Below are 57,313 nucleotides of genomic sequence, written 5' to 3'. Positions count from 1 at the left end.
AAGGATACCATATTCGGGCGGAAAATTTTGCGGCCGGTTCGTATAGCGGTCATGACTTTTCATATGCTGTTTCTCGTTTTTCTTTTTTCGCAATTGAAATAGCGACGGAAGTTTGAATCTGCTTTTTCTGGGGAAACCAAATTCAACGGTCAACCGTTCAATGACTTCGTTGACGGACATCTGAGGAGGTACGATGATGCTCGGTTGGCTAAAATTTCCCATGAAAAAGTTTGCGGATCTTTGGAGTGCGAATGAAAAGGAAACGTATATCGTCACACGGGCATGGGAAGAGGGAGACAACCCCATCGAGCGGTATGTGGCAAAGTTTCAATATGAAGACGGTTCCTTCCGGTTTGAGATGAATCTGACGCCGGAAGAAGCGGATATTTATCAAAATGCCCATACACAATATGAAAAACGGTTGAAGGCAAATCAAGATTCGATGACGGTCCAACATTGGAAGGCCCAGAAGTTCTTAAGTCTCCACGATCATTTTGGGGAACAAATCCGCAAATATTACAGTATCCGATTGAAGACCCCGGTGGCGTGGAACCGGGCAAAAGAGTATTGCCGCCTTCAGATCCATTATGCACCAGTGGCCATACGGGCGTATCGAGACGACCCTTTTGCCGAGGGACTGCCGGAACATCAGGGATATACGTATTTGGCCCGTATGATGGAGGAAGATGGGCAGTACAAGCAAGCCCTCGACCTGGTACATGCTGGATGGAACGAGGGGTGGAAAGGGGATTGGGCTTTATGGGCAGCCCGGCTACGGAAAAAAATAGACTCTGCGGGCAAAGCTTCCGAATGAGAATTCGGAAGCTTTTTGTGTTTGCCCTGGTGCTTTTATACGGAACTTTGGTAAAGTAATAAGATATATAATAACCTTGTAGGGATCGGGAAGGAGCAACGAGCATGTTTCAGACGGTGTTGTTTGATGTGGACGGTGTGCTTTTGTCGGAAGAGCGATGCTTTGACACGACGGCGCTGACCGTATGGGAACTGCTGTATCATCCGGACTTTGTGGGACTAAAGGAAAAGTCAGTCGACCTTGATCCCGGGGATGATGGGATTCGAAGCATCCGTCAGGCGGTTTTTCATCGGGACGAGGTGTTGACCTGGCTGAAATCCTGTGGCATGAATTCCAACTGGGATATGGTGTCGATCCTGTTCGGGTATCAATTGCAGCGCTTACTGCGTCAATTGCATACGCACCGCCCGGAATGGGTAAAAGAAATGCTGCAAAGGGAGATGAATCAAACCGCTCTTCAACAAATCGGTGAGGCGGTTCGATCCGAAGGGATTCGCTTTCAGCCGGATTTTGGCGCCGTGATCCATGATTTTCGGGACGCCAGTATGGAAAAGCAAGCTTTTCTGACCCATGTCAACCGGTTGGCAGAAGCTTGGTCCGGCTTATCGGTGACTTGCTTTTCCCATCAAACTCCGATGTGGGAGTTGGGCCGGGAAGTGTACCAAGAATGGTATTTGGGAAGTAATCTGTTTGAAAAAGAAGAGGGACGGCCTGCCCGCTCTCGGAAAGAAGGGTTTCTTCACCAAGAGATTCCTCTGGCTTCTCCCGAAGCCATTCGGGAAACCCTGGATCAGCTGTTAGACAAGGGGATCCGATTGGGAATCGGCACGGGTCGTCCGGCTTTGGAAACAGAAGTGCCGTTGGATGCTTTGGGCTTGTATTCTGCTTTTGATGCGAAACATGTGGCTACCGTTTCCGATGTGTTGAAAGCGGAAGAGCGCTTTCCCGAACGAGCCCCCCTAGGAAAGCCGGCCCCCTATACGTATGTGAAGGCGTATTTGGGACGTCAGACGGATGACCGGGTGTGTGTGGAGACGCCGTTGCCTTTGCCGGATAAGGATCAGATCCTCATCGTGGGAGATTCCGTAGCCGATTTGCTTGCTGCTCGTAAGATCGGCTGTCGTTTTGCCGCCACGCTGACCGGTCCCACCGGTGAGAAAGCCCGGGCCAAATTTGAGGAACTGAAAGCTGACTACATCTTGAAGGATGTTACCAGGCTAACGGAAATCATTCGTTAAACATAGTTGTTACAGCAGCATCTACACAGATGGTTATCCGTTTTTCCATCGAGCTTCTCGGTATAGGAAAGAGATAAACGGAAACATCGAAGAGAGAATCGCAGGAGACGGCTCAACGCATCCGGCTTATTGATATTCCCCGGTGTTTTCTGCATAATAAAAGTGGGAAAGGTATTTATGGAACCCTGGAAGGGTCATAAATACAACCTTACATATAGGAGGGTTTTTTGTATGGCAAAACACGAACTGCCCGCACTGCCGTACGCCACTGATGCGTTGGAACCCCACATTGATGCGCAAACCATGGAGATTCACCATGGCCGCCATCATAAAACGTATGTAGACAAGCTGAACGCAGCCCTGGAAGGTCATGGGGAGCTTGCAGCGAAATCCATCGAAGACCTGATTGCCAACTTGGATCAAGTACCGGAAAATATCCGCACTGCGGTTCGCAATAACGGCGGCGGTCACGCCAACCATACGCTGTTCTGGCAAATTATGAGCCCGAACGGCGGTGGGGAACCGACGGGAGAACTGGCTCAAGCCATCGACAAAACCTTCGGTAGCTTTGATAAGTTCAAAGAAGAATTTTCCAATGCGGCTGCCGGCCGTTTTGGCAGCGGCTGGGCTTGGCTCGTGCTGAAAAAAGACGGCTCCCTTGCCGTAACCAGCACCCCTAACCAAGACAATCCGGTGATGGAAGGCGACACTCCGCTTCTCGGATTGGATGTGTGGGAGCACGCCTACTATCTGAAGTACCAAAACAAACGCCCGGATTACATCTCCGCATGGTGGAACGTAGTAAACTGGGATGAAGTCAACAAGCGGTATCAGCAAGCAAAATAACTGGGATATTTCTTCAGCGCAACAGCTAATGCTGTTGCGCTTTTTATATTTTTATATAGAAAAATATGTCTTTAATTGTAAAACATTATATGTTGAATAGGCCATAAGCACTATATATAATTCCTTATGTGTGAAAAACAGCCGAATCCTGCTTTCTTATAAAGCAGGTACGGGGGACAAGCATTGGGGTGAAGCCGTCTTAGACGGCCGGGATTACCTCGTCCCGAACCCGCCAACTAACCTCGGAGGCTTATAGGAGGGATATTATGAAAAAATGGATAGTTGCAACTTTTGCAACTGTCGCCGTGGCTGCCCTGGGCGCTATTCTGCCCATCGGTCATGCGGACGCTCATGCAGCGTCTCCGACAATGATTGAATACGGCAGTTCCAACGGTGATGTGTGGGACTTGCAACATCGTCTTAATAAATTGGGGTACTCCGTAAAAGTGGATGGCATTTACGGTTTGGATACCGAGAAAAGCGTCATCCATTTCCAAAAACACAACAACCTGCGTATTGACGGGATTGCTGGTCCTGAAACCTGGAACGCGCTGAAGAAAGCGACGGACAAGTCTCAAACAGCTCAAACTCAAGGCCAACAATTCTCTCTCTCTGCTGAAGATAAACAATGGCTGGCTCGGGCCGTGCACGGTGAGGCACGCGGCGAGTCCTTCAAAGGTAAAGTTGCGGTTGCAGCAGTGATCCTGAACCGTGTGGAATCTGATAAGTTCCCGAATACGGTAAAAGGGGTCATCATGGAAAGCGGCGCATTCACTGCGGTGGATGACGGCCAAATCTGGCTGGAACCCAACGACACGGCATATAAAGCAGTGGAAGCCGCTGCCAAGGGCTGGGATCCGTCCCATGGTTCCCTGTACTACTTTAACCCGAAAACCGCAACTTCCGATTGGATTTGGTCCCGACCGCAAGTAACCCAAATCGGGAACCATATCTTTACGAAGTAACAACAAAATGCCGCCCGTTATGGGCGGCATTTTTTGGTTTCGTATTTTTCCTCCAAAGGCAAAGAATATGCCAGAGGGGGTGATCGAAGCCATGGCACGCAGACGGCGAAACAAATTGTTGGTTCCCGAAGCCCGGGAAGGGATGGAACGCTTGAAAAAGCAAGTGATGAGCCAGCAGGCGAATACATCCGGGCCTCCCGAGGAAATGAAAGTAGAGATGGCCCGACAGCTAGGAGTGCCTTTGAAGCCGGGTTATAACGGAGATATCCGGGCGGAAGAAGCAGGGAAACTGGGCGGTCCCATCGGAGGCCAGATGGTAAAAGAGCTGATCAAAATGGCAGAAGAGGAATTGGTACGACGTCAGCATTGAGACTCCACACGGCTGAAGCACCACAGACACTTCCATCGGTCGTCGTGGGCTTTCACGCCGACTCTTTCTGTAAATGTCCTACTCCTTCAAGATAAAAGGTTTGCGAGAGGGGTCCCCCCTTCTTACTAAATGGATTTTCTCCGAGTGGATATGCTATCCGTTCGGTTCTTTTTTCTTGCTAAAAAACCGATAGGTGTAATATCTTGAAAGAAGAGAGGTGGAAACGGGGGGATAAGATGAAACTGGTAACTTATCGGGTGAAGGAAAGGAGTCTGACCATTCAGGGAACCTTTGCCGCTGATGCCCGCATGGGGTGGTTAAACGGCGAGTATGTAGTGGATGCGGGCTTTGCGCAGGAATGGGCAGCGCTGGAGAAAGGGCTCCCTTTCAGGAAAGTGATACCAACCGACCTACTGAAGCTCCTTGATATGGGAAATGAAGGGATGGACCTTTTGCGTCAGATAGAACGGGCAACAAGAGGGACAAACCCGGCGGCTTTGACGGTGGAAGGGGAACCGGTCGCATTGCGTCGGGAAGAAGTGAAACTATTGGCACCTTTGCCGGTCCCCCGAAGCTTTCGGGATTTTTATGCTTTTGAGCAACACGTGAAAACCAGTCGCGCCCGTCGAGGATTGGATATGGTGCCGGAGTGGTACGAAATCCCTGTTTTTTATTTTTCGAATCATCACGCTTTTGTGGGTCCGGATACAGATGTGATTCGACCCGCTTACACAACAGCGTTGGATTATGAATTGGAAATCGCTTGTGTTATCGGGAAACCGGGAATTCATATCCCAGCGGAAAAAGCGTTGGATCATATCGCCGGTTTTTGCGTCTTGAATGACTGGAGTGCCCGGGATGTCCAGCGGAAAGAGATGAAAGTGGGGCTTGGTCCGGCGAAAGGAAAAGATTTTGCCACTTCGATGGGGCCTTGTCTGGTGACCTTGGATGAGTTGGAACCTTACCGTAAAGGGGACCGGTGGCATCTCCCGATGAAGGCGAGCATCAACGGGAAGCTCCTCTCCACCGGCAATGCGGGAGACCTCTATTACTCCTTCGGCGAGATGATTGCCCGCGCGTCCGAAAGTTGCCGATTGCTGCCGGGGGATGTCATCGGTTCAGGTACGGTGGGAACAGGGTGTCTGTTGGAACTGGGAACGGAAGTGCATCCCTGGCTTCAGCCGGGGGATGTGGTGGAGTTGGAAGTGGAGGGCCTGGGTGTCTTGCGGAATCGCATTGCCTAAGGTTTCCTGTGGAACAAGACACCGGCCGACAAAAGGGGATGAAACAGCCTGTGCTTCGCTAAAAAAAGATTTGACAGAATCATAGCCCCTGCTACATAATATACACTAATTCAATTGCATACGGAACACGACTCGTTATCCAGAGCGGCGGAGGGACTGGCCCGATGAAGCCCGGCAACCCGCCCGTTTTTTCACTGTTGTGAAAAAGCGGGTATGGTGCCAATTCCTGCAACGCGTGCAGCGCGTTGAGAGATAAGGAGTGGGTGGTTTCTGTACCGGTCTATGCGGTAAGAACATCCCCTTCTTATTAGAAGGGGATTTATTTTTTGAAGGAGGGGTCCAAGTGGAGCGAATCGGTGTGGGATTGCTGGGGCTGGGAACTGTCGGAACGGGAGTTTACAAGGCATTGCGAAACAATCAGGATGTATTGTTACGGCGAACGGGTCAGCTGTTTGAAGTTCGCAAAATTTTGGTTCGTGACCCGTATAAAACACGGCAAGTGGAAGGAGTCCAGTTTCTGATCACCACCGATTTTCATGAGGTGCTTCAATCCGGGGTTCAAGTGGTCATCGAAGTGATCGGAGGTTTGGAGTCCGCTTATGCGTATGTGCGGGATGCATTGACTGCAGGATGTCACGTGGTAACAGCCAACAAAGAATTGATCGCCAAACGCGGAAAAGAGCTGGAGGCCCTGGCTCGTCAAAAGGGAGTGCAACTGTTGTATGAAGCAGCGGTGGGGGGCGGCATCCCTGTGCTGGGCAGCATCGGGTACCTGTTGAAGGCGAATCGGGTGCACCGGATCACGGGAATCTTAAACGGCACGACCAACTATATCCTGACAGAAATGGAGCAAAAAGGACTTGCTTTTGATGAGGTATTGCGGGAATCGCAGGAAAAAGGGTATGCCGAAGCAGATCCTTCTTCCGATGTGGACGGCCATGATGCGAAGTACAAGTTGGCTATCTTGGCCCGGCTGGCATTTGAAGCGGAGATTTCACTGGAAGATATCCCTTGTCGGGGAATCCGCGGAGTGACATCTCAGGATATCACTCTGGCCCGGCGCCTCGGGTATGCGATCAAGCTGCTCGCACAAGCGGAACAGTACGGAGAAAAAGGACCGATCTCCTTGCGCGTCGGACCTGCATTGCTTCCGGAGAATCATCCGTTGGCAGGAGTGAACGGTGTTCACAATGCGGTGACGTTGGAAGGGGATTGGGTGCAGGATGTTACGCTGGTGGGGCAGGGAGCAGGCGAGCAGCCTACTGCCAGCGCCGTAGTCGAAGATGTGGGCAATGTGCTCCGGCTTCCCAGGATTTCAGGTTCCACTGTCGAGCATCCGCCTGTGCTTTCGGGGGCGGAGGAAGGCGGATCCCGGTTTGTGGTCGTGGAAACGGAAGCCTTGCCCGGGTTGGCAGGTGCCGCTTCCCTCCGGGACAAATTGGAGCAAATCAACCTGGAAGTAGAACAGATCGGTACGGCTTCCTTCGGCTCATCCACTGTCCTGGGGTTGGTGCTGTGTCACTGGAATGCATCATATACGAATATCTTGCTGGCAGAGCTGGGGATCGAAGTGAAACGCCTGGAACATTATCCGGTGATCGGAGTCCGGAAAAAGGATCGGGTGAAAGAAGCGGTTGTCACGGGGTGATTTCTGCAGCCAATCAGGTTAAACTGGTAACGGAAACCTATTGGACTGTGTGGGATGCCTGTTGAGTCGAAACCAATTGCGAAAAGGACAAGTGATTGAACTGCCCATCCGGCGCATCGGGATTAACGGCGAAGGGGTGGGCGTTTATCAAAAAAAAGTGGTGTTTGTAGACGGGGCGATTCCGGGAGAATATGTGGCTGCCAAGTTGACCGAGGTGCAGAAGAACTATGCCAGAGGAAAAATATTCCGCATTAAAAAGCGGTCTTCTCACCGCTTGCAGCCTCCCTGTCCCGTATATCGCTCCTGCGGCGGCTGTCAGATGCAACATATCGACTATCCGATGCAGCTGCGGCTGAAACGGGAACTGGTGGAGGAGGCGTTTGCCCGTTATACCGGACTTACCCAGCTGCCCATTGAGGAGACGGTGGGAATGGACCGTCCCTGGTCGTATCGCAATAAAGCACAGCTTCCGTTGAAACAGGGCAAGCAGGGTGTATGGATGGGGATGTATAAACCCGGAAGCCACCAGTTGGTCGATGTCGGTGAATGCGACATCCAGCATCCAGAAACCAACCGCTTGCTGGAAGAAGCTCGGCAAGTAATGGAAGAGCTAGGTATTCCTGTCTATGATGAACGAAAAGGAACGGGAATCCTGCGTCATCTGGCGGCACGGATCGGTTTTGCCACAGGAGAAGCCCAGTTGGTGCTCGTCTCCCGCTCCAACCGCCTTCCCCGGGAAGAAGAACTGATCCATCGGTTACGGGAACGGCTGCCGCAGCTGAAAAGCGTGGTCTTGAATATCAACCCCCGCAAAACCTCTCGGGTGCTCGGTGAAAAAAGCCGGGTATTGTGGGGGCAGCGGAAGATTCGTGAGCGGCTGGGCCATCTGACTTTTTTGCTGTCGGGTCCGGCCTTTTTTCAGCTGAATCCGGTGCAAACCGTCAAACTTTACGACGAAGTGAAACGATCGGCCGGTCTCAGTGGGAAAGAGACGGTGGTAGATGCCTATTGCGGCGTGGGGACCATCGGGCTTTGGCTGGCAGACCAGGCTGACCGGGTCATCGGGATGGATACGATTCCTGAGGCGGTGGAAGATGCCAAGGAAAACGCCGAAATCAATGGAATCGATCATGCGGAATATCACCTCGGAGAGGCGGAGCGTCTGCTTCCACGGTGGGTACGGGAGGGTCTGCAGCCGGATGTGGTGGTGGTGGACCCGCCGCGAACCGGTCTGGGGCAAGAACTCATCCAAGCGCTAATCGAAGTCCAAGTTCCCCGGATTGTTTACGTTTCCTGCAATCCATCGACACTGGCCAAGGATTGTCGGTTGCTACTGAAACAGGGGTATCAGGTCAAACGGGTGGTTCCCTTTGATATGTTTCCACAGACAGCCCATGTGGAGTCCGTCACGTTGTTGGAGCGATAACGGTCATCGCACTCAAGGAGCACAAGTCGTGCTTTTTGTCTCCGCCCCACAGTCGCGCTAGAGTCTGGCTAATCAGGGGGTCCGGTTTGGTGTGGCCGTCTCTGATCTCTTGCAAAAGCGCATAGCGAGACCAGGGAGCGGAGCGGCCTTGGCGAGACTTGTACTCTGTGAGTGCAAAGGATCTTCGCCGATCATACCGCCCATCTATCGAAGATGCTCTTGAATGACAAGACACGCTTTACGTTTACGAACAGAATCGCATCCGTGACGTTGGAGAGGGAGCGGCGGGTAGCTGACAAGTAAGTTTTTCATTCAATTGGCCACGTTTTCTCTATGACAATGTTTGGCGATAGGGTAAAAATTGATCGGCCGACGGACGGGGGGGAGATGGTGAGTAAGCGCTTGTTTGTGAACGGTCGGTTTACCACACTGGATCCGTCCTGCCCTTTTGCGGAAGCGGTCTATGTGGAAGATGGCAGGATTCGCATGGTGGGAGGCTATGAAGAAGTGATTCTGCAGGCGGGGCGTGCCGATGTGGAGCGAGTGGATGTAGGCGGCGGATATGGTTATCCCGGCCTTGTGGACAGTCACCTACACCTGGTGGCCTATGGAATGACGTTATCCATGCTGGATTTTTCCCGTGTGACTACCAAGGCGGAGCTGTTAAAGATGGTGCGCGATCAGGCAAGGATGACTCCGCACGGGGAGTGGGTACGGGGGCTCCATTGGGACGAGAACCGACTTCAGGAACAAGAGCCCCCCACACGGGAAGAGTTGGACCGGGCCGCTCCCCATCATCCCGTTATGCTGACCCGTCATTGCTTTCATGTACAAGCAGCGAACACGGAAGCATTTCGACGGGCGGGCATTTCCCGGGAAACACCGGATCCTTCCGATGGTGCCTTTGGCAGGGATGAGCGAGGAGAGCTTGATGGATTGGTATACGAGAATGCTTCCCGCCGGCTTTATGAAGCAATGCCTCCCAGCAGCCGGGCACAGAAGAAAGAGTGGCTGCGGAAGGCGGCCCGTGAAGCCTTGTCCAAAGGGCTGACGGGAGTGCATACGGAAGATTTGCGGGAGTTGGGGAGCGTATCCGATGCATGGCATATGTATGGGGAGTTGACGGAGGAAGGAATCTATCTGCGAAGCCACCATTTAATCTATCATCCCTTTTTGGAGGAGGCCGCGGACTTCGGTTTGCAAACTGGGACAGGAGACCCGTGGCGAAAGACAGGGGCGATGAAGATGTTTGCGGACGGGTCCATCGGAGGAAGGACGGCTTTGCTTTCTTCTCCCTATACGGATGCCCCGTCTGCCAGAGGGATGCCGATCCACTCCCAGCAAGAACTGAACGAGTGGGTTCGACGAGCCCGGGAAAAAGGATTCTCAGTGGGTGTCCATGCGATCGGCGATGGAGCTGCGGAGATGGTGGTCCGCGCTTTTCAGTCGCATCCCATTCCCCCGGGCGGTCGGCAGCGAAAATGCGATCGTCTGATTCACGGACAGGTGCTGCGCTCCGATTTGGTGCAAGCTTTGAAGCATTTGCCCGTGGTGGTGGATATCCAGCCTCGGTTTGTGGTGAGTGATTTCCCTTGGGTAGCGGAAAGGCTGGGGTCGGAAAGACTGGCTTATGCCTATGCCTGGAAAACCCTCCTTATGAGTGGAGTGGATTGTGCGGGAGGGAGCGATGCACCCATCGAGCCGCTGGATCCTATCTTGGGGTTGCATGCTGCGATCACCCGTCGTCCCCCTGAGGACCCTGCCGGTGGATATCTGCCTGAACAAAATCTGACGCCGCTGGAGGCGCTGCGCCTGTTTACCATCGGCAGTGCCGTTGCTGCCGGAGAGGAGAATGAGCGGGGAACCTGCTCGCCAGGAAAAGCAGCGGATTTTACGGTATTTGACCGGGATTTGCTAGCTGCGAATGCGGACGCTTTGTTGGAAGCCAGGGTAAGCATGACTGTGGTGAACGGCTGTATCGCCTACCGAGGGTGAACCGTCTTTTAAAGGCGGTTCTTTTTTTTGATGCCGAGGAATATTTTGTTCATGTGAGGTGGTCTCATGGCAGGAAAAGTTCGTGCCAACACTAAAGAGATCCGACTGCTGGCGAGGCTGATGCGGGCCGAGGCGGAAGAGGATGGCGAAATGGGCATGCTGATGGTGGGCAATGTCGGAGTGAACCGGGTCATCGCCGAATGTCTTGATTTTGAGGACATCCGCACGATCAAGGAGATGATCTTTCAATCACCGGGCGGGTTTGAAGCGGTTCAGCAGCCGTATTTTTATCAGCGGGCGCGTGACCGGGAAATCCGATTGGCGAGACGGGCCGTACGGGGAGAGCGGCACGATCCCGCCTCCTACGCACTGTGGTTTTACCGTCCACCCGCGGAATGTCCGCCCCAGTGGTTCAATCAGAGACTCAGCGGTCGCTACAAGAGCCATTGCTTTTATGTTCCGAGGCCTCAGGAGTGTCCTGCGGTTTATTAAGGGGGGTTGGTTATGTATTGGAATGTTCCTTATGCATCGGCATCTTCCTTTGGATGGGATGCGAATCAGATTGCCCAACAACGGCGTCGGGTGTATACGGAAGATTTGCTCAGCAGAAATATCGGGAAGCTGATTACTGTGTATTTGACCTTTGAGAACAATCCGCAATGGAATGCCAAAATAGTAACGGGAGTATTGCGTGTGGTGGGAAGGGACTTCATCCTTATTCGCGATCAACAGACCGGGAAAGATACTATCCTGATGAACATCGACATTGACTATTACGTGTTTGAAAACCAACCAGCCACTTTGGCCCAGGAGGATGGGGGAGTCAGGTAAATCCAAGTGGGTGCTCCACGTCAGAAATAGGTATGTGGATGGGGAGCCAGAGGCGAACGCATCGCCTCTGGTTTTTTGGTTACGGTTCGATTATTCAAAGATGTAGGCCAAAGCATCCAATGCTTGATCCGGCGTCTCCACCACTACTTGGGCCCGCTGAGCCAGCTCTTTCAAGGGGTGAACCAAACTTTCCGGACGTACCAAAATCAACGGCTTGCCGGACTGAATGGCCACGGCGGCATCCATCGCCGTATTCCATTGCTTGTATTTTTCACCGAAGAGAGCGATCACTACATCTGCTTTTTGCATCCAAACCCGGGTGCGCAGATTGTTGAACTCCGATGCGGTTTGATCACGGTAAACGGCGTTGGGCTGTTTGCCTTTGATATGTTCCCCAATGTCATCACTGCGGTCGTGATTCTCTTGCGGCCCTTTAAAAATAATAGGTAAGCCGCGTTCTTCCGCTTTTTTTCGAAGTTTGTCACGCCAATCATCATGGATCTGCCCTGCCAAATAAACCACAAGTTCCATGGCTCCAGCTCCTTTCGGAAATTCCGAATTTTCCTCTCCATTATAGCAAAGGTAACCGAAGCAATGCTTGGGGAAGATATGGAACGACCATAAAACGGCTTGGGATAATCACCGTAGGATGACTGGAGAGATTCTCGATATTTTGTTTCCCACCTTCTCTAGACTGGACGCGGAACCATTTTTGCCGCTTACGAATATGGATTGAGGGTAGGCGGTTTCCCGCCCAGGGGATGTGAGTGGAAAGGAGAGGATGGGATGATATCTCCTCACGGTGGCACGCTGGTCAACCGTAGGGTATCAGCGGAAGAAAGAGAGGAATGCTTGGCAAAAGCAACAAACTGCCGCCAGATTCCGGTCAATGGAATCGCAGTGTCAGACTTATGGTGTATAGCGACAGGGATTTTTTCCCCTTTACAAGGGTTTATGACGCAGGAGGATTATGTGCGGGTCCGGGATGAAATGCGTTTGGTGACAGGGGAAGTTTGGACGATCCCCGTGACATTGCCGGTATCGAAAAATATGGCCCAATCCCTGAAGGAAGGGGACGAGGTGCTCTTAGTGTCGGATGACGGTTCGGCAGTCCCCTTTGCCGTCATGGAAATCCAGAGCTTGTATCGGGTGGACCCCCGCAAGGAAGCCCGAGAAGTATTCCGTACGGAAGAAGAGAAGCACCCGGGTGTGGCTCGGTTGTACGAAGCTCCTCCCTTTCGGATCGGCGGACCGATCCGATTGCTGCAGTCGCCTGATTTTGGGTTGTTTACACCGTATATCCTCAATCCGGAGGAGACAAGGCGCCGTTTTCGGGAGCAAGGGTGGGAGCGGATCGTCGGCTTTCAAACGCGGAATCCGGTACACCGGGCCCACGAATATATTCAAAAGGCGGCCTTGGAGACCGTGGACGGGTTGTTTTTGAACCCTTTGGTAGGTCACACCAAATCGGATGATATCCCTGCGGATGTGCGGATGAGAAGCTATGAAGCGATATTATCCGCTTATTATCCCGCCAACCGGGTGATCTTCGGGGCATATCCGGCAGCGATGCGGTATGCAGGGCCCAGGGAAGCGGTGTTTCACGCCATTGCCCGGAAAAATTACGGGTGTACGCATTTTATAATTGGCAGGGATCATGCGGGGGTTGGAGATTATTACGGCACTTATGACGCCCAACATATTTTTCGTTCTTTCCGTCCGGAGGAGTTGGGGATTATTCCGCTGTTTTTTGAACATAGTTTTTACTGCCGCCGTTGTAAAGGGATGGCTTCCTATAAAACATGTCCCCATTCCCGGGAGGATCACGTAATCCTGTCCGGTACCAAAGTACGGCACATGTTGCGTGCCGGAGAGACACCTCCGCCGGAGTTTTCCCGTCCGGAAGTGGTGCAGGTATTGATAGAAGGGCTGCGGATAAAAGAGGAAGAGCAGTCGGACTGATGTATCTACCGGCCGCTTTGGAGCGACCAAGGTGCTTGAAATCAGTGGGATGTGGCAGGCCGATCGAGCAGGACCCGGTGCAGCGCCGATTTGCAAGAGGAGGATCCTCTCGCAAGAACGGCGCTTTTTTGCTAGAATGTGTTCACGAAGAGAGAATGTAACAGATAAGCGGTATATCGCTAAATCCCGAAGAAGGGAGAGCTGCATACATGAAGGAGACGGAACTGGTTACGCTCCGGATCACCAGGGATACAGCAGACAAACTGCAACAGATCGCCGGTCATCATGATTTAGATTGGGAGTTGCTGGCTGAGGATATTTTGCAAGACCGCCTGAACAATGGCGAATTTCACCGGGTACGCGATATCCTGAGTCAATTTTCCCGGACGCTGAATAGTGTGGTAAAGGATGCGGAAACATTGTCCCATCTGTCCGATGAAGATAAACAGCTGTTTTTGGCCGCAGTAACGGGTGCCTTGCGCGCATCCCACATGTTGGTTCCCAAGATGGTGATGGAGCTGCAGCACCGTCGCCCGGAAAAACGGGAGTCGCATGAGTTGGCCTCCACCGGACAATAAAACAGAAAAAACCCCGGACGCTGATGTCCGGGGTTTTTAAAGATAGAGGCAGGATCATTATTAATACTCACCGGGGTTCCCCAAGCTGTACTCTCCCGGATTTCCATAGGCAAGCTGGCCCGGACTGTATTCACCGGGATTGCCGTAGGAAACCTCGCTGGGATTTCTGTATTCCCCGGGGTTGCCCGCATAGGTTGCGAGGATGACGGCACCGGTCACCAGGATACCCACTGCTGCTCCCTTAAACCATTTCATCAAGTTCCAGCACCTCCTCATCAGATCGAAGCTCCCGCTGTACTTTATACATATTTTCCATACAGCTTTGAAATTCCTTCTGATCCGTGTTTTCCCAACACTGCGCAAGATGGAAGAGGATGGTGTATTCTTTCTTTTTATAGTTATGTTCTCGTGAAAGATCTAGTGCTCGCTGATAAAATTGTATCGCTTCCGATATATTTCCTTGTTTGCGATAGTAATTGCCCATCACCAACAACGCATCTACCAAAAGGAAAGCGCTGTTTAATTTTTCTCCCAAACGGATCGCTTCCGTCAACATTTCATAAGCTTTGTTCCATTTTTCCTGATGCATATATAAAATACCCAGCCGGGTGTATGTCGTGATAAACACGTTTTGATTTTTAAACATGCCTTCCAGCTTCAATGCCACATCGAAACAGATTTCCGCTTCATCCCATTCTTTGATGGTCAGGTACACACCGCCCAGGGCTGTCCACAAATCAAAGGTACGGTCATGCTGGTTATTCATGCGGGCGATTTCCAAACCTTCTTTGGCATATTGAATCGCTTCCTCATACATGCCGGAACGGCGCAAAAGATCCGTGCGCAGCTCATATAGATGGAGAATGGTTTCAATCTTGCGGATTTCCGGAATGCGCTCCCACAGTTTCTGAACGACCCGCATCGCTTCGCCGACACGACCCAGTTTTTCCAGATACGTCGCTTTGTTTCTCTCCAAAATGAACTGAAGTTCTTTTCGGTCGCCTTCCGGATCAAAGGCTTCCAGTCCGCTGTTGGTGTACAGCAGTGCCTGCTCCAGGTTGTTTTGGTAGTAGCTGCCGAGGCCCAAATGATTATAGCTGGCAGCTTCGATATTGGACTTTTTGCCGTAAGGGGACTGATTCGCCAGGCGGATCGCGTTAAACAAAGCCCGTTCCGCCCGCTTCCAGTTTCCTTGGGAGCCGAAGTACTTGCCCCGGATATAGTATCCGATCGGTGCGTAAGGGTGGGTATCCTCCAGGTTTAAGGCATCCAGGCGGTCGATGGCTTCCTCCTGTTTGCCGATGCTTTGCATGGTTTCAATGGCCATCAGCCGGAATTGGATGCTTTTCAACTGCTCCTGTTCGTCCATCATCAATTCCGGGAGCTTTTCCAAATCCAAGTCCAGCTTGCCCATCAGATAGCGGATTTTTTCGGGGTTAACATGGGGGACACCCCGCTCGATGTTACTGATTGTTGCAGGTGAAATATTCTCATCAGCCAGGTCTTCCAGGCGCAGGTTTCTCTCTTTGCGCTTTTTTCTAATCAATTCGCCAATTTCATTGATTTCCAACGGATTCAACGGATTTCCTCCTTTGCTGGATGCCTGTTACACTAATACTACAACAGATGAAAGGAATTGGAAAGTATGGGGGCCTTCCAAGGGAAAAAGTTTGTGATTTGTCAGAATGAAACGATTCGTGGCGAAAATCGCCCGCTGTTTGATTGTTTATGATGAAACGGGTTTCTGGGTCGCTCGTTTTTCCCGCTCGTTCCCAACCCATATTGTAGTCTGTTTCTTTCGACGTTGAAAAGCCCTGTAACCCAGCCAATTAAATACAATCCCGATACATGCCAAACACGCCATCACACGATACATCCAGGGACCACCGATCCAATCCAGCAGCCATCCCCCCAACGCGGGTCCAGCAAAAAAGCCGAGGGCTTGAAAACCGCTGGCACCGAAGTAAGTCCCCCGAAGAGATTCGGGTGCCAACCGGTCGATGAAAAGATTGCTGGTGGGGAAGGAGACGATTTCCCCCAGGGTGAGGATAACCATGCCCGCTGCAAACCAGGCGCTATGCGTCCCTAGGGCGAAACAGCCGATCCCCAAGGAAAAAAGAAGGGTGCCCGTGACGAGGTTGACTAAGAGCGTTCGCTTTTCACACCAACGGGTCAGAGGAATTTGCAACAGGATGACACAGGTGGCATTGACAGCCAGCAAAGCTGGATACAATCGGTTGTGTACCCCGTACAGTTGGTTGAGATAGAGCGGCAGACTGGATTCGATTTGAGCATATCCGATGCTGGCCAGGATCCCGGACAGAACGAAGTATCCGAGGGCTGTATCTTTCCGGACGACCCGTACCGCGTCGGAGAATCGGACGATTTCCGAAGCCGAGCGGTGTCCGATATCTTGGTGGTAACGGTGCATCATAATCCATAGCAGCAATGCGTAACATCCGTATACTGTTCCGGTGATCCAAAACGTGACGACCCCTGAAAAAGCAGCAAGATAAGCGCCCAATAAGGGGCCGACGGCAGCTCCCACATTGATGGCCAGATAACGAAAACCGAAGACCCGCATTCTTTTTTCCGGCGGGGTCAGATCGGCCATCAATGCCTGGGAAGTGGGCTCAAAAAAGGAACGACACAGTCCGTTGAGGACATTGAGGATCATAAAGCCCCATACCTCTTTCGTCAGGGCAAACCCGATAAAGACTGCAGACCAGACGAACAGAGTGGAAACCATAACGATGCCGCGTCCGAACCGGTCGGATAAGTGACCGCCCACAAATCCCCCGACGGTCCCCGCCAGCGGTCCTAAACCCAAAACGATGCCGATCCATAGCGGATTCAGGTCGGTTGTGCGGGAAAGATAAATCGCTAAAAACGGGAGGCTCATAAACGCCGCCCCCCGTGCAAAAACCGTTCCCCCGACCAAAAGCCAGATCAAGGGGTGATATTGACGGAAGCTGGCCAGCCATCGGTTCATTGGATCATCCTTTCGATAGAGCATAGAGGGTATGGAAATATTTTCTGAACCCAGTATACTCCTCTCACCCGACTCCAACACTCCGCCAAACAAAAAAACAGGGATTCGCTTTATGGAGATGGTTTAATTTGATGACATTGTAAACCTTTATTAAAAAAGAAGGGGTGCGACAAAAGTCCGCCCCTTCTTTTTATTCACAACTAAATCCAATATACCGGCTATTGAACACTCCCGCCACCTGTAGAGGTGGGGGATTCTTGGGTAATCCTCGGTATCCCAAGGAAGTTGACCAAGCTCAGACCGTGAGCCCCACGGCGATTACTCTTAAACCTTCTTGCAAGATATTCTTAGCAGTGTTAACATCCCGATCATGATTCTCTCTGCAACTGGGGCAATCCCATTCTCTTAAGCTGAGCTTTTTCACCTCTTTGTGGCGATAGCCACAGTTGGAACACAATTGGCTGGATGGGAAGGTTCTGCCCCCGGGATACATAGTGAATGCAATAATATCACTGTATTCCCCAAAGTACCTTGCAAACTCATATTCTCTCCAATAATAAATAACGACTCCTCCGAATGCTGCTGCGATAAAACCGAAAATTCGTATGATAAACTCCATTATCTCCACCTCAAAATGCGAGTGACTGTTCAACTAAGATTTTGCAGCTTTCAACTCTTCCCGCAGCTTATATTTCAGTATTTTGCCGGAAGCATTTCTCGGAATTTCCTTATATTCAAAAATGGTGCGCGGCACTTTGTAACCGGCTAATTCCTTGCGGCAAAAGGACTTGATTTCCTCGTGATCCAGTTGAGCACCAGGTTTCGGGACAACGACCGCAGCGACTTTTTCACCCCAAACTTCATCGGGCAGCCCGATCACAGCTGCTTCAAGCAATTCGGGATGCTTGTACAACACCTGTTCAACCTCCGTGGAATACACATTCTCCCCGCCGGAAATGATCATATCTTTTTTTCGGTCGACGAGCGTAATGTACCCGTCTTCGTCGATCGTAGCCAAATCCCCCGTGTACAGCCAGCAGTCACGAAGCGCTTTCTTCGTTTCTTCCGGCTTTTTGTAATATCCTTTCATCACCGTTTCACCGCGGATGATCATTTCTCCAACTTCTCCGGGTTGGATATCTTCTCCTGAATCGGAAATCACCCGCACCTCTGTGTTCAGCATCGCCTTTCCTCCGGCACCCAATTTCTCCTTGTGCTCTGAGGGCAGAAGGATGATTCCCCCCGGCCCACCTTCGGTTAAGCCGCACATATTGTAGAACTGGTCCGTACCGAACAGGTTCATCGCTTTTTCCAACAGCGCGACAGGCATGGGGGCCGCCCCGTATCCGCAACGTTGGACTGAAGACAGATCGTACTTTTCTTTATCCGGAACTTGCAGGAGAAAGTTATACATGGTCGGAACGGCGAAAAAGAGGCTGATTTTATGCCGCTCGATCGCTTTGAACGTTTCTTCGGGATCAAATGATTCTTGAATAACCTGGGTACAACCCAAATACGTTCCGGAAATCATGAACAAATTTAACTGTGCCGAGTGAAACAACGGTGCAATATGAAGAAGGGTGTCTTCCGGATTCATTTTCAACACGATCGATACATTCAATGCCACGTGAAGGACTCGGTGATGATCGAAGACAGCCCCTTTGGGGAGTCCCGTTGTCCCGGACGTATATAAAATTTCCGCATCATCCGATTCTTTGACGTCAACAGCAGGTTCCGACTCATTGTTTGTCATGACTTCGTCTATATTCTTGTGACCCGTCAATGCTTGACTTCCAACGGAAATAGATGAAAGGATTGTATCGTTTCCATCCGTAGCGTTTTTGATAATTTCTGCGTATTCGTCATCAAAGAACACAACGGATGTATCGGAATTGTCTAATATATAGCCCACTTCTTTGGAAGTTAACCGAAAATTAACGGGGACGGCGACGGCACCCACTTTCATGATGGCGTAAAAAACAACCATATACAGATCGGAGTTTTTCATCATTAACGCTACTTTATCGCCTTTTCGAACCCCTTCTGCGATCAAACCGTGGGCCAGGCGGTTGACTTCACGGTTCAAACGATCATAAGTATAGCTTTTTTCCCTGAAGTGAATCGCGATTTTGTCCGGAATCCGGCGTGCGTTTCTCGCAAGGGTCGCCCCTATATTCATATGGATTCCTCCCCTTTGATGTTACCATTAACCACCCACCGTTTTATTTTCCTTTGGAACAGGAAATCGAATGACGCCTTCCGTTTTCAAAAGCTCTATTTGCTCGCTGGAGTAGCCGATTTCCGACAACATTTCACCTGTATGTTCTCCGAGCTTCGGGGCCGGCGTACGCAGCGATCCGGGTGTTTTGGACAATCGAATCGGCGGAGCGACGTGTTTGATCTCACCGATGGAGGAATGGCTCATCGCCTGAATGATTTTCCTTGCGATCACTTGCGGATCTTTCACCATCTCTTCAAGGGTATGGACAGGGGATACACAGGCCTCCACGTCGACGAAGATCTCAAGCCATTCCGCTAATGTTTTTTCCGACAGGATGGTTTGAATTTCCGCTTTCAGCCGGTGTTGTTCATGAAGCGGCGCGTCCAAAAGCGGGATAAAATCTTCCCTGCCGATCCCTTTGCAAAACGCCGCCCAAAATTTCGACTCAAGTGCCCCGACGGAAAGGTAACGACCGTCTTTCGTTTCATACATTTCATAGCAGGCCTTTCCTCCCGCCAGCATCAATTCGCCTCGTTTCGGTTGCACCCCGGTTGCGAAATAGTGGGGAAGGATCGTCTGCATCCAGGAAATCACATTGTCCAACATGGATATATCAACGAACTGTCCTTTTCCGGATCGTTCCCTTTCAAACAGCGCCAGCATAATTCCGATGGCAGCCGGCAACGCGCCGCCGCCGATATCGGCGATTTGTACAGGCGGCACGAAAGGCTTTTTGTCTCTTTCACCGAAAAGGTGAAGCAAACCGGCATAACTGAGATAATTGATGTCGTGACCGACAAGGCCGGCATACGGTCCTGTCTGCCCGTAACCGGTTACCGCACAATAGATAAGGGATGGATTGACTCTTTTTAAAGCATCGTATCCGACGCCGAGCCGGTCCATCACCCCCGGACGGAAGGATTCGACCACGACGTCCGCTTTTTCCGCCATTTTCAAAAAGATTTCTTTTCCCTGTTCTGTTTTTAAGTGAATCGCGACGCTTTTTTTGTTTCGATTCAGCGAGTGAAAAAACGCACCGTTTCCATCCAGTTCCCTGGCGTAATCGCCGACTTCGGGATCTTCCACCTTGATGACTTCCGCGCCGAAATCTGCAAGAAGCATCGTACAGTAGGGGCCTGGCAAGAGGCGCGTCAAATCGAGCACGCGAATGTTACCCAATGGCATCGGTTGGATCCTCCCTTACTTCTCAAAGATGGTTATAGGCCGAGATTTTTTGCAATGATTCCTTTCATGACTTCGTTTGACCCGGCGTAAATCGATGTGACTGCGACATCGCGGAACCTTCTCGCAATCTCGTATTCTTCCATATAACCGTAACCGCCGTGCAGCTGCATGCATTCAGCCGCCACTCTTTTGGCAAGATCCGTCGTCCACCATTTCGCCATCGAGACTTTGCTCACGATGTTTTGGCCTGCGATATGGTTTTCAATTAACCGGTCGACAAAGGTGCGGCCGATTTCAATCTCGGTCGCCATTTCCGCAATCTTGAATTGCGTATTTTGAAATTGGCTGATCGTTCTGCCGAATGCCTTTCTTTGTTTGACGTAATCGATCGTAATCTCGAGCATTCTCTCTGCGGCGGCAACCGCTTGGATCGCAACGACCAACCGTTCCTGTTGCAACTTTTCCATCAAATAATAAAACCCTTTGTTCTCTTCTCCTAACAAATTTTCGACGGGGACGCGAGCGTCTTCAAAAATCAGTTCGGATGTGTCCTGTGAGTGCTGTCCTACTTTTTTCAATTGTTTCCCCTTTGAAAAACCGGGCGTGCCGTCTTCCACTACAAGTAAGCTGATGCCTTTATGAGCCGGATTTGCCTCCGGGTTTGTTTTACAAACGACGATGACGAGGTTGGACTGGATTCCGTTTGTGATAAACGTTTTCTCGCCGTTGACGATATAATGATCCCCGTTCTTTACGGCCTTCGTTTGCACCGCCGCCAGATCCGAGCCTGTACCCGGTTCCGTCATGGCGATCGCCGATATGATTTCGCCGCGGACGGCAGGGGGGAGCCAACGCGCTTTTTGCTCTTCCGTACCGTATCGGTCGATGTACGGCATCACAATATCGTTGTGGAGACCGATCCCGCCCAAACCCGCTCCGACTTTCTCCAGTTCTTCAAGAATCACGACCGAATAGGCGAAATCGGCTTGAAAACCTCCGTATTTTTCATTCACCCACGGGCATAAAAACCCCTGTTCCCCCATCTTCCGCCAAAACGAGCGCGGAATGCGTGTATCGTTTTCCCATTGTTGAAAATATGGGACGGCTTCTTTTTCCAAAAATTTACGAAGCGACCGTCTGAAAATCTGATGCTCTTCGTTTATAAATGTTCGATCCATCTGAGGTCCTCCGTTTTACGAGACAGGGCCGAGCAGACTGAGCTTTGTGCTTGCTCCTGTGCGCCGGCACAGCCCCGCCTAGTTTTACCCTCTTAGTTCAATCGTTCAATAATCGTTGCGTTCGCCATGCCGTGTCCTTCACACATCGTTTGCAAGCCGTATCGTCCGCCCGTTCTCTCCAGTTCATGAATCAACGTCGTCATCAGTCGTGCGCCGCTTGCGCCGAGCGGATGGCCTAATGCAATCGCCCCGCCGTTGGGATTCAATTTTTTTGGATCCACTCCCGTTTCCGAAAGCCAGGCGAGGGGCACGGGAGCAAATGCTTCGTTCACCTCGAAGATGTCGATCTCGTCAATGGTGAGTCCCGCTTTTTTCAATACTTTTTCGGTTGCGGGAATGGGCCCCGTCAGCATCAATGTCGGATCGGAACCAATGACACTTCGGGCCAACACCCGAAAACGCGGCTTCAATCCAAGTTCCTCCGCCTTCTCGCGGGACATTAACAAAAGGGCTGCCGCTCCGTCGCTGATTTGACTGGAATTACCGGCATGAATATTGCCATTTTCCTGAAAGGACGGTTTCAGGCTGGCAAGTTTCTGAAGGTTTGTATCCGCTCTCGGCCCTTCATCCTCTTTAACCACCGACTTTGTACCATCAGGCAGGGTGACTTCAAGCGGCATGATTTCCCGTTCAAACCGGCCTTCCTTTTGAGCGGCAACCGCTTTTTCATGGCTTTCCAGCGAGAATTCATCCAGTTGACTACGGCTGAAACCCCATTTTTTTGCGATTCGCTCGGCGGACAATCCTTGATGAATCATTTCATAACGGGACGTCAGCGCTTGGCTGAACGTACCCCCCTGGAAATTGGAACCGATCGGAACGCGCGACATGCTCTCGATTCCTCCGGCCACCACAACTTCCATATCGCCACTCGCAATCGCCTGGGAGGCAAAATGAACCGCTTGCTGGCTCGATCCACACTGTCGATCAATCGTCGTTCCCGGCACTTCGATCGGGTATCCCGCGATCAAGGAAGCGACTCTCGCAATATCAAGGGCCTGCTCTCCCACTTGAGATACGCAGCCGTATATCACATCTTCTACGATTTCCGGAGAAACCGCCGTTCTTTTCATCAGTTCTTTTAAAGGTTCGGCGGCCAAGTCCTCGGCATGAATTCCGCTCAGTACACTGTTTCGCTTTCCAACCGGTGTCCTTACAGCTTCAACAATGACTACCTCGCGCATCGTTCTCTCCCCTTCATTTTGATTTTGGCCATGATCTCTTTATACTTCGATAAATTAATAATAAAACAAAAAATAACTAGATTCGCACTTTTTTGATCATACGACTATCCATTACGAAAGGATCTGGATCCTCTCTCACAATGTCAGCCTACCACATCCTGACGCCAATCACCAGTTCCTACTAATCCATCCTCGACCTTTACTATTTCAAGGTGAGAAAGGGGAGAACAGTAGTCTTGTAGGTAAAATAGACCATGCTGGTAGCCAAGGGCGGGCGGCCGCACTGACCCTTTTTGCCACTATCGTGCCAACAAGCCTATCTTTGTAAAATACGATGGAAAGAGTTTTTGGATAAGTAAGGGAGCAATATTCAAGATTCATATGTTATAATTTTTTAACAAATTAAAAAGGAGGTTAGTCCATTGATTCGACTCGAAGCATTTACAGAAGCAGATGCAGAACGATTAATCAGCTGGGTGGATTCTCCCGACTTCTTATTACAATGGGCAGGCCCCATCTTTACTTTTCCTTTAGACAGAGAACAAGTGATCAAGCATTTAGAAACTACGAAAGGCAGTCGCCCAAAATCGCTTATTTATAAAGCGATGGACAGTGAAATAAATGAAGTGATTGGTCATATTGAGTTGAGTAACATTGACTATAAAAATCAAAGTGCTACCATCTCCAGAGTCCTAGTTTCTCCCTTATATCGTGGGAAAGAATACGGACAAGACATTGTGAAAGTGTTTTGGAAGTCGGATTTAACGAACTTCAATTACATAGAATAGATCTTCGTGTATTCGATTTTAATAGAGGTGCGATGAAGTGTTACGAAAAGTGCGGATTTAAGAAAGAAGGTGTACTAAGAGATGCACGAAAGTCAAGAAATGGCTATTGGTCTCTTTATCAAATGAGTATTTTAGAAGATGAGTGGTTTGAAATTCAGAACTCAAAGCCCGAAAGATATCCGTCTTTTTAGTTTTTCTAAGGGGTAAGACGGGAGTTTTAAAACAACAAAATAGGCAAAGGTTAGGGAGCTTTTGTTACGGGTCCCCGTCCAAGAACTGGTATGGTAAAATAGACCATGGTAGTAGCCAAGGGCGGGTGGCCCATCCCCCGGTGAAAGGGGGTGAGGCCGATAGAGCTTCTTAGCCTGATCGTCAAGATGGCTGGTGTGGTTGTTCAAGCATTAGCTGTCTATGTAGCGTATCAGGCATTAAATAAGAAGTAACCCGCCCTCCGTGGCAAAGGTGTGCGGGTTACTTCTCGCGTACTGTGGCCGCCCGTCTGCGGCAGCTACCCGGCGGTAGGGGCGCCACCCTGCCGCTGTTATTATTTCTATCCACAGAATAACACAATTATTCCGATGCCGTCCAGAAGCCGATAAGTCTTTGGCTCAAGACAGATGAGCATCCATTCCATAAAGAGGAGACTGCCAAATGGCAGCCTCCTTGAGTTCTAGGCCCCGATGGTTCTTAATCCTTTCCCTTGGCGGCACGTACCCTTTTCACAGAAGATCTCATCTAAGATCGGATCCTCCTCACTGAAAGGGGTGGAACCTGGTTGTTGGTTTTTGAATAGGGTAAGTTGACATCATTCTAGGAGGGGTTCCATGTATTCAAGGGACTACTATCCAATTTTCCCCTATTACGCCAAGAAAACCGAGTGTAAGGAGCGGCCGGTGGCTTTTCCTCCTCAGTACCAGTCACGCCACCCCGGTCTTGAATATCTCATGCAACCTCGTCCCATCAGCGAAAACCCTTCCTACCGGGGCAGCGGCAAGCTGCACGGACAGACGGCGATTATCACAGGCGGAGACAGCGGCATCGGTCGTGCGGTGGCTTACGCCTTCGCTAAAGAAGGAGCCGATCTCGTCATCGCTTATCTGGACGAACATAGGGACGCCGAAGAAACCCAGGCTCGGATTCAGCAATTGGGACGGCGTTGCCTATTGATTCCCGGAGATCTGAAGGAGGAGTCCCACTCCTCGGAGATCGTGCGGCAAACCCTGGCTCGCTTCGGCAAACTTGACGTCCTAGTCAACAACCATGCTAACCAAGTAAAGAAAAAGTCCATCCTGGACATCACTGCGGAACAGCTGGACCTCATCTTTCAAACCAATATCTACTCTTTCTTCTACCTGATAAAGGCGGCGCTCCCCCACATGAAACCGGGAAGCGCCATCATCAACACCACCTCGGTGACCGCTTACGAAGGGATGAAGGATCTGATCGACTACTCCTCCACTAAGGGGGCGATCGTCACCTTCACCCGCTCTCTCGCCCTTTCTCTGGTGGAAAAGGGGATCCGGGTCAACGCCGTCGCCCCCGGACCGATTTGGACGCCGCTCATCGTTTCCAGCTTCACACTGGAGGAAGTGAGCGTCTTCGGCACCGACGTGCCGATGAAGCGGGCAGGCCAACCTTTTGAGATGGCCCCCGCCTACGTCTACCTTGCTTCTGACGATTCGCGATACATGACCGGCCAAGTGCTACACCTCAACGGCGGTATGTTCACCTCGTCTTGATCATGGCATAAATGACAGCCATTAATGGAGTAAGTCCGAAATCATCCCAAAAACGGCCATACAGATAGTGAAACTGGACTGCTTCATCTAGGGGTCCAATCTGTGTCATACATAGCAGCAATTCAAAAAAAGATGAAACCACCTGGGCCCGGTACTTCACCGGGGGCCAGGTGGCAATAGCGTGATAGGCATTCAGTGAAAGGAGAAGTTACTTGGTCCACTCTTTCACTTTGTCTTGATGTTTTTCTATCCAGTCGGCAGCTGCTTTTTCAGGTGATTTCCCATTCTGGATATCCAGCATCACTTCTTCCATATCCGCGGATGTCCAGAAGAACCGGTCCATGATTTTGTAGGCTTTCGGATTGTCTTCTTTCAACCCCTTGCGGACAAGCGTGTGAATATTTTCTGTCCCGCCATACACGTTTTTCGGGTCCTTCAGGAACTTGAGGTCGTACTTAGCAAACTTCCAATGGGGTTTCCACCCGGTAACGACGATCGGCTTCTTGGATTTATAGGCTTTTTCCAGAGACGCAGTCATCGCTGCACTGGAACTGGTTACCAACTCCATGCCAAGATCATAATCCTTGATCGCTTTTTCCGTCAACTGCATCACACCGGCACCGGCCTCGATACCGATGATCTTATTGTTGAACTGGGATGCATCCCTTTTCAGATCGTCGATGGAATCTGCTTTAACATATTTCGGAACAACCAAGCCTACCTTTGTACCCTTCAGGTTGGGGCCTAAGTCGACTACCTTGTCTTTGTTTTTTTCCATATAATCCTTATGGGTAACAGGCAGCCATGCTGCCGTCGTGCCGTCAGCATCTCCGCTGGCGACGCCAGCAAACATCGGCCCCGCATCCACTTCTTTCAATTCGACGTTAAATCCTTCATCTTCCAAGACTTTTTTCAGCACATGAGTGCTGGCCACTTCAGACTCCCAGTTTACATAAGTCAAGGTAATGGTCTTTTTTGCTCCTACTTGCTGCTGGGCCAAGGCGGCGCCAACCAAAGCAAGGACAAGCAATAAAGCTGTCCAACCTTTCCAACTGAAGAGGAAACGGCTTTTCTTTGCACCAGGATTTCCACGGCCTATGCTTTGGGTGATCCGATCCAGCACAATAGCGATAATGACAATGCAAAGACCCCCTTCAAAACCTTTCCCAACTTCCAAACGGGTAATCGCTTGAAGGACCACTGTTCCCAATCCGCCGGCACCGATCATCGAGGCGATGACGACCATGGATAGAGAAAGCATGATGGTCTGGTTTATCCCCGCAAGGATCGTCGGCTTGGCCAGGGGCAGCTGTACTTTGAACAGTTTTTGAGAAGGAGTGGATCCAAAAGCATCTGCTGCTTCGATTAAGTCTTCGGCCACTTGACGGATCCCCAGACTGGTCAGGCGAATGGTCGGGGGCATCGCAAAAATGACCGAAGCGATAATTCCCGGAACTGATCCTAAAGCAAAGAAAAATACCGCCGGGATCAGGTAAACAAAAGCCGGCATGGTTTGCATAAAGTCCAATATTGGCGTGATGACATTTTGGACTTTTCGGCTGCGTGCAGACAGGATACCGAGAGGCACTCCGATAACGATTGCGACGGTTGTCGCAGTTAACACCAATGAGATGGTCTCGGTTGCTTCATTCCAGTAGCCCAAATTGTCGATCAACAGAAAACCGAACAAGGTAAATAAGGCGATTGACCAACGGCTAGTCAAGAGAAACGCCAAGAACGCAATCAAAAGGGTGGTGATTAACGGGGGTGCTACCGTAAGTACCGAATGGAAAAAATCCACCAGCGGTTCAATGGTTGATGAGATGCCGTCGAATAATGGCGACAGATTATCCTGAAGCCACTTAACCAACCAATCTACCCATTTATCCAAGGGAAGCTTAGGAAGGATCATCATGCTTCACCTCATTTCTAGCAAGGGCAGCGAAGATTGCTCCTCGCACCACTACACCTCGCAATTTTCCTTTATCGTCTACAACAGCTGCCGGGTGGGCAAATTGTTTTTCTGCCATTAACGGCAAGAGTTCGCTGATCGGTGTATCCATGGTTACTGTCGGTATGTCTTTAATCAGCACATCCTCCATATCTTTTCCTTCCTCTTGTGCGTCCAGCAAGCTTCTTGCTGCTTCTGCGGTCAATATGCCGGCAAACTTCCGGTTGCGGTCTACGACCATCAACCCGGACAAGCCTTTTTCCTTCATCCGCTTCAGAGCCACCCGCGGACCGTCTTTGCCCAAAATCAGCTCTTCCGATCGCTTCATAATGGAACTCGCGGTTAACACTTTGGTTACATTGACATCTTCAACAAATTTCTCTACATATTCGTTTGCCGGATTGGTCAAAATTTCTTCCGGTGTACCAACCTGGACGATCACTCCATCTTTCATGAGAGCGATTCGGTCACCAATGCGTAGCGCCTCATCCAAATCATGGGTGATGAAGATGATGGTTTTTTTCATCGATGACTGCAGTTCCAGCATTTCGTCCTGCATATCCTTGCGAATAAGGGGATCCAATGCACTGAAAGCTTCGTCCATCAGCAGGATGTCCGGATCGTTTGCCAGTGCCCGAGCCAGTCCCACCCGCTGCTGCATTCCCCCAGACAGCTGATCAGGTACCTGATCGGCGTACTTTTTCAGTCCCACCAATTCCAGAGACTCCAATGCTTTTTCTTTTCTTTCCTGCTTACCTATCCCCTGGATTTCCAGCCCAAACTCTACATTTTCGAGGACACTCTTATGAGGGAACAATGCAAAGCGCTGGAAGACCATCCCCATCTTCTTCCTGCGCATCTGTCGAAGTTCCACAGCGTTCATTTTGGTTACATCGTCTCCATCGACCAGAACCGAACCGGCAGTGGGATTGATGAGCCGATTGAGTAATCGGACCAAGGTGGATTTTCCGCTGCCGGAAAGACCCATAATAACGAACACTTCTCCGGCCTCAACCGAAAAGGAGGCTCGGTTGACCCCAACTGTCATGCCCGTTTTTTGAAAGATCTCTTCCTTACTTTTTCCTTGACGCACCAGCTCCAGCCCTTTGGACGGGTTGCGACCAAAAATCTTTGTAAGGTTTCTCACTTCGATCTTCGCCATATTCAGCCTCCTTTCAAAATAACCATATGTCTAGGATAAAGTTTTTTGCAACAAATTTCATATGTTAAAAATATCCATGTTGCGTCTCGATATTTTCGTATTCAGTTCAATCAAGGTAATGGAAGCGATTCTCTGGATAAAAAAGCGAGTTTATTGTGTGAATAATAGTCGATTGTATTCATAAACAGGAAAAATAATGTGCAACCTAACATCAGATCATGTGAATGATGTGTAAAAATCAACGGTTTAAAACCGTTTGAAGAGGGGCTGGAGCGAAACGGAATCATGCCTTTCCATCGGGAACACTGGTAGATTGTTAGTGGAAATAATAACCAGGGAGCTTATGCAATGATTAGAGATGTAGCCTCAAGCAGAAAAATTGAAACAGCTTGGTGCCAAAAAAGCTGGTGACGGATTTCTTAAGTAAACATTTAGGAACAGAAACTATTCAAGAGATTGGTGACGGTAAAATCTAGGTGGTGTTTTTCATCGGGAATTGACGGAGTTGAAGGCGGATCCACTTAAGGTACTCTCTGAGCAGAAAATTACGTGGATGTCAACAAAAAGGGGTGACACTGTATTTCTTTATAAATCAAAGCTCTCTCGGATTTTTCCGAGGGAGCTTTTTAATACTGGTGCCAGTCCAAGAACTGGTATGGTAAAATAGACCATGGTAGTAGCCAAGGGCGGGCGGCCCATCCCCCGGTGAAGGGGGTGAGGCCGATGGAGCTTCTTAGCCTGATCATCAAGATGGCTGGTGTTGTTATTTAAGCATTAGCTGTCTATGTAGCGTTTCGGGCATTAAATAAGAAGTAACCCGCCCCTGTGGCAAAGGTTCGCGGGTTACTTCTTCCCGTAACTGTGGCCGCTCGTCTGCGGCAGCTACCCGGCGGTAGGGGTGTCCACCCTGCCGCCGTTACTATTTCTATCCACAGAATAACACAGTTATTCCTATGCCGTCCATATAAAGTGACAAGAACGTTAGCTGAAGAGTCCGCGGCAACATTACTACTTCAAGTACGAATGGATCATCGGTTTGGCATCATCGATGGAGATGGCAAAACTGATGCTCTGGGAAGGGTAGGCGACCAGCGTATTGATACCGATGACCTCACCCAGGATGTTGATCAGCGGACCGCCGCTGTTGCCGGGGTTGATCGCGGCATCCGTCTGGATCACGTTGCCGAAAAAGCGGTTCTCGGCCTGCAGGGGGCGGTCTTTGCCGCTGATCACACCCACCGTCACCGTGTGATCAAGGCCCAGGGGATTTCCTACAGCGATAACCCATTCCCCTACTTGGGCGTTTTTGGAGGAGCCGAGGCGCAGGGGTTTCAGCGGGGTGGAGGGGCGGATTTGGATAACGGCGAGGTCACGTTTGTCATCCCGCCAAACAACGCGGGCAGGATGGGGTTGTTTGTCCTGGTACAGATGGACTTGGATTTTGCCGTTGTTTTTTACTACGTGCTCATTGGTCAAAATATAACCGGCGGGGTGAATGACAAAGCCGGAGCCGAAGTGACGCGGAGCGGGTTCCCGTTGGGACAGCTCCGGGAAAAGCTGTTGCAGGAAGGAGCGCGGGGTGTTCCATTCTTCTTTTTCTTCCGTCAAAATGGAGACAACGCCGCCTCGAACCCGGCGAACAATCTGCACAAACAGATTCGCTGGATGCTGGGAAGATGAGGGGAATGCCTCAGTCCGCCTGGCAGGGGGTCGTTTCATCATTTCCACTCCAATCCGTCCGGGTCTGTGTTATATTGTATTTCGTATCGGGATGGACGTGTAGGGCAAGTGTCCAGCTCGTCACGGCAATATATATTTGTTTCATGATAAAAAGGGGGAGGTTTTGTTGGACAAGCCGATTCAAGGAAAAGGTTTTACTAAGTGGAACGGGGAGGTCTGGTTGTCCGACCCGGAAGAAGCACATGGATTTTTAGCCAACTGGAAAGTGAAAGAAGTGCTCCATCAGGAAACCTCCGATTTTCAGGAAGTGGCCGTTATCGAGACGGTAGGCTTTGGCCGGGCTCTGGTACTGGATGGGATTGTGCAAACCACGGCTCGGGATGCTTATATCTACAACGAAATGATTACGCATGTTCCTTTGGCTGCTCACCCTGAGCCCAAACAGGTATGTCTGATCGGGGGCGGTGATTGCGGAGCGGCCAGGGAAGCAGTGAAATATCCTGTGGTGGAACGGGTGGATATGGTGGAGATCGACCCGAAAGTGGTGGAAGTCAGCCGAAAATACCTCCCCGAAGTGGCAGGTGAAGGGGAGTTGGATCCGCGGATTCAGTTTTATTTTGAGGATGGGGCAGCTTTTATCCGGGAGAAAAAACGGCACTACGACGTGGTGATCGTGGACTCTTCCGATCCGGTGGGGCCGGCTGCCGCTTTGTTTGAGAGACCTTTCTATGAAACGGTCCATCAGTCGTTAAAAGAAGACGGGATCATGGTTTGTCAGAGTGAATCGCCGATGTTCCATCCTCATATGCTGCGCAAAGTGCATCATACACTAAGAGAATTGTTCCCGGTGGTGCATACCTACTTGGCCGCCATTCCCACCTATCCCGGAGGAGTATGGAGCTTCACCCTGGCTTCCAAGCAGCTGGATCCACTGAAGGAAATGGAGGCTGTGAAAGCGCGGCTTCAAGACGGACAAAACCGCTATATCGACCAAGGGCTGCTGGAAGGATGCTTCAAGCTTCCGGTATATGTGAAAGAGCTGTTTCGGTAAATAGGTAAGCTTTGTCTATGGAGAGGGAATTCTTTCTGCGCATCCATGTCGTAGAAAAGAACTTTCGCTTTCCAACGGACCGGAAGGTTGTGTTTGGAGTTTTTTTCCACATTCCATCTCGATGAAAAACATGATATGTTAACCCATATAGAATATGAGGTTGATATATCAAAATGGAATGTGGAGGGAGAGCATCCTATGTCTCAAGGGGTATTATCCGTACGCAATCTCATCGTGGCAGCCATGTTTGCCGCGTTGGTGGCCATAGGGGGACGGATCGCGATTCCGTTGCCGCCGGTGCCGATAACACTACAAACCCTGTTTGTGATGATGGCCGGTTCGATTCTCGGTGCCCGTTGGGGAGCGGTCAGCATGTCCATTTTTGTGTTGTTGGCGGCTTTCGGAGCACCGGTATTGGCTCAGGGTCAAGGTGGGCTGGCCGCGTTGTTCGGGCCGACAGGGGGATATATTTTGAGCTGGCCGGTGGCAGCCTTTTTGATCGGCTGGTTCACAGAAAAAAGAGCGCCCCGGTTGAGCGTGGCCTATCTGACAGCGGTCCATGTCATCTTCGGAGTGCTGTTGGTGTACGCGGCCGGCGTCACGTGGCTTTCGTTCGTTACCGGAATGGGCTGGAATGCTGCTTTTGCTGCGGGGGCTCTGCCGTTTATTCCGGGTGATTTGGTAAAAACAGCTGTGGCGGCTATCGTTGCGTTGCGGGTGTATCGGGTGTATCCCATGATCCGTAAAGCAACACCGGTAAAGTCGCAAAAAAACCAGTGAGGCAAAAAGCCTGCCGCAAAAATGGCGGCAGGCTTCTTTGTTGTTCATCCTGGTTAATGCGTAGCAACGGAAGCAAAATCGGCATACTGCTCAATGAACTGAATAAAGCGGTCGTTCAAGGGGACCATGATGTCTGTCGACCCTTTTTCAAAACGGCCGTTTCGATTGATAATGTGGACCTTTGAAACGGATATGCGGTAATATTGGCGATGAAATCGCACATACATCTCTGTTTCTTCGAACAGATCGCCGAGAGTGGGCGGCTTTTTCAACTGAAAGGGAACGATCCCCAAGGTGTCCTTCAGAAGAATTCGATAAGATATATGCGGTTTTTGAAAAATCAGTTCTTTGGTAGTCAAGGTGCAGCCCAGCTGACCGCGCTTTTGGGAGACAATCAGCTCGCCCTCCATATCCTTGACCGGTATAAAATCAGAATAGGGCATCGCTCACACCCTTTGTCATTTTCGTTTTATTCTATCACAGGAAGATGCGGAAAATTAAGGGGTGGAAGGATTTTGCAGAACAAAAATCAGATCCAATCGATTCAAACTTACGGGGATGTACTGGTGTTGTTCAAACGTTTTGGCATCCATATCTATACGGGGGATTCACTGGGGGATCTCGAATTGATGGAAGATGAACTGCAGGAATTGCATCAGGGGGGATTGATTGACTCCCGGGAGTATATAGAGGCGCGAAATATCTTGCGGGCAAGGAGAAGACAAGTGGAATAAACCCACCTATCTATTCGGAAGGATGCCGAGGTTGCTGATAAAGTCTCAGCGGTTGTATAGGAGTGGAAGGAACCCCTTCTGCCTAAGGTTTGTCTGTTCATTTGTTATAGAGGGGCCGGTTTGGCCGTCTCCGATCTCTTGCAAAAAGCGCAAAGACACCGACCCTCGCCTTAGTCGCGACTTTTGAACGATGTGCCTAGCGAACAAACGTAGGACCGAGGTGCGAGCCACATTAGGTGTTTCCTTGGCTCGCACCTCGGTCCTTGTTTTTGAGCGGGACATGTTCCCTTCTTATTATTTATTTTACCGGCTCGGGATGTATCCGGTAATAGGCTGGTCGATTGGCTTCATATTTGGCGATGCGGTCTTCCTGTTGCAATGTGACGGCGGTATCGTCCAATCCTTCCAACAAACAATGGCGCCGGTAGGGATCGACTTCAAAGGACACGGAGAACCCATTGCCGTCGTCGATGCGGCAAGCTTCCAGATCCACAGTCAGGTCGACCGTCTCGCCGGATTCGATCCGGGCAAACAATGTGCGAACGGTTTCCTCCGGCAGTTTGACAGGCAAAATTCCGTTTTTAAAACAGTTGTTATAGAAGATGTCGGCAAAGGAGGGGGCGATAATGACACGGAACCCGTAATCCAGGAGCGCCCAGGGTGCGTGCTCCCGTGAAGAGCCGCAGCCGAAGTTGCTGCCTGCCAACAGAATGGAGCCATCTTTGTATGCGTCCTGGTTCAGTTCAAAGTCAGGGTCCGGGTTGCCCTGTTCGTCAAATCGCCAGTTGTAAAAAAGATACTGACCAAAACCGGTACGCTCGATCCGTTTCAAAAACTGCTTGGGAATGATTTGATCCGTATCCACGTTGGCGCGGTCCAGGGGAGTTACCCGGCCGGTGTGTTGTCTCATGGGTTGCATAATATGACGACCTCCTTTTTAGTCGGTGAGATTCCATTTTCGAACATCGACAAAATGACCTTCGATGGCAGCTGCTGCAGCCATCATGGGGCTGACCAGGTGAGTGCGGCCGCCGCGGCCTTGGCGTCCCTCGAAGTTGCGGTTGGAAGTGGAGGCGCAGCGCTCTCCCGGTTCCAGAATGTCCGCATTCATCGCCAGACACATGCTGCAACCCGCTTCCCGCCATTCAAAACCGGCATCGCGAAAAATACGATCCAGCCCTTCCGCTTCCGCCTGCCGTTTCACCTGTTGGGAACCGGGGACCACCATCGCTTTTACGTTGGGGGAAACACGGCGGTTTTTCACTACTTGGGCGGCCGCGCGCAAGTCTTCGATCCGCGAGTTGGTACAGGAGCCGATAAATACCCGATCCACGTGGATATCCGTGATGGGCGTACCCGGTTCCAGCCCCATGTACTCCAGAGCCCGCTTCACCGATTTTTGTTCGGTGGCGGAGGGGAAGGATTCAGGGTGAGGAACCCGGTCAGTAACAGATACACCCATACCGGGGCTGGTTCCCCATGTGACTTGGGGAGCGATATCAGCCGCATCCAACTCTACACGGAAATCGTATGCTGCACCTTCGTCCGTGCGCAGTTGCCGCCAGGCTTTTTTCGCTTCTTCGAAGGCTTCTCCTTTTGGTGCGTACGGTCGTCCTTCCAGATAAGCAAAGGTGGTTTCGTCCGGTGCCACCATCCCTGCACGGGCACCGGCTTCAATAGACATGTTGCAGACCGTCATCCGCTCTTCCATGGACATGTTGCGGATCGCTTCCCCGGTGTATTCGATAACGGTTCCTGTGGCGCCGTCCGTTCCGATCTTGGCGATGACCGCCAGGATTACGTCTTTTGCTGTCACGCCGGGACCCAATTTGCCCTTGATGTGAACTTCCATGGTTTTGGGTTTGGACTGTTGCAGACATTGGGTGGCCAATACATGTTCTACTTCACTGGTGCCGATTCCGAAGGCGAGCGCTCCAAAGGCACCGTGAGTGGAGGTGTGGCTGTCTCCACAGACAATGGTTTTGCCCGGAAGGGTGAGGCCCAGCTCCGGGCCGATCACGTGAACGATGCCTTGTTGGGGGTTGTGAAGGTCATACAGCGGGACCCCGAATTCGCGGCAGTTTTCCGCCAAAGTCTCCATCTGCTTGGCGGATACGGGGTCGGTTACGGGCAGGCTGCGGTCCGTGGTCGGAACGTTGTGGTCCATTGTCGCTACCGTCAGTTCGGGACGACGGACTTTGCGGCCATTCAGCCGCAGACCTTCAAAAGCTTGGGGAGAGGTCACTTCATGAACCAAATGGAGGTCAATGTACAAGATGGCAGGTTGGTCGGGTTCTTGGTGAATGACATGTTGATCCCATACTTTGTCAAAGAGAGTGCGGGGTTTCACTCAATCTCACCTCGTCCTTCGAATTACTAAAAAAAAATATATTGTTCCCTATTGTAGCAAAGTTTTGGAATACGGCAATAGTTCCGGGGGGATTTTTTTGTGGTTGGAAACGTGTTACACTGATGATGGAACAAATGTTCGTGGTAAGAACGTCGGAAAGGGGCTGACATTGTGCAGGGTGAATTGCCTTCCCGCTGGTTTCCGGCCAAGCCCAAGTCCGTGCTCAACCGGGTGAGGGAGCCGGCGATGTCTTTTGACTGGTCGATCAATCCCTACCGGGGCTGCGGTCATGGCTGTCATTTTTGCTATGCTCGCGGGACCCATGCCTGGCTTGGCTTTCACGCGGACGACAGCTTCAAAAACAATATTTATGTGAAGCGAGACGCAGCGGAAGTGCTCCGCCAAGAGCTGAAGCGGGGCAAGTGGAAGGGCGGACACATCGCGGTGGGAACGGCAACCGATCCGTATCAACAGCTGGAAGGGAAGCTGCAGATCACCCGCTCCATCATTGAAGTGTTGGCCGAATATCAGGTGCCATTCAGTATCACGACCCGCTCGCCGCTGGTGTTGCGGGATGTGGATGTTCTGAAGGTAGCCAATATCCAAGCGGTCAATGTAAGCTTGAGCACATTGGACGAAGAGGTATGGTGCCGGACGGAACCTGCTTCTCCCCATCCCCGGCAACGCCTTCGGACCGTAGAGGAACTGAACAAGGCTGGAATACGGGCGGGGCTTTTTCTGGCACCGATCATCCCTTATCTGACCGATGCCGAAGAGCAGCTGCGGGCTTATATGGAGGCAGCGAAAAAACATGGGGCATATTATGTAGTTCCGTCCATCCTTCGCTTGAAACCAGAGGTGAAAGGCTGGTTTTTTCGACAGATACAGCCGTATTTTCCCCGCGTCTATCCGCACCTCGTGAGGCTTTATCAGGAGGGGGCCCGGGTTGGGCAAGAATATCAATCCTCGTTGATGGAACGAGTGGCTCAGCAGATGGAAGCCGCCGGATTTTCCGGCGGCAAGGCGGCGATGTACCGGATGGACGAGGAGAGCGGAAAGAAGGAGCAAGCGGAAGAACATGGGGAGTTTTATGAGCAGCTTACTCTTTTCTGATCGCAGAGTGCCGATCATGACGAGAGCCTAAGTCAGGTTTTTTCCAAAAAAGCGGGACTGCTGTCCCTTACAAAGGAAACTCCCCCCGAATATGTTAGAGGTAGAAAAGGGGGGAGATTTTACATGAGTGGCTACCATTATGGTTTCGGCCTGCGCCGCCTGCTGCTCTTTCTCTTAGTCATTGCCACGATTTTCGCTTTGGTGGGCATTTGGTATTAATGGCCCATGCAAAAAAGCCGAGGGTTAGACCCTCGGCTTTTTTGCATGGAAGTCAAAAATCATCCATCGCCCCGCTTTTTTGTCTCGTCTCCTTTCTTGTCGCTGAGGTTCGTCGTCAACAGTCGCTACTATCACATGCCATTGATACCTGCCCGTTTTTTCTTGCGGCGGATCACCCAGACAATGACCAGAACGACCAACACCAGGATGGCGCCGAGGATGACGGCTCCCCACCCGATGGGGTTGGGCAATGCTGCCTGCACAAAAATAGGGTTCTTTTTACCGGGCTTCAGTTTCCATGTCAAGGTTTTTCCGTCAGGGGATACCTCGTCGGCGTTGGATTTATCCGGCTTGATCGGCAGGGTGAGCTTAAACCGCAGATGGACTTGATCCATGACGGCTTGTCCGAGAAAGTTGTCGGTGCCCATAGACTGCAGGTCGGCATTGGTTTTTAGAGTAATCAGGTAAGTAAACGGGCGGACGTCGACGGAAACGGGTCCCTTTTTCATATCGGTAAGAGGAAGCATACTGGCGGACTTGCCGGTGGGAGACAAGTCCTTAAAGTCTTCCGTCGGCGGCTCGTTGGCGATGTTATCCACTTTTTTGACAGCAATCCAGCCGGTTTGATTGCCTTGGGATATGTTTTTCACTTGGTAGCCCTTTTTTTCGATCTTTTTTTTCATGGGTTCCAGCTGGTCGGCAATCAGCGGATGGCTTAACAGTTTCATTTCATACGTTCCGGAGCCGTCTTTGTTGACGGTGATATGAACGTCGGCGTTGACGCAGCCGGTCAGTAATAAGGTGAACAATAGAATAATAGCAATTCCTTTTCTTTTCCGAACCATCCAATTCCTCCCATTCAGGTAGAATGCAAAAAGGGGGAGACATCGCTCCCCGAAGGTGAAGGTGGCGGGTTACACCACTTCTGCAACGGTCAATAAAGCATGAACGTTGGCGTCCACGGATTCCGGCTTTACGAGGCCGTCGTTTCCGAACTCCACTTTGGACCAAGAGTCAGTGATCACCGACGGTTTCTCAAACCGGATCTGACCGCTGTCAATCAACGCTTGCAACTGGGTGACGCGTTGATGCAGATCTTTTTGATTCACTGGTACCCTGCCTCCTCAGCCAAACCAAAGCACCAAAAAACAATCAACACTCCGCATGTCTAGGGTACATCAAAACATGAGGGATGGAAATGAAAAATTCTGTTTGCAAGAGTAGTTTTCATGCAAATAATACCATCAGGGTATGCAGTTAATACCACCTGTTGGTTGTTTTTTGCTGCCGGAGACGTTACCATGGGAAACTGTGAAGAGCTGTCCCGTTGAGGCGGATGTTCGGTGTCATCACATTGAAACAAAATGTTTCTCTTTTGTTAACCAAATGAAATCAGGTTCAGCCATAATAGAATTCCAGTATGGCAAATGAAAGAAGGCGGTTAGTATTGAAACGGATTGGGTTGGGGATTTGTCTGGCGATCCTGTTGTTGGCGGGCACCATCGTGTACGTCCAAGTGATAGGAGGAACTCAGGTCGCCGGTGACAAAACCTCTGCTGAACAACAAGAGAAAAGGGTGAGTGCTCAGGCTTCGGGCAAAATGGACCCATACGCCCCCACGGACGGTAAAGTGGTAAAAAAGCATCGGATTCAAGTGGACTCCCCTTATAAAAATCAGACGGAATTATACCGGATCGAATACATAAGCGAGGGAGTCAGGGTTGTGGGTTACCTGTGCAAGCCAAAAAAGATCAACCACAAGCTTCCGGTCATCATCTTTAACCGGGGGGGTGTGGTCGACTCCAGTCAAATCAGTGAGCAAAGCCTGCGGTATTTCACCAAATTAAGCGCCCATCAGTATGTCGTGGTGGCTTCCCAATACCGGGGTTACGGCGGAAGCGAGGGCGAACGGGATATCGGGGGAAAAGATGTACAGGATGTGCTCAACTTGATTCCGTTGGCGGAACGGCTGCCTTACGTGGATCCGGAGAAAAAGGTGATGCTCGGCTTTTCCCGAGGCGGCATGATGACCTATATCGCTTTGAAAAAAGGCGCCGATGTAAAAGCCGCCGCCATCGTTGGCGGAGTATCCGACCTGCGCCGTCTTTATCAAGATCAGGAGGAGTTTCAGCAACCCTTGTCCCATTGGGTGGGCGATCCGCTTATGGATGAAAAGAAATTTGACAATCGTTCCGCAGTAAAGTGGCCGGAGCAAATTCATGTGCCGGTGCTGATGATTCACGGGCTGAATGACCGGACCGTGCTGCCGGAGCATTCCATTCGTTTGGCGGAAAAATTTGAGAAGTTGGGGCATGAACACAAACTGGTGTTGATTCCCGGAGGCAGCCACTATTTAAACAATCGGGAGCAGCAAAGAGATCAAGCGATCTTTGAGTGGTTTGATCATTATCTGAATTGATGGCACCGGCCCGTTTCGACGCGGGTCGGTTTTTATATAACCAAAGTGGTTAGCAACGCTATCGGAATCCGGAGCTATGGGCTAGGATTTCTTGCCTATAGCTCTTTTTTTGGTTGAATAGAAAAAACAGGAGGGGAACCGATGCGTTGGAAAGGCTTTTATTTTATGACAGCTGTTATAATGATAGGGTCATCATGGAATAACGAAAGGGTGGAAATAGGTGCATTCCGAATGGAATAAACGGAGACGGAACCCGTGGATATGGCCGCTGTTGGCGGTATTCATCATTGCGCTAGCAACAGCCGGCTGCGGCAGTGCAAAAGATCAGGGAGAGCCTTTTAAGGTGGGTGTGGTGCCAGCCCAAAACAAAGGGGATATGCAGCACGCGATGGATCGGCTGGAAAAGGTGCTGTCGCACAAGCTGCATCGGCCGGTGGAGATTCAGGTGTACTCGGACTACCAGGGCGTGGTGGAAGCGATGAAGTACAAAAAGATGGACATGGCTTTCTTCGGTCCGTTAACTTTTGTCCAAGCTGCGGAGAAGATGGATCTGAAAGCCGTTGTGACGCAGTTGATCCATGGTTCGCCCTATTATCATTCGTATATCATTGTACCGAAAGATTCACCGATCCGTTCGATCGATGATCTTGCCAAGAACAGCACCCAACTTCATTTTGCTTTTGGGGACATCAATTCCACCTCGGGATCGCTCATTCCCGGCATCGCTTTAACGAAAAAAGGAGTGTTTAAAAACCCGAACGATCACCGGTTCAAAAAAATCACCTATACCGGATCCCACGATATTACCGCCTTGGCGATTCAACATCACAAGTACGATGCGGGTGCCATCGACAGTGCGATCTATGAACAGTTGGTGAAGGACGGCAAGGTGGACGGCAAAAAAATTCGTGTCATCTGGAAATCGGAGAAATTGTTCCAATATCCTTGGGCGGTTCGTTCCGATGTCGATGAGGCGACGGTAAAAAAGCTGCAGGAAGCCTTCTTGTCGGTGAAGGATCCTGCGATTTTGGAGGTATTCGGAGCCAGCGGCTTTACCAAAGCAGCCAACAGGGACTATGAATCCATCCGAAAGGCGGCCAAGGCAGCTGGCCGGTTGGAGATGAAATGAGGGGCTGCGCGTGTTAAGCCGTAGATTTCTGATTGTCGTTTTGGTGTTGCTATTGGCTGCGATATTCAGCGCTTGGGATATGGAGCTCAACTGGGCAGATATCCGTGACCTGGAGAACACTTGGCAATTCCTGTCGGGGATGTGGCCGCTAGATTTTTCGATGGTCGGCCATGCGTTGGATGAAACGTTGCTGACTTTGGAAGTCGCATTTCTGGGGACCTTGTTCGGCTTACTCATCGCTTTCCCGCTTTCTTTTTTGGCAGCGGAGAATACGGCTCCGCATCGGAGTGTTTCGGTCAGTGTTCGTTTCATATTGACCGGTTTGCGGTCGATCCCGGAACTGGTACTGGCGTTGATCTTTGTCCCTACCTTCGGGTTGGAACCGTTAACGGTGGTGGTGGCGATTGCGCTGCACAACAGTGCCGTCCTCGGGAAGCTGATCGCCGAATTGGTAGAAGCGGCGGAGCCGGGTCCGCGGGAAGCGGTGGCGTCTACAGGAGCTCCGCCCTTGTTGGTGGCGCTCTATGGAGTGGTGCCGCAAATCGCCCCCAATATCTTGTCCCAGTCATTCTACCGCTTGGAAGTAGGAGTTCGCTCATCCTTGCTGTTCGGCGCCATCGGTGCCGGCGGAATCGGCGATGTCCTCTTCCTTCATTTCAAAACCTTTGAATATGCCGCCATGGCTGTGGATATATTGCTGATCATGGGATTGATCTGGGGACTGGACATCATCGGCGGATGGCTGCGGAGAAAGGTGATCTGAGATGTTGGAACTGATCGACGTAACCAAGCAATATCCCGGTCAACCTGTTCCCGCATTGGAATCGATCCGGTTAAAAGTAAAGCCGGGGGAATTTGTTGCTCTGCTGGGTCCCAGCGGAGCGGGAAAATCCACCTTTATCCGGTGTATTAACGGGCTGGTGGCACCCACGGCCGGCCAGGTGATCTGGAACGGTCATGACGTAACAGCAGCCGGAAAAGAGACCATCGGCCGCATTCGCCGGGAGATGGGCATGATTTTTCAACACTTTCACCTGATCGGCCGGTTGGATGGGTTGACCAATGTAATCATCGGCTGCTTCCACTCGCTGTCTCTATGGCGTGCCGTTACCGGTTGGTTCCCGAAAGAAGTGCGCCAGGAAGCGGTGCAGGCTTTGAAGAGGGTGGGTTTGCTCGAGGTGATGCATCGCCGGGCAGATGGTTTGAGCGGCGGCCAGCAGCAACGGGTGGCCATCGCCCGTGTCCTCATGCAAAAGCCGCGGTTGCTGCTGGGAGATGAACCGGTTGCCAGCCTGGATCCGGTCGCCTCTCGGGAGATTATGGATCTGCTTCGGGAGATTCACGAACAGGAACAGATGACCACCATTTTGAATCTGCATGATGTGGAGACAGCAAAAACGTATGCCACCCGCATTATCGGAATTCGGCAGGGACGGATCGTGTTTGACGGATTACCGCAAGAACTGGGATCGAAAGAAGTGGAGCGGATTTACAAGCAACCCTTGTGAAAAGCGCCACGGGATTGTCGCATCCCCTTCATTGACATGCTGGAAGGGGATCGGTATATTGGAAGGGAATGGACGGGTGCTGATGGAAAGCCCGTTCTCTTTTGCAAAGCCGCAGGCTTTTGTTGAACAGGGGGAACCCAATGTCTTGGAAATCCGTTGAACCACTTTTGCATGAGATTGGAATCCATGCCAATCCGGGTAACCAGCCGGTTACCGTTACACATATGCCAAGTCCGCTGGAGGTTGTTGGCATCGGTACGGATGCGGTGGTAGTTCGTCACCCCGAGTTCCCCGGGTATGTCTTTAAAGTATTTGTTCCTGAAAGGGACGAGGCGAGAAAGGCGGAATACGAAGTATATCGCCGGTTGGGCTCTTCCCCTTATTTCCCCGTATGTTATGGAACCGGAGAACGGTATTTGGTGTTGAGCTATGAGCCTGGGATTACACTTTATGACTGTTTGGTTCAAGGTGTGGAGATTCCGGAGAGCATCATTTGGGAAGTGGAACAGGCTCGGGAATACGCCCGCAGCCGGGGGTTGAATCCCAGGGATATCCACTTAAAAAACGTTTTGCTGCAGAACGGACATGCCAAGCTGCTGGATGTATCGGAATACATACAGCCGGGAAATGACGGGCGATGGGACCATCTTGTACAGGGGTACTACGCTTTTTATCCGCTGATCGCGGGAAAAAAGATCCCGGTGTGGCTGATCGAAATGGTGAAAAAAGCGTATTACGACGAAGTGCTCGGTGATTTTTCCATCAAGGAATTCGGAGGGCGCTTTCTGCAGATGTTTATGAAGAAAGGGAAGCGGAGTTGACCGCTTCCCTTTTTTGTTTTTCCTCAAGGATTCTGATGATTTTCCCCTTGTCCTTTTGCCGGATTTCCATTTTAATGAGGTATGAAAGCCCGAACATTTCTACACGAAAGGGAGAGGTGGCCTCCAGTGGCAATTGGAAAAATACTGGCCAGCTTCGGGATGGGAGCGGCCAAGGTAGATACGATTTTGGAGAAACCCCATTACTATCAGGGTGAAACCGTTAAGGGCGAAGTGGTAGTAGAAGGCGGCATGGCACGGCAAACCATCGATCAAATCTACCTCTATCTCGTGGTGCGTTGGAAAAAAGAAGGCTTGTCTCGGAATCACGTTTGGTATGAGTTCCCGCTGTTGGACGGATTCGAAATCGAACCGGGCGCGACGAAGAAAGTTCCTTTCCAGTTTGAGCTTCCGTTGGATGCACCCATTACTACGGACGATTTTGAAGTGTATTTCAAAACGGGGGCGGATATTGACAATGCTGTTGATCCCACCGATAAGGATTACATACAAGTCTCTTTGCACCGGCGGGCCCAGGCGGTCTTTGACAACCTGAAAAAGATGGGATTCGAGCCGAAAGCAGTCGAAGCGGAGTTTACCAAATATAAAACAGAGCGTCCGTTTGTGCAGGAATTTGCGTTCCGCCCGCCGCAAGAATACAGGTATTATTTAGATGAAGTGGAGCTGGCCTTCACCGAAACTGGCGAGGCGATTCTGGAGGTGGATCGCAGTGATCGGGGGCCGAACGGAGCCTTTGACGAGCGGTTTGGACTGGACGAAACCAAATTGCGCTTCTCCGTCACGGAGGAAGATTTGGAGGATGATGCCGCACCGTTGCAGAAAAAAATTCGGCAGATCATCGAGCGTTATAAAGAAGTGTGAGCCAGGACACCCCGATGCTGGGGTGTCTTTTTGCCTAGATTGAGAAGATGATAGTCAAACAGTATATTTGAAGATGATTATCAAACAATATATTGAAGGAAGAAAACCGATAGGGAGTGGAGTCGATTGCATCAAAATCCGGATAACGGAACCATCCGTCAATTGCTGGCCGAGGCCCGCAACATCGCCGTTGTCGGTCTCTCCGACAAGCCGCACCGTACCAGTTATATGATTGCTCAAGCCTTGCAAGATGCAGGATATCGCATTTTTCCCGTGAATCCCATGTTGACGGAAACGGTGTTGGGAGAAAAGCCGTTTGCCTCTGTTCGGGAAATTGAGGAACCTATCGATATCGTGGATGTGTTTCGCCGAAGCGAGCATTGCGTACCCGTGGCCGAAGATGCGGTTCAGGCGAAAGCGAAGGTGTTGTGGCTTCAACAGGGCATTGTCAACGAGGAAGCGGCAGTGATCGCCAGGGAAGCGGGATTGACAGTGATTATGGGTCGTTGTATCAAAGTGGACCACGCCATTTTACTCGGCGGCCGACCCCGATCCTGATGCCGGATTCTTTGGAAAATGGGTAAGGGGTGATTGACAAGGGGAAGGCATCTGCACTCATAATAAAAGAAAGGAAAGAGTGAGACAGGTAACATCTTTGCACCCTTTTTCGAGGTGATGGATGTGGAAACGCTTAAGTTATCCACACTGATTCTGACAGTCTCCCCTGATTTGTACGAGTTGTTAAAAGAAGAAGAGCTGGATTCGGAAGTGATATTGCATACGGATATTCGGTTGATCAATCGAAAAGATCTGAATGAAATTATTGAGCAAACCATTCAACATCATCACAAAAAGCCTTACCATTAACAATGAAATCAGACCGTTGTAAAAAGGGGCCGAAATATTCGGTTCCTTTTGTATTTGACACGAATATGGAATTTTGTTGCGAATAATGTAGATAGAAGGTTTTTTTAAACTTGTTAAGGAGAGCATACCAGATGGACAGAAAATGCTGGTTGGTGGATGTCAACCGTCGACATCACACTCTTCTGTTGGAGCATGACGGAAAGCGGGGGTGTATTCGTCACAACGATCGGCTTGTGGAGCAATGGGAATTGGCGGTGGAAGGGGATAGTGATCATTTCTTTACCATTGCCGGTACTCGGCTGGCCATACATATCCGTTATCCATTACATAATAAGCAAATTGCCTACGAGCTTTCTATCGAAGGCCGTCTCATGGACAGTGATGAAACGATTTCGTCGGCTCTGCCGGCGGCTGCAGTCATGCTGAAGAAAGTGATGCGCATAACGGCAGGAGATCACTCGTGTCAGCTGAAATTCCAGTGTGGCGTTCGTCAGGAGAAAGTGATTGTGCTGGATGGAAAAACGATCAAGCGGATTCCCTGGCACCAAGAACCGGACAGCGATGATATGATTTGTGTGGGAGGTTCTCAGTTGGGGATTCATGTTCGCCGGATATCCGATCATGCTTTTGTCTGGGATCTGACGTGGGACGGCTATTCACTTTTCACAGGCGAAAAATTCTTGATTTTACAGAGACAATGGAATCCGAGCGTTGAAAAAAAAGTGCTGCCGCGGGTGATGTCGATCCAAGAGCCGGTACCAGTTGATGAGCCGCATTGGCGGGTGCAGCCTTCCCAATGGGAGTCGCGGCTGCGAGAATTGCTGTAGAGGTGAAGGGATTGCCGAAAGGGGAGGACAGGATTTTGTTGCGATTTGGACAAAGGTTTCGATGGTTATCGGTTGTGCTTTGCCTGTGTCTGCTTCTGGTCCATCCGTCAACGATCGAGGCCCGAAAGGAAAGGCGGGGAGCGATAGTGAAGGTGTTGACTTTCAACATCCATCACGGGGCCGACCATCAAAACCGTCTCAACTTGGACCGGATCCGACAGGTGATCGAACAAGCTGATGCTGATGTAGTGACGCTGCAAGAAGTGGACAAACACTGGTCGGACCGGAGCCGATTTGTCGATCAAGCTGCCTGGCTGGGGGAACAGTTGGGGATGAAGGTGCGTTTTGCTCCCATCTATTCACTCGATCCGCTGCATCCAGGGTATCCGCGCCGGGAGTACGGGCTGGCTGTTCTCTCCCGGTATCCCATCATCCGATTTTCCAACCACGAATTGTCCCGGATCAGCTCCCAAGAGCCGGAAAAAGGTGTGCAGTCTTTACCGGGGTTTCCCGAAGCGGTGATCCAGGCAGGTGGAACAAAGATGCATGTATTCACCACGCATTTATCCTGGATGGATCCGGAGTTGCGTTTGAAAGAAGCGGATGAAATGATGGCATTCATTCGTCAGGCCCGCTACCCTGTCATTCTGACCGGGGATATGAATGCAGTTCCCGAGTCTCCTGAAATCCAGCGGATCCGGGACCATCTCACCGATGCCTTTGAAGAAAAAGGGGAAGGAAACGGGATGACATATCCCGTCCCTCAGCCGGTCAGGAGGATCGATTATATCTTCGCTTCTTCACAGGTCAAGGTGCTTCAATGCTATGTGCTGCAGGAGGAAGGCTCTGATCATTACGGGGTACAGGCAGAGCTGTGGATCCCCAAGGAAGAAGGAATGGGAAATCCGTGAGTGGCATCCGTGAAGGAACATGCTATACTGGAAGCGAACCTGATTTAAGCTTCCAAGGGGGTACGGATGGGGAATGCCTGCCGAGCAAATCAAGGATTTGTGCAAACTGACCCGGGATCGTCTCAAAGTGGTTAATGAGCGCCTGGAAGGGTTTTTAAACGGGTACCATATACCCAAACTGCTGGAAGAGTCGGATGTCCGGGACGAGGAAACGGAAACATATCTGAAGGAGTATGTGTCGGATCTTCGCCATCTGCTGGTGGCTTGTGAGATCGGCTATGAAAAGCTGAGTTTGGTGCTGCGGCGGGCCAAATTCAACTCGGCTTTCGCGGAAAAGGTGCTGCATGAAGTGGTGCACGTTTGTATCTATAATTTTTATTACCCGCGCAACGAAGTTTATGAAGAAGATGGTAGATACTGCTATACTGCCCAGGATGCCATCCGATTCCGTCAGCAACCTCCGGAATCCCTGCGGAAACTGACGCTCTCTCTGTCCAAGGTGTTTGAAGAGCTTCGGGATGAGCTGGAATATTATGAAACGGATTACGAGACCCGTATGCGCATGCAACAACCTAGCCTAGTCATGCGTTAAACCTCTATCCTCCCCTGTCTACATCCAAAGCAGTAATCGGGGTGTAGAGCAGGGCTTTTTTATTAATTGAGCAAAAATTTGTCGAAAAACCGTGACAAAATTTGTCGAGTACGATAAAATCGAATCGTTCCTTTGAGGGATACGTGTGAAGGGGTGCGGAACAGCGGAGTTAGCGGGAAAAGGGGGAATCGCGATGGCAGGATCGGGTACGATGGAAAAAGAATCGCTGCATTCTTCTGTAGAGTCAGGCCAGGGAGAGCGGCTCCATGCCGGTACGGAGGATCGTTTGGAGAAAGTTTGGCGGAAGCGCACCAAGGGCCATTATGAGGAAGCTTTGTCCGCCGTAGAGGAATTTTTGGAGTCCTGTCCGAAGCATGCGGACGGCATGCTGATGAAGGCTCAGATTCTCGAGGAGATGGGCCGTCTCGACGAGTCTCGTTCCACCTATGAGAACGTGCTGAAAATCCATCCGGATTACAGCCGGGGGTATCGTGAATACGGACGGTTTATGCTGATGAACGAGCATTCTTTGGCTCAAGCGGAAAATCAGTTGCTCAACGGTTTGGCGATCAACCCGCAAGACCCTTTTGCCCATGCGCTGCTGGCAGAGGTGTACATACAGACCAATCGCAAGCAACAGGCTTTGCTTCATTTGGAGATTGCCGCCCGTTTTACCACGGAAGACATTCGCTATTATGAAGTGTGTGCACGAGCATTGGTCAAATTGGAGAGCAAGCATGAAAAAGTGAAGCATCTGCAGCGTCTGCTGGTTTCCGACTTTCCCAACCGATCGGCCCGGAGCAAGTTTCATCGGGTGCTCCGTGCACACCGAAAAGACCGGTTCCGCTTGGTATTCCGACGGATGTGGACATAAAAACCGATCAAAAATCAAATGTTCAAAAAAAATGATGAACATATATCGACATATTTCGAGAATTATGGTATAGTCGAACTATAAGCGAGGTTGACCTCCTTGCTTATGCTACCACGCTTCTTAACTCCTTAATCTTGACCCTCTTTCATGTGGCCAGGAACATATCCTGGTCTTTTTCTTTTATTTTTGTTGGTATTTTCATTCCACATTTGTAGAATTCCTAAACCTTTTTTGTAAAAAAATTTGGCCTAGATCGAACTGCTGATATCTCCCCGGTCGCAGTCGGTTGACTCATATGGGGGAGGCAGTTAAGCTGAAAGAAAATATCCGTGTCTATTTGTGAGACAGAGGGGGTTTCATCTCTTGACGGCTGAGCGTGTGGGTTTTCGCGGCAGAGTGATTCTACCGGACGGGGTAATGGAAGACGGACTGGTTCTCGTCCAGGATGAACGGATTGAATATGTGGGCCCGCCGGTGGATGACGACAGAAAAATGGTTCAGACAGATGGATTTATCTGGCCTGGTCTGATCGATGTCCATATTCACGGGGCAGGCGGAGCCGATGTAATGGACGGTACCCCGGCAGCTTTGCAAACCATCTCTCAATCCTTGGTTCACTATGGGGTTACAGGCTTTTTAGCCACGACATTGACTATGGACAAACCAAGTTTGGAACAAGCTGTGACCAATGTGGTTCAAATGAGGGATCGTTTGCAAGGTGCTCAAGTGTTGGGAATTCATATGGAGGGCCCCTGGATTTGTCCGAAATTCCGCGGAGCCCAAAACCCCCGTTACATCCGCGACCCGCACCCGGAAGATGCTGATTGGGCGATCGAGGTGTGTCAAGGGTTGCTTCGCCTGGTCACTTTGGCACCTGAGCGGCCGAGGGCGCTCGAATTTATTGGGAAAATGGTCGGATGGGGAGTGACGGTATCTGTCGGTCATACAGATGCCGCCTTTGAAGAGGTGCAGCGTGCGGTAGATATCGGCGCTTCTCATGTCACCCACTGTTTTAACGGCATGACGGGACTTCATCATCGCCGTCCGGGAGCGGCCGGAGCAGCACTGCTTGACGACCGGTTAACAGTGGAATGTATCTGCGACGGCCTTCATGTGCACCCGGCTGTTGCCAAATTGCTGGCCAAGATAAAAGGGAAGGACCGTTTGATACTTATCTCGGATGGGATGCGTGCAATAGGTCAGCCGGAAGGCCGATATGAGCTGGGCGGCCTCCCCGTCGAGGTAAAGAACGGTCAAGCCACGCTGGAAGACGGCAGTTTGGCAGGAAGCCTTCTGACGTTGGATGAAGCGGTTCGGAATATGGCTCAGTTTGCGGATATTCCCTTGTGGGAAGCGGTTCGAATGGCATCTCTGGCCCCTGCCAAACGACTGGGTCTGGAAGAGGAGATTGGCAGTTTGGAAGCTGGCAAAAAAGCCGATCTGGTTGTGACGGATGAAGCTTGCCGGGTCAAACAGGTTTGGATCGAGGGAAAACCAGTATGGGAACAAGGATGATAAGGAAAGGAAGTCATTAATGAGTATATCGGCACAAAGCTATCATCCCCTGTATCTCGCATTTTTTCGATGTTATCACGGCGAAGAGTACTGGGAAGCCCACGAAGTGCTGGAAGAGCTGTGGCAAACACAGCGACACAATGATTTTTATCACGGTCTGATCCAGGTGGCTGCCATCATGCATCAGTTGAAACGGGGAAAAGTCAGGGGAGCCAGAAAGTTGGCATCAACGGCGATTCACTATCTGACTCCCTTTTCCCCAAAAACAGATGGAGTAGTGGTTGAGGCTGTTTTGCAGTGGCTGCATCGCTGTCTACAGCGTTTGCCCGAGGAGGTCCGGCAGATCGAGCCAATAGAAGTAGAAAAGCTGGGATTAGGCATCTGTCCGTTGCCCCGTCTCCATGAAACCGAACAGGGGTCAACAGACCGTTAGTGCGATTTCGATCATCGCGTTGGCATGGACCATCCCATCTGTGACCTCGATGAGGGAGCGATGGGAAGCACTTGCTGCTGTAATGGAAACAGGTTGTCATCAAAGTGACCGGTCATCGGATACCGGTCTTTTTTTATGGTGTACTTACACGTTTTTATGAAACGCCCAATAAGATACAAATAGAATGGCGGTGACAAAGGGGGATTCTAATGAAAGGGCGCCGTTGGACGGAAGAAGAGGATCGCCTTTTGGCAGAGGTCGTTTTGCAGGCTGTGCACGAAGGAAGGAACCAATTGGAAGCCTTTGAGGTAGTCGGGAAAAAAATCGGCAGAACACCGGGAGCCTGTGGTTTCCGTTGGAATGCCGTAGTGAGGAAACGGGAGGCAGAAGCTTTTCGCAAAGCGAAAAAACAGCGGATCGCCAGCCAATTGAATAAGAAGCGAGGAGGTTCACAGAATCTCCGCGAAGTGATCCGACAACTTCAGGCATATAACAACGAATATCGCAACTTTCAGGAATCTCTGAACAAGATGGAACGTCGGTTGAAGGAAAAAGATTGGGAGTATCGTCAAGTATCCGAGGAACATGCCCGATTGAGTGCAGAATGGGAAGCGATTTATCAAATCCGGGCTGAGCTGAAAGAGCGGTATGCCAGTTTACTCAAGCTGTTGCAATCGGCACAACAAGCAGGCAGCGGAGAAGCTGTCCAAAAGTTGGATGCTTCCGGACTTTCTTTTATCAAGGAAAGAGCGGAAGATGACGAGTGCGGGTCAGAAGTGGATACCAATCAGGAACGGGAAACATAAGATGAACCAACTTGACCTTTTGGTGTGAAAAGAGGTGCAACCATTGCCCCGTTCCTGGACGCCGGAGGAGGATCGTTTATTGTTGCAATGGGTCAATCATTGCAAAAAGATGGGGATGGCACGCATTCCAAGCTTTGAATCAGCCGGGGATAAATTGGGGCGGAGCGCTAACGCTTGTTATGTACGTTGGGTGATGTTGACGAAGCGGGACTCAGAGGCAGGTTCATCCACCACCGATAAGCGCAGAAAATGGCGGCAATTGGAAAATAAGCACTCCGCCATCCGAGGACGCATCGATCAGTTGGAGGATTTATTACGCTCTCGTCAGGAGCAAGTGGAACAACTGGTGAAAGAAAACAAACAATTAAAGGAAGAAATGAAGTTCTTCGAGCGGATGTTGGTTGAACAATATCAACTCTTGGTTAAGCTGTTGAACAAAAAGGATCGGGATGTACGCATTCATCACTTGTAAATTGCTCCACATGGCTGAGCACCCCAGGGACACTTCCTGCGGGCGCCGTGGGCTTCTCGGATCATTGGACAGAAGAGGAAAATCGGGTATCATGGAAAGAAAACATCGAAGGAGTGGATCTTCCATGGCCCAATGGAGAGAGCTTACATCATTGCAGGATTGGAAAGAGGTTTTGGAGCAGTCTGGAGATCGCCCTGTATTAGTATTTAAGCACAGTACCCAGTGTCCGGTCAGTGCGAAAGCCTGGGAGGAAAGCCAAGCTTATACAAACGGAGAGCCACGCCAAGATGTATCCTATGTATGGGTGAAAGTGATTGAACACCGGGATGTATCCAATCAAATTGCACAAGACCTGGATGTCCGTCATCAATCTCCTCAGGCGATTTTGATAAAAAACGGGCAGCAGGTGTGGAATACATCCCACTGGCATATTAAACAAGAGGTGTTAAAGGACGTTCTGGAACAACAGTAAAAAAACCGAGGCAGTTGCCGAAGTTAATCGAAATGGGTTAGAACTCTTTTCCTTCTCTTGGATGGACTTCTGCGCCGGAGAATAGGGAGCAGCGGGGAAAGCTATCATTCAAGTTCGTCATCAAGCTGCCGCTTCGAAAGGAAGCGCTCCTTTTGGAGATTATCGAGGTTCCGTCAAACAAAGAGGCTGCTGACCTATCCGTCAGCAGCCTCGCATTTTCCGAAAAAGGCGGTGTTTCCGCTTAAAAAGCGCCGACGAACCAGAAAATCACCGGGATGATGAGCAGAAACAACAACAACCGCTGCAGTCCGCTGCCCGGACCTCCGGCGGCATACGGAGGATAACCGCCATACCATCCCGGCCCGCCGTACCATCCAGGACCTTCGGTTCCTTTTCTCAACCAAAAACGAGGGGGCAATGCCCTCACCCTTTCATCTCAACAAAGAGTTTACTTTCAACATATTCAATCATCGTTGCAAGTGTATGGGGATTCGCCCGGGTGGGAGAAAAAGGGGTTTTGGGCAGGGACCTGGGACAATTGCCAGTGTCGTATCCCGTATCGGGACATATGGTGAAGGGAGCAACCATTACGGGAGGGATGGCTGATGGCGGGTAAAGGTCCTTCCGTCCGGGAGATGACCCAACTGATCAACAACATGATGGGACAGAATGTCTTGACGGAGCAACAGCTCAAGCAGATTTTGCAAGGAACAAAAAAAGCCAATGAACGAGGAGGTATGCCGGCCGTTTTGGATTATTTGATGAAAGTGACCCAGGCGGATGTACAAAAAGAAGAGATCTCCCGGTTTGCCGACATGGTTCAAGAAAATCCCCAGATGGGTATGGATATCCTGAAAGGTAAGAAAAAATTGCGCGGGCAGGACAAAAAGAATAAATAATATGCTGGGAGCTGCCGGTGATCTCCATCGGCAGTTTTGATTTTTCAGTACATCGTTTGAATCGCAGCCATTTTTTTGCTAATCATGGCAATAAACGAGTACTGCCCTTTGTGACAACTTTTTGTACAATAAGCATAGATCTGTTCATTGTTTTTTGTCACAGGAGGTGGTGAGGCTGCCGGATTTGCATCACCGTTTGGATTGTCTAGCAGAGGCAGGTATCATCACACCGGCGGCGGCAGAGGTCACCAAATCCGCATTGGACCGGGTGCGAAGCCGAAGTTCCCAACCGCTGCGAGGACTTCCTGTACGATATTGGGTTACTCATTTAGCCCGTGCTTTAACCAGAGTATCCGAAGGGGCGGAACGAACGGTTCCTCCTGCTGAGGAATTGATGAAAGAAGTGAGGGCCTCCCCCTACTACAACCAGGCATTGGAGGAAATTTATTGGCTGAAACGGATGTGGCCCAAGCGGTTGCCGGAGGGAGAAATACAATACTTAAGTATTCATTATGTCACGGTATTTCAGTTTTTGGACAATCTATCATAAACGATTTTCGGTGTTATCGCCCGCTTTGGGGCTTTTTTTCTTTGCGAACCGATATTTTTAAAGGTAAAATATAGAGGAATAAAAGAAACCGGGTGCATCGTACCGGTTTTTGTTTTTGGCTGCATCAATTTTCCACCGGCAATTTTTCGGTAAATCGACTCTTCTAATTTCCTATCTAACTCGTTTAAAATGGAATTATCTCTTTTTTGCCACATCAGCCGCACTGAATGAAAGAAAAAGGAGGTTAAGACGATGGATGTTCAAAAGAAAAAGCTGATAGCCATTATTCTCCAGATGATAAAAGAGGTTTACAAAAAGACGACGCAACTGGAAGAGGCACTCAACTCGGGAAGTGTTCAAATCTTGTCCCGCTCTTTCGATCCGCTCAATGAGATGTTGAAAGCAGTGGATTATCCGGAAGAAAGCAGTGTGGTAATCTATGAACTTATTCAGCTCTATCTGGAAGATGAAATGACACTGGATGAATTGATCATTGGAATCTCCGACAACTATGACAAAGCGATGCAAGCTGAGAAACCGGAGGGTGCCGAAGGGGAAGGTGTGGCCCAAAACGCTTGACCGTACATAAAGCCGGGATGCACTCGGCTTGAGGCTGCTGATCAGCAGCCTTTTTTGTTGTAGGAGCAGAAAGGCTTCAGCAAAGAAAACTCCCTCTGTCACTTGGAGCACAGGGGGAGTTGTTTATTTTACGGAATTTTTCATTTCTTCGGGGTTCAGCCCCACATACCGGAATTTGAGTACGTCGACCAGCCGGCCGTTTTTAATCACCAAGTCGGCGGGTTTCCGTCCGGCGGCAGAGACAAAATACAAGATCCAGTGGATTTCTCGCGTGCGGCCTGTCAATAGTTTCAACAAGGTGTAGGAAATAAAGCCGAATGCCAATCCTTCTGCAATACTGAAGGTGAGCGGCATCAGAATGATGGTGAGAAAGGCGGGAATCACTTCGGTGAAATCATCAAAGGAAATGTTTTGAATCTCGCTGAGCATCAAGGCACCGATCAGGATCAGGATGGGGGCGGTGGCCACTGTCGGGATCAAGGTAACCAGGGGAGCGAAGAAAAGACAAAGAAGAAACAAACCCGCGACGACCAGCGCGGACAGACCGGTTCGTCCTCCTTCGACGATGCCGGTAGCATTTTCGATGTAGGCGTTGAGGGCGGTGGAACCGAAGGAAGCGCTGGCCATGGTTCCGAGGGCGTCGGCCTGGAGGGCCCGGTCCAAGCGGGGGATGTTTCCCTTGTGATCCATTAGGCCCGATTTTTTAGAGAGACCGACCAAGGTGGCCAAGTTGTCGAAGAGTTCTACAATGGTAAAGGAAAAGATGATGGAAAAAATCCCATACTTCAGGGCAGCCACAACATCCATCTGCCAAAATGTTTCCGATAAGCCGGGGACAGACATGGAAACGAAATCTCCTGCTCCTGTGGGAACCGGAGATATTCCGACGGCCATGGCGGCGACGGTGATGGTTAAGATACTGATGACCAGGGAACCCTTTATTTTTCGCGCCATCAGGAAAGCTGCGATGATCAACCCCAAGACGGAGAGGAGGGGTCCTGGTTTTGTCATTTGTCCCAGTGTGACGAAAGTAGCATCGTTCTTCACGATAATACCGGCGTTCTTCTGGCCGATGAAGGCGATGAACAACCCGATGCCTACCCCGATCGCCGACTTCAGCACGTCGGGAACGGCTTCCACCAGCATTCTGCGGATGCCTGTCACCGTCAAAAGGAGAAAAATGACGTCCGAGATGAAAACGGCACCGAGCGCAGTTTGCCAACTTAATCCTTGGCCCTGCACCACGGTGTAGGTGAAAAAATCGTTCAGGCCCATACCCGGGGCGACGGCGACGGGAAAATTGGCCCACAGGGCGAAGAGCAGCGTGCAGAAAACGCTGGAGAAAATGGTGGCTGCCACGGCTGCTTCCTTGGGAATGCCCGCGTCAGAAAGAATGTTCGGGTTGACGAAGATGATGTAGCCTGGTCATGAAAGTGGTGATTCCGGCCAGTATTTCCGTCTTGGCGTCGGTATTCCGTTCCGACAGCTTAAACAACTTCTCCAGCGGGCGGTTGGAGACGGGCTTCGCTGACGATGAAATAACACGGGACTCATGTGCATGGGCTTTTTCCATAGAAAATCCCTCCCTAGATTCTAATTCCGACAGGTCTGCAACGGCGCTCGTTCGGGTCCGTACGCAAAGAAGCCGCAGTCCGGAAACGGTTCCGGATCTGCGGCTTCTCAACCTCCGTATAACAGAGTGTAAGCGGCCGATGACTGTCTGGCAAGAAGAAAGCGACGATCGCTTCCCGCTCGGCTTATGGGACCTTTGCCTCTATCTTAATGGTTGCCGGAGAAAGTGTCAAACTCTTCCCACTCTTCGAATCCACTCTCTCATCAGGATATCCCTGGCGGTGTTAAGAGCAGTGGCTTTGGACCGGGTTTTACCGGCAAACATCCATCCCTTGCAGGAGCGATTGTCGATGGGGATCTCTTTAAGTACATGGATTTCCCAAGTCCAACACCCCTCTTTATTGACTTTGGCCCGCAAGCGTTGCGGCAGTGAGGGGCTTTCCAAATCCAAATAAACAAGATGTCCCCACTCTCCCCGGATTTCCATAGTGGTATACCGCATGTATGCTTGAGTAGGATTCACGACATTCCCTCCAGTATATCGGGTGATGAGGCTGCTGACAAAAGCCTATCTTCGGAAGCAGAGAGCACATCTCACAAGGAGCGACCTTTGAACGACGTACCCCGCTTTGATTAGTGGGACAAGTTTGTCATCAAGCTGTTCAGCCCGTACGGATGGTGTTAACGTTCCGTCGGAATCACCCGGAGCGGCCCTACCGATTCCATATGAAAACGCAATTTTTCATTGGCACTGGATTCCAGGTGCACAAAATGATAACGGGGATGGATCAAGTGATTTTCCTTATCCAAGGGAGCGACAACGAAGGCGTCCCGGTATGTATCCACCACTACCATGGGCCGAGCCCCGTCAGAGACGAGATAGTATTGTTGATTTTTCGCAATGATCGCTCCGCTGGTATACGAGATCGACATCACCAGGAAGATAAACAAACTGACGGTGATTAAACCCGACCCTCTTCCGGTTTTTTGGCATAACGGAAAAACACCCACAACAAAACCATATGAAAGAATAAGAGCAATACCATCATCCAATTCTGGGACCAGTTAAAGACAAATCCCAGCTTCAGCCCGATGATCAGTCCGACGGACAAGGGAATGAGAACGGGGAACAAATACTTGCCGTACTTGCTGAAATACGGTACCGCCACTGTCAGATACGTGATCAACAGCGCGGCGATAATGATACAAACCGCCAATACCAGTCCGTTTAACGTGATTTCCACAAACATGGAGGGGATCCGAAAGTGAGACTTATAACCCAATTCACCCAAATACGCCGAAAAGTAACCCAGCCCCGTTACGCCCGCTAACCATATTCCTTCCGGTGCTTTGACGATCAGACGGTGAAGAGGGGTATAGTCTTCTTCTTTCATAGAGTACCTCCTTGATGTAAAATCTCAAGAAAATTATATCGGAGGAAGAGGAAAGGCAAAACGAAAAAATAAATCCCATCAAATACGGCGTTTTCGCCATCAGAAAACCCCCTTACAGCTGCAAGGGGGTTTTCTGACGGCTCTTCACATTTGCAGGCTGCTCCATACATCCAGCTTGGATTGTACCTTCCGGATCACTTCGTCGGTGAACTCCGAAGTGGTGGCGCTGCCGCCCAGATCCGCAGTGCGGACACCTTCGCGTACAGCTTCGATGGTAGCTTCATAGATGGCGCGGGAAGCGCTGGATGCCTTCGTTTCGTGGAAATGGCTCAACAGCGATGCACTGGCGAGAATCATCGCCATCGGGTTGGCCACATTTTTGCCGAAGAGGGAGGGTGCCGTTCCGTGAGGAGCTTCCGCCATCACGACTTGCGGGTTGAAGTCCTCATCGAAGCTTATCAGGATCGACTCGGATCCGGCGATCGAGCCATACAGTTGCAGCACCAGATCGCTGAGACAGTCGCCGTCCCGGTTGAGGGCGGGGATTACCAGGGGTTGGTCTCCCGGATTGCTCAAAAGGAGTGCGTAAGTGGCATCGATCAGCTGCGGCTCATAGGGAACGTCCGGATACCGTTTGCTGGCTTCGTCCATCTCTTCCTTTAGCATGCCTTCATACACCGGGCTGACCGTATATTTGGGGCCGCCAAATACTTTGCCGTTGGTATGTTTTGCGTGGCGGAAAGCATACTCCGCCACGGCCCGGCAGGTTTTCCGGTCGATGGATTCAGTCCGGTAGGAAACTTCGTTGATACCTTCTCCTTCGCGCCACTCTTTGGCGCCATAAGCATCGCCTACGGCCATGCGGATGACGGAAATGGGAGCGAAAATCCCGGCTACCGGATGAACGCCGGGGATGCGGCGGCCGGTCCGGATAATCACCTTCCCGTCAATCTCTTTTCGCAGAATGGCGTTGGGACTGCCCACGTCCCCTTTCTCTTCCGGCGTAATGGTCGCTGCTTTCAACCCGTAGCCGGCTTCCTTCATGGCCCGGGCTGCTTCATACACTACTTCGTTGTTGGTGGCGCGGCGATGTTCCAGGCTCAAATCATAGGATTGAAACTCGATGTCAAAACCGATCACTTCCGGCGCTAGAACGCGCAAGGCTTCATCCAGAAGTTCTTGGCCCGTTTGGTCTCCTTTAAGGACCACGATGCTTTTTTTATCTCCCAACCTGATCACCTCGTCATTCTATTCCCACACCATTATAACTGCCCCGATTCACTTATACCACACCTCCGAACATTTAGAAAAAGGCATTCTTCCAACATTCGGTTCTCCTTCCTGTCCGGTCGGGTTGGAAACCGATATAATAAACGGGATAGACGCAAGATAGAACCGATCGAGGAGGAATGGTTGTGCAAAGGTGGATTCGCGGTGCAGCGGGTTTGGTATTATTCGGTATTTTGGCTGTGATACTTTCCTCTTCGGAG

General features: G+C 50.7%; 63 protein-coding genes, 1 pseudogene and 2 riboswitches (2 of these 66 cut by a window edge). Of the genes and pseudogenes, 41 read left to right on the top strand and 23 right to left on the bottom strand.

Annotated features, from left to right (window positions below):
• The 12 genes from IEW70_RS11260 to IEW70_RS11205 form a co-directional block, all read left to right on the top strand.
• A protein-coding gene (locus IEW70_RS11260) for a hypothetical protein (protein WP_188648025.1) crosses the window boundary here: on the top strand, positions 1-102 show its final stretch. 261 nt of this gene lie to the left of the window's left edge; only the last 102 of its 363 coding nucleotides appear in the window; its start codon lies beyond the left edge, outside the window; the stop codon is at positions 100-102.
• 94 nt (positions 103-196) lie between these two features.
• Positions 197-814 carry a hypothetical protein gene (locus IEW70_RS11255; protein WP_188648024.1) on the top strand — a complete coding sequence of 206 codons (618 nt, stop codon included), beginning with the start codon at positions 197-199 and terminating at the stop codon, positions 812-814.
• A gap of 104 nt (positions 815-918) precedes the next feature.
• Positions 919-2,052, top strand: a complete 1,134-nt coding sequence (locus IEW70_RS11250; RefSeq protein WP_188648023.1) for an HAD family hydrolase — start codon at positions 919-921, stop codon at positions 2,050-2,052.
• A gap of 231 nt (positions 2,053-2,283) precedes the next feature.
• On the top strand, positions 2,284-2,898 hold the full coding sequence (locus tag IEW70_RS11245; protein WP_188648022.1) for a superoxide dismutase: 615 nt from the start codon (positions 2,284-2,286) through the stop codon (positions 2,896-2,898).
• A 129-nt stretch (positions 2,899-3,027) separates the two neighbouring features.
• A riboswitch (cyclic di-AMP (ydaO/yuaA leader) is annotated at positions 3,028-3,164 on the top strand.
• Positions 3,165-3,863: a spore cortex-lytic enzyme gene (gene sleB / locus IEW70_RS11240; protein WP_188648021.1), complete on the top strand. Its 699-nt coding sequence runs from the start codon at positions 3,165-3,167 to the stop codon at positions 3,861-3,863.
• Between the two features lie 91 nt (positions 3,864-3,954).
• Positions 3,955-4,233 (top strand): alpha/beta-type small acid-soluble spore protein, encoded by a 279-nt coding sequence (locus tag IEW70_RS11235; protein ID WP_188648020.1) that lies wholly within the window; start codon positions 3,955-3,957, stop codon positions 4,231-4,233.
• Positions 4,234-4,469: 236 nt separating this feature from the next.
• On the top strand, positions 4,470-5,477 hold the full coding sequence (locus IEW70_RS11230) for a fumarylacetoacetate hydrolase family protein (protein ID WP_373285957.1): 1,008 nt from the start codon (positions 4,470-4,472) through the stop codon (positions 5,475-5,477).
• A 132-nt stretch (positions 5,478-5,609) separates the two neighbouring features.
• A riboswitch (SAM riboswitch) is annotated at positions 5,610-5,736 on the top strand.
• A gap of 84 nt (positions 5,737-5,820) precedes the next feature.
• Entirely contained in the window at positions 5,821-7,125 is a 1,305-nt protein-coding gene (locus IEW70_RS11225; protein WP_188648019.1) for a homoserine dehydrogenase, read from the top strand.
• A 61-nt stretch (positions 7,126-7,186) separates the two neighbouring features.
• A complete protein-coding gene (gene rlmD, locus IEW70_RS11220; protein ID WP_229751943.1) occupies positions 7,187-8,551 on the top strand; it encodes a 23S rRNA (uracil(1939)-C(5))-methyltransferase RlmD in 1,365 nt (454 codons plus the stop codon).
• Between the two features lie 387 nt (positions 8,552-8,938).
• On the top strand, positions 8,939-10,546 hold the full coding sequence (locus tag IEW70_RS11215) for an amidohydrolase (RefSeq protein ID WP_188648018.1): 1,608 nt from the start codon (positions 8,939-8,941) through the stop codon (positions 10,544-10,546).
• A 66-nt stretch (positions 10,547-10,612) separates the two neighbouring features.
• A complete protein-coding gene (locus IEW70_RS11210; protein ID WP_188648017.1) occupies positions 10,613-11,038 on the top strand; it encodes a cell wall hydrolase in 426 nt (141 codons plus the stop codon).
• Positions 11,039-11,050: 12 nt separating this feature from the next.
• The gene (locus IEW70_RS11205; protein ID WP_188648016.1) at positions 11,051-11,377 is read left to right on the top strand and encodes a spore coat protein GerQ; all 327 of its coding nucleotides are present in this window, start codon (positions 11,051-11,053) and stop codon (positions 11,375-11,377) included.
• A gap of 90 nt (positions 11,378-11,467) precedes the next feature.
• Here the strand turns inward: IEW70_RS11205 and IEW70_RS11200 are convergent, their stop codons facing one another.
• On the bottom strand, positions 11,468-11,908 hold the full coding sequence (locus tag IEW70_RS11200) for a YtoQ family protein (RefSeq protein WP_188648015.1): 441 nt from the start codon (positions 11,906-11,908) through the stop codon (positions 11,468-11,470).
• A 255-nt stretch (positions 11,909-12,163) separates the two neighbouring features.
• Here IEW70_RS11200 and sat point away from each other — a divergent pair, with 255 nt between their 5' ends.
• Both sat and IEW70_RS11190 read left to right on the top strand, forming a co-directional pair.
• Positions 12,164-13,339, top strand: coding sequence for a sulfate adenylyltransferase (gene sat, locus IEW70_RS11195; protein ID WP_188648014.1), 1,176 nt, complete (start codon positions 12,164-12,166; stop codon positions 13,337-13,339).
• Positions 13,340-13,548: 209 nt separating this feature from the next.
• Positions 13,549-13,917 (top strand): hypothetical protein, encoded by a 369-nt coding sequence (locus IEW70_RS11190; RefSeq protein ID WP_188648013.1) that lies wholly within the window; start codon positions 13,549-13,551, stop codon positions 13,915-13,917.
• A gap of 60 nt (positions 13,918-13,977) precedes the next feature.
• Here the strand turns inward: IEW70_RS11190 and IEW70_RS11185 are convergent, their stop codons facing one another.
• The 8 genes from IEW70_RS11185 to IEW70_RS11150 all read right to left on the bottom strand — a co-directional run bounded on the left by IEW70_RS11185 (position 13,978) and on the right by IEW70_RS11150 (position 22,737).
• Positions 13,978-14,175 (bottom strand): hypothetical protein, encoded by a 198-nt coding sequence (locus IEW70_RS11185; RefSeq protein ID WP_188648012.1) that lies wholly within the window; start codon positions 14,173-14,175, stop codon positions 13,978-13,980.
• Complete coding sequence (locus IEW70_RS11180; RefSeq protein WP_188648011.1) at positions 14,159-15,496, bottom strand: helix-turn-helix domain-containing protein; 1,338 nt, start codon at positions 15,494-15,496, stop codon at positions 14,159-14,161. Before IEW70_RS11180 ends, IEW70_RS11185 begins: the two co-directional genes overlap by 17 nt.
• Before the next feature lie 147 nt (positions 15,497-15,643).
• The gene (locus tag IEW70_RS11175) at positions 15,644-16,909 is read right to left on the bottom strand and encodes an MDR family MFS transporter (protein ID WP_188648010.1); all 1,266 of its coding nucleotides are present in this window, start codon (positions 16,907-16,909) and stop codon (positions 15,644-15,646) included.
• A 295-nt stretch (positions 16,910-17,204) separates the two neighbouring features.
• Entirely contained in the window at positions 17,205-17,528 is a 324-nt protein-coding gene (locus IEW70_RS17885) for a zinc ribbon domain-containing protein (RefSeq protein WP_229751942.1), read from the bottom strand.
• A 33-nt stretch (positions 17,529-17,561) separates the two neighbouring features.
• The gene (locus IEW70_RS11165) at positions 17,562-19,088 is read right to left on the bottom strand and encodes a class I adenylate-forming enzyme family protein (protein ID WP_188648009.1); all 1,527 of its coding nucleotides are present in this window, start codon (positions 19,086-19,088) and stop codon (positions 17,562-17,564) included.
• Between the two features lie 27 nt (positions 19,089-19,115).
• Entirely contained in the window at positions 19,116-20,315 is a 1,200-nt protein-coding gene (locus IEW70_RS11160) for a CaiB/BaiF CoA transferase family protein (protein WP_188648008.1), read from the bottom strand.
• A gap of 32 nt (positions 20,316-20,347) precedes the next feature.
• Positions 20,348-21,493, bottom strand: a complete 1,146-nt coding sequence (locus IEW70_RS11155; protein ID WP_188648007.1) for an acyl-CoA dehydrogenase family protein — start codon at positions 21,491-21,493, stop codon at positions 20,348-20,350.
• Between the two features lie 92 nt (positions 21,494-21,585).
• Positions 21,586-22,737, bottom strand: a complete 1,152-nt coding sequence (locus IEW70_RS11150; RefSeq protein ID WP_188648006.1) for a thiolase family protein — start codon at positions 22,735-22,737, stop codon at positions 21,586-21,588.
• Positions 22,738-23,159: 422 nt separating this feature from the next.
• Between IEW70_RS11150 and IEW70_RS11145 the strand changes: the two genes are divergently transcribed.
• Together IEW70_RS11145 and IEW70_RS11140 are read left to right on the top strand one after the other, a co-directional pair.
• Positions 23,160-23,525 carry a GNAT family N-acetyltransferase gene (locus IEW70_RS11145; protein WP_229751941.1) on the top strand — a complete coding sequence of 122 codons (366 nt, stop codon included), beginning with the start codon at positions 23,160-23,162 and terminating at the stop codon, positions 23,523-23,525.
• 824 nt (positions 23,526-24,349) lie between these two features.
• The gene (locus IEW70_RS11140; RefSeq protein ID WP_188648005.1) at positions 24,350-25,264 is read left to right on the top strand and encodes an SDR family oxidoreductase; all 915 of its coding nucleotides are present in this window, start codon (positions 24,350-24,352) and stop codon (positions 25,262-25,264) included.
• A gap of 208 nt (positions 25,265-25,472) precedes the next feature.
• Here IEW70_RS11140 and IEW70_RS11135 read toward each other — a convergent pair whose 3' ends face one another.
• The 3 genes from IEW70_RS11135 to IEW70_RS11125 form a co-directional block, all read right to left on the bottom strand.
• On the bottom strand, positions 25,473-27,179 hold the full coding sequence (locus IEW70_RS11135) for an ABC transporter permease/substrate binding protein (protein ID WP_188648004.1): 1,707 nt from the start codon (positions 27,177-27,179) through the stop codon (positions 25,473-25,475).
• Entirely contained in the window at positions 27,163-28,377 is a 1,215-nt protein-coding gene (gene proV / locus IEW70_RS11130; protein ID WP_188648003.1) for a glycine betaine/L-proline ABC transporter ATP-binding protein ProV, read from the bottom strand. The genes IEW70_RS11135 and proV overlap by 17 nt, the downstream gene beginning before the upstream one ends.
• 1,008 nt (positions 28,378-29,385) lie before the next feature.
• Positions 29,386-30,096: a S1C family serine protease gene (locus IEW70_RS11125; protein WP_188648002.1), complete on the bottom strand. Its 711-nt coding sequence runs from the start codon at positions 30,094-30,096 to the stop codon at positions 29,386-29,388.
• A gap of 127 nt (positions 30,097-30,223) precedes the next feature.
• Here IEW70_RS11125 and speE point away from each other — a divergent pair, with 127 nt between their 5' ends.
• Entirely contained in the window at positions 30,224-31,108 is an 885-nt protein-coding gene (gene speE / locus IEW70_RS11120; RefSeq protein WP_229751940.1) for a polyamine aminopropyltransferase, read from the top strand.
• Positions 31,109-31,306: 198 nt separating this feature from the next.
• Positions 31,307-31,888 carry a biotin transporter BioY gene (locus tag IEW70_RS11115; RefSeq protein ID WP_188648001.1) on the top strand — a complete coding sequence of 194 codons (582 nt, stop codon included), beginning with the start codon at positions 31,307-31,309 and terminating at the stop codon, positions 31,886-31,888.
• Between the two features lie 53 nt (positions 31,889-31,941).
• Here IEW70_RS11115 and IEW70_RS11110 read toward each other — a convergent pair whose 3' ends face one another.
• Complete coding sequence (locus tag IEW70_RS11110) at positions 31,942-32,331, bottom strand: hypothetical protein (protein WP_188648000.1); 390 nt, start codon at positions 32,329-32,331, stop codon at positions 31,942-31,944.
• A gap of 72 nt (positions 32,332-32,403) precedes the next feature.
• Here IEW70_RS11110 and IEW70_RS11105 point away from each other — a divergent pair, with 72 nt between their 5' ends.
• Entirely contained in the window at positions 32,404-32,622 is a 219-nt protein-coding gene (locus IEW70_RS11105; RefSeq protein ID WP_373285956.1) for a YqgQ family protein, read from the top strand.
• Between the two features lie 298 nt (positions 32,623-32,920).
• Here the strand turns inward: IEW70_RS11105 and leuD are convergent, their stop codons facing one another.
• Positions 32,921-33,541 carry a 3-isopropylmalate dehydratase small subunit gene (gene leuD, locus IEW70_RS11100; protein ID WP_188647999.1) on the bottom strand — a complete coding sequence of 207 codons (621 nt, stop codon included), beginning with the start codon at positions 33,539-33,541 and terminating at the stop codon, positions 32,921-32,923.
• A gap of 18 nt (positions 33,542-33,559) precedes the next feature.
• Positions 33,560-34,972, bottom strand: a complete 1,413-nt coding sequence (gene leuC, locus IEW70_RS11095) for a 3-isopropylmalate dehydratase large subunit (RefSeq protein ID WP_188647998.1) — start codon at positions 34,970-34,972, stop codon at positions 33,560-33,562.
• A gap of 171 nt (positions 34,973-35,143) precedes the next feature.
• On the opposite strand from leuC, the gene IEW70_RS11090 reads away from it, so the two are divergent.
• Complete coding sequence (locus IEW70_RS11090; protein WP_229751939.1) at positions 35,144-36,085, top strand: SPL family radical SAM protein; 942 nt, start codon at positions 35,144-35,146, stop codon at positions 36,083-36,085.
• A 350-nt stretch (positions 36,086-36,435) separates the two neighbouring features.
• Here IEW70_RS11090 and IEW70_RS11085 read toward each other — a convergent pair whose 3' ends face one another.
• The gene (locus IEW70_RS11085; RefSeq protein WP_188647997.1) at positions 36,436-37,149 is read right to left on the bottom strand and encodes a DUF3153 domain-containing protein; all 714 of its coding nucleotides are present in this window, start codon (positions 37,147-37,149) and stop codon (positions 36,436-36,438) included.
• Positions 37,150-37,218: 69 nt separating this feature from the next.
• A complete protein-coding gene (locus tag IEW70_RS11080; protein ID WP_188647996.1) occupies positions 37,219-37,413 on the bottom strand; it encodes a hypothetical protein in 195 nt (64 codons plus the stop codon).
• Between the two features lie 338 nt (positions 37,414-37,751).
• Here IEW70_RS11080 and IEW70_RS11075 point away from each other — a divergent pair, with 338 nt between their 5' ends.
• The 17 genes from IEW70_RS11075 (at position 37,752) to ytxJ (ending at position 50,829) form a co-directional block, all read left to right on the top strand.
• Positions 37,752-38,723, top strand: coding sequence for an alpha/beta hydrolase family protein (locus IEW70_RS11075; RefSeq protein ID WP_188647995.1), 972 nt, complete (start codon positions 37,752-37,754; stop codon positions 38,721-38,723).
• Positions 38,724-38,943: 220 nt separating this feature from the next.
• On the top strand, positions 38,944-39,852 hold the full coding sequence (gene phnD / locus IEW70_RS11070) for a phosphate/phosphite/phosphonate ABC transporter substrate-binding protein (protein ID WP_229751938.1): 909 nt from the start codon (positions 38,944-38,946) through the stop codon (positions 39,850-39,852).
• A gap of 10 nt (positions 39,853-39,862) precedes the next feature.
• On the top strand, positions 39,863-40,615 hold the full coding sequence (gene phnE / locus IEW70_RS11065) for a phosphonate ABC transporter, permease protein PhnE (RefSeq protein ID WP_188647994.1): 753 nt from the start codon (positions 39,863-39,865) through the stop codon (positions 40,613-40,615).
• Between the two features lies 1 nt (position 40,616).
• On the top strand, positions 40,617-41,360 hold the full coding sequence (phnC, locus tag IEW70_RS11060) for a phosphonate ABC transporter ATP-binding protein (protein ID WP_188647993.1): 744 nt from the start codon (positions 40,617-40,619) through the stop codon (positions 41,358-41,360).
• A gap of 140 nt (positions 41,361-41,500) precedes the next feature.
• The gene (locus IEW70_RS11055; RefSeq protein ID WP_188647992.1) at positions 41,501-42,181 is read left to right on the top strand and encodes a serine/threonine-protein kinase; all 681 of its coding nucleotides are present in this window, start codon (positions 41,501-41,503) and stop codon (positions 42,179-42,181) included.
• 126 nt (positions 42,182-42,307) lie between these two features.
• Positions 42,308-43,060, top strand: coding sequence for a sporulation protein (locus IEW70_RS11050; protein WP_188647991.1), 753 nt, complete (start codon positions 42,308-42,310; stop codon positions 43,058-43,060).
• Between the two features lie 126 nt (positions 43,061-43,186).
• Positions 43,187-43,618, top strand: a complete 432-nt coding sequence (locus IEW70_RS11045; protein WP_188647990.1) for a CoA-binding protein — start codon at positions 43,187-43,189, stop codon at positions 43,616-43,618.
• Positions 43,619-43,741: 123 nt separating this feature from the next.
• Complete coding sequence (locus IEW70_RS11040) at positions 43,742-43,927, top strand: hypothetical protein (protein WP_188647989.1); 186 nt, start codon at positions 43,742-43,744, stop codon at positions 43,925-43,927.
• Positions 43,928-44,058: 131 nt separating this feature from the next.
• Positions 44,059-44,754 carry a hypothetical protein gene (locus tag IEW70_RS11035; protein ID WP_188647988.1) on the top strand — a complete coding sequence of 232 codons (696 nt, stop codon included), beginning with the start codon at positions 44,059-44,061 and terminating at the stop codon, positions 44,752-44,754.
• Between the two features lie 146 nt (positions 44,755-44,900).
• Entirely contained in the window at positions 44,901-45,665 is a 765-nt protein-coding gene (locus IEW70_RS11030) for an endonuclease/exonuclease/phosphatase family protein (RefSeq protein ID WP_188647987.1), read from the top strand.
• Positions 45,666-45,738: 73 nt separating this feature from the next.
• Entirely contained in the window at positions 45,739-46,257 is a 519-nt protein-coding gene (locus IEW70_RS11025; RefSeq protein ID WP_188647986.1) for a DUF3907 family protein, read from the top strand.
• A gap of 193 nt (positions 46,258-46,450) precedes the next feature.
• A complete protein-coding gene (locus IEW70_RS11020) occupies positions 46,451-47,131 on the top strand; it encodes a tetratricopeptide repeat protein (RefSeq protein ID WP_188647985.1) in 681 nt (226 codons plus the stop codon).
• Positions 47,132-47,494: 363 nt separating this feature from the next.
• Positions 47,495-48,646: an N-acetylglucosamine-6-phosphate deacetylase gene (gene nagA, locus IEW70_RS11015; RefSeq protein ID WP_229751937.1), complete on the top strand. Its 1,152-nt coding sequence runs from the start codon at positions 47,495-47,497 to the stop codon at positions 48,644-48,646.
• A 19-nt stretch (positions 48,647-48,665) separates the two neighbouring features.
• Positions 48,666-49,079: a DUF309 domain-containing protein gene (locus IEW70_RS11010; RefSeq protein ID WP_188647984.1), complete on the top strand. Its 414-nt coding sequence runs from the start codon at positions 48,666-48,668 to the stop codon at positions 49,077-49,079.
• A 209-nt stretch (positions 49,080-49,288) separates the two neighbouring features.
• Positions 49,289-49,885 (top strand): Myb-like DNA-binding domain-containing protein, encoded by a 597-nt coding sequence (locus IEW70_RS11005; protein WP_188647983.1) that lies wholly within the window; start codon positions 49,289-49,291, stop codon positions 49,883-49,885.
• Between the two features lie 43 nt (positions 49,886-49,928).
• Positions 49,929-50,357: a hypothetical protein gene (locus tag IEW70_RS11000; protein WP_188647982.1), complete on the top strand. Its 429-nt coding sequence runs from the start codon at positions 49,929-49,931 to the stop codon at positions 50,355-50,357.
• A gap of 124 nt (positions 50,358-50,481) precedes the next feature.
• Entirely contained in the window at positions 50,482-50,829 is a 348-nt protein-coding gene (ytxJ, locus tag IEW70_RS10995) for a bacillithiol system redox-active protein YtxJ (protein ID WP_188647981.1), read from the top strand.
• A gap of 241 nt (positions 50,830-51,070) precedes the next feature.
• Here ytxJ and IEW70_RS10990 read toward each other — a convergent pair whose 3' ends face one another.
• Positions 51,071-51,247: a hypothetical protein gene (locus tag IEW70_RS10990; RefSeq protein WP_188647980.1), complete on the bottom strand. Its 177-nt coding sequence runs from the start codon at positions 51,245-51,247 to the stop codon at positions 51,071-51,073.
• Positions 51,248-51,434: 187 nt separating this feature from the next.
• Between IEW70_RS10990 and IEW70_RS10985 the strand changes: the two genes are divergently transcribed.
• From IEW70_RS10985 to IEW70_RS10975, 3 genes are all read left to right on the top strand, one after another.
• The gene (locus IEW70_RS10985) at positions 51,435-51,728 is read left to right on the top strand and encodes a hypothetical protein (RefSeq protein ID WP_188647979.1); all 294 of its coding nucleotides are present in this window, start codon (positions 51,435-51,437) and stop codon (positions 51,726-51,728) included.
• A 169-nt stretch (positions 51,729-51,897) separates the two neighbouring features.
• The gene (locus IEW70_RS10980; RefSeq protein ID WP_188647978.1) at positions 51,898-52,278 is read left to right on the top strand and encodes a PRD domain-containing protein; all 381 of its coding nucleotides are present in this window, start codon (positions 51,898-51,900) and stop codon (positions 52,276-52,278) included.
• Positions 52,279-52,530: 252 nt separating this feature from the next.
• Positions 52,531-52,857, top strand: coding sequence for a hypothetical protein (locus IEW70_RS10975; protein WP_188647977.1), 327 nt, complete (start codon positions 52,531-52,533; stop codon positions 52,855-52,857).
• Between the two features lie 231 nt (positions 52,858-53,088).
• Here the strand turns inward: IEW70_RS10975 and IEW70_RS10970 are convergent.
• The 5 genes and pseudogenes from IEW70_RS10970 to IEW70_RS10950 form a co-directional block, all read right to left on the bottom strand.
• A pseudogene (locus tag IEW70_RS10970) lies at positions 53,089-54,430 on the bottom strand (NCS2 family permease); the annotation flags it as partial.
• Positions 54,431-54,658: 228 nt separating this feature from the next.
• The gene (locus IEW70_RS10965) at positions 54,659-54,952 is read right to left on the bottom strand and encodes a hypothetical protein (protein ID WP_188647976.1); all 294 of its coding nucleotides are present in this window, start codon (positions 54,950-54,952) and stop codon (positions 54,659-54,661) included.
• A gap of 158 nt (positions 54,953-55,110) precedes the next feature.
• Entirely contained in the window at positions 55,111-55,380 is a 270-nt protein-coding gene (locus IEW70_RS10960) for a hypothetical protein (protein WP_188647975.1), read from the bottom strand.
• A gap of 11 nt (positions 55,381-55,391) precedes the next feature.
• Positions 55,392-55,823 (bottom strand): hypothetical protein, encoded by a 432-nt coding sequence (locus IEW70_RS10955; RefSeq protein ID WP_188647974.1) that lies wholly within the window; start codon positions 55,821-55,823, stop codon positions 55,392-55,394.
• 144 nt (positions 55,824-55,967) lie between these two features.
• Complete coding sequence (locus IEW70_RS10950) at positions 55,968-57,062, bottom strand: isocitrate/isopropylmalate family dehydrogenase (protein WP_373285955.1); 1,095 nt, start codon at positions 57,060-57,062, stop codon at positions 55,968-55,970.
• 176 nt (positions 57,063-57,238) lie between these two features.
• Between IEW70_RS10950 and nagZ the strand changes: the two genes are divergently transcribed.
• A protein-coding gene (gene nagZ, locus IEW70_RS10945) for a beta-N-acetylhexosaminidase (protein ID WP_188647972.1) crosses the window boundary here: on the top strand, positions 57,239-57,313 show its start. Its footprint extends 1,671 nt past the window's final position; 75 of the gene's 1,746 nt are visible here — the first part of the coding sequence; it begins with the start codon at positions 57,239-57,241; the stop codon falls past the right edge of the window.

It is taken from the genome of Marinithermofilum abyssi (assembly GCF_014641195.1).
Classification (GTDB): Bacteria; Bacillota; Bacilli; order Thermoactinomycetales; family DSM-45169; genus Marinithermofilum; species Marinithermofilum abyssi.
Note: the sequence above shows the minus strand (reverse complement) of the source record. Positions and strands in the feature narration are given on the sequence as shown.

Excerpts from the sequence above, each read along its gene's own strand:
- IEW70_RS11255 (WP_188648024.1), top strand. The coding sequence starts at position 197 with ATGCTCGGTTGGCTAAAATTTCCCATGAAAAAGTTTGCGGATCTTTGG.
- IEW70_RS11250 (WP_188648023.1), top strand. The coding sequence starts at position 919 with ATGTTTCAGACGGTGTTGTTTGATGTGGACGGTGTGCTTTTGTCGGAA.
- IEW70_RS11245 (WP_188648022.1), top strand. The coding sequence starts at position 2,284 with ATGGCAAAACACGAACTGCCCGCACTGCCGTACGCCACTGATGCGTTG.
- sleB (WP_188648021.1), top strand. The coding sequence starts at position 3,165 with ATGAAAAAATGGATAGTTGCAACTTTTGCAACTGTCGCCGTGGCTGCC.
- IEW70_RS11235 (WP_188648020.1), top strand. The coding sequence starts at position 3,955 with ATGGCACGCAGACGGCGAAACAAATTGTTGGTTCCCGAAGCCCGGGAA.
- IEW70_RS11230 (WP_373285957.1), top strand. The coding sequence starts at position 4,470 with ATGAAACTGGTAACTTATCGGGTGAAGGAAAGGAGTCTGACCATTCAG.
- IEW70_RS11215 (WP_188648018.1), top strand. The coding sequence starts at position 8,939 with ATGGTGAGTAAGCGCTTGTTTGTGAACGGTCGGTTTACCACACTGGAT.
- IEW70_RS11210 (WP_188648017.1), top strand. The coding sequence starts at position 10,613 with ATGGCAGGAAAAGTTCGTGCCAACACTAAAGAGATCCGACTGCTGGCG.
- IEW70_RS11205 (WP_188648016.1), top strand. The coding sequence starts at position 11,051 with ATGTATTGGAATGTTCCTTATGCATCGGCATCTTCCTTTGGATGGGAT.
- IEW70_RS11200 (WP_188648015.1), bottom strand. The coding sequence starts at position 11,908 with ATGGAACTTGTGGTTTATTTGGCAGGGCAGATCCATGATGATTGGCGT.
- sat (WP_188648014.1), top strand. The coding sequence starts at position 12,164 with ATGATATCTCCTCACGGTGGCACGCTGGTCAACCGTAGGGTATCAGCG.
- IEW70_RS11190 (WP_188648013.1), top strand. The coding sequence starts at position 13,549 with ATGAAGGAGACGGAACTGGTTACGCTCCGGATCACCAGGGATACAGCA.
- IEW70_RS11175 (WP_188648010.1), bottom strand. The coding sequence starts at position 16,909 with ATGAACCGATGGCTGGCCAGCTTCCGTCAATATCACCCCTTGATCTGG.
- IEW70_RS17885 (WP_229751942.1), bottom strand. The coding sequence starts at position 17,528 with ATGGAGTTTATCATACGAATTTTCGGTTTTATCGCAGCAGCATTCGGA.
- IEW70_RS11165 (WP_188648009.1), bottom strand. The coding sequence starts at position 19,088 with ATGAATATAGGGGCGACCCTTGCGAGAAACGCACGCCGGATTCCGGAC.
- IEW70_RS11160 (WP_188648008.1), bottom strand. The coding sequence starts at position 20,315 with ATGCCATTGGGTAACATTCGCGTGCTCGATTTGACGCGCCTCTTGCCA.
- IEW70_RS11155 (WP_188648007.1), bottom strand. The coding sequence starts at position 21,493 with ATGGATCGAACATTTATAAACGAAGAGCATCAGATTTTCAGACGGTCG.
- IEW70_RS11150 (WP_188648006.1), bottom strand. The coding sequence starts at position 22,737 with ATGCGCGAGGTAGTCATTGTTGAAGCTGTAAGGACACCGGTTGGAAAG.
- IEW70_RS11140 (WP_188648005.1), top strand. The coding sequence starts at position 24,350 with ATGTATTCAAGGGACTACTATCCAATTTTCCCCTATTACGCCAAGAAA.
- IEW70_RS11135 (WP_188648004.1), bottom strand. The coding sequence starts at position 27,179 with ATGATGATCCTTCCTAAGCTTCCCTTGGATAAATGGGTAGATTGGTTG.
- proV (WP_188648003.1), bottom strand. The coding sequence starts at position 28,377 with ATGGCGAAGATCGAAGTGAGAAACCTTACAAAGATTTTTGGTCGCAAC.
- IEW70_RS11125 (WP_188648002.1), bottom strand. The coding sequence starts at position 30,096 with ATGAAACGACCCCCTGCCAGGCGGACTGAGGCATTCCCCTCATCTTCC.
- IEW70_RS11115 (WP_188648001.1), top strand. The coding sequence starts at position 31,307 with ATGTCTCAAGGGGTATTATCCGTACGCAATCTCATCGTGGCAGCCATG.
- IEW70_RS11110 (WP_188648000.1), bottom strand. The coding sequence starts at position 32,331 with ATGCCCTATTCTGATTTTATACCGGTCAAGGATATGGAGGGCGAGCTG.
- leuD (WP_188647999.1), bottom strand. The coding sequence starts at position 33,541 with ATGCAACCCATGAGACAACACACCGGCCGGGTAACTCCCCTGGACCGC.
- IEW70_RS11085 (WP_188647997.1), bottom strand. The coding sequence starts at position 37,149 with ATGGTTCGGAAAAGAAAAGGAATTGCTATTATTCTATTGTTCACCTTA.
- phnC (WP_188647993.1), top strand. The coding sequence starts at position 40,617 with ATGTTGGAACTGATCGACGTAACCAAGCAATATCCCGGTCAACCTGTT.
- IEW70_RS11055 (WP_188647992.1), top strand. The coding sequence starts at position 41,501 with ATGTCTTGGAAATCCGTTGAACCACTTTTGCATGAGATTGGAATCCAT.
- IEW70_RS11035 (WP_188647988.1), top strand. The coding sequence starts at position 44,059 with ATGGACAGAAAATGCTGGTTGGTGGATGTCAACCGTCGACATCACACT.
- IEW70_RS11025 (WP_188647986.1), top strand. The coding sequence starts at position 45,739 with ATGCCTGCCGAGCAAATCAAGGATTTGTGCAAACTGACCCGGGATCGT.
- IEW70_RS11020 (WP_188647985.1), top strand. The coding sequence starts at position 46,451 with ATGGCAGGATCGGGTACGATGGAAAAAGAATCGCTGCATTCTTCTGTA.
- IEW70_RS11010 (WP_188647984.1), top strand. The coding sequence starts at position 48,666 with ATGAGTATATCGGCACAAAGCTATCATCCCCTGTATCTCGCATTTTTT.
- IEW70_RS11005 (WP_188647983.1), top strand. The coding sequence starts at position 49,289 with ATGAAAGGGCGCCGTTGGACGGAAGAAGAGGATCGCCTTTTGGCAGAG.
- ytxJ (WP_188647981.1), top strand. The coding sequence starts at position 50,482 with ATGGCCCAATGGAGAGAGCTTACATCATTGCAGGATTGGAAAGAGGTT.
- IEW70_RS10985 (WP_188647979.1), top strand. The coding sequence starts at position 51,435 with ATGGCGGGTAAAGGTCCTTCCGTCCGGGAGATGACCCAACTGATCAAC.
- IEW70_RS10975 (WP_188647977.1), top strand. The coding sequence starts at position 52,531 with ATGGATGTTCAAAAGAAAAAGCTGATAGCCATTATTCTCCAGATGATA.
- IEW70_RS10955 (WP_188647974.1), bottom strand. The coding sequence starts at position 55,823 with ATGAAAGAAGAAGACTATACCCCTCTTCACCGTCTGATCGTCAAAGCA.